The sequence below is a fragment of the Methanohalophilus profundi genome (assembly GCF_004137855.1).
Taxonomy (GTDB): Archaea; Halobacteriota; Methanosarcinia; order Methanosarcinales; family Methanosarcinaceae; genus Methanohalophilus; species Methanohalophilus profundi.
Genome location: NZ_QBKB01000002.1, coordinates 1 through 48,520, shown reverse-complemented (window position 1 = coordinate 48,520; position 48,520 = coordinate 1). Strand labels below are relative to the sequence as shown.

Below are 48,520 nucleotides of genomic sequence, written 5' to 3'. Positions count from 1 at the left end.
CATCCTCTTCAAGGATTGGATCAAGAATTTCCATGGCGGCTTTCATGGCCTTGGCAGACATCATGATCTGTGGAAGATAGACTTCGGCGGCTTCGAATTTGTCACCGATGATCTTCATACCGACAGACAGACCATCGTTGATGATCTCGAAAGGAGTTAAACCTGCATCCAGGGCTTCCTGAACGAGGGGGCCAGCACCATTGATGTCCTGGTTGACAATCGCATCTCTGAGTTTATCATACATTTCCTGTTTTCCCATTAAATCACCTATATCTAACTGTACAACAGCTGTCATATCATAGACTGCTGCTACAATGAACTTAAAAAGCAATTTTATATAACCTATCTGGCTATGGTTTTTCTATCTACATGAAAATAGTAAACACTTCAATAATTCAAAAAGCGATTCAAAATGACAGACGTAAACAAAGCGATCATGGCATTGAAATCGACAACGTTTTTGAAAAATAAGATACAGTCATTTCACTATAAAAATAGGATTTTAACCAACATTCCTAATATGGAATTTCAGTAAGATTAAGTATAAACTGGGATTGGGTACAACACCATAATAGACAATCAATAATCCATAAAACCGAAACGAATATGTATCCTTCTAACTGTATCATTTGTACTTGTTAGATTTACATCAAAGTAATCTAAAAGTATATGGTTAATTCGTGAAAATATCCACTGGTGATAATGTGATTAGTGTTAATGAAAAGGGACTTGCAATAATTGATGAAATGCTGGACTGGGAAGATGAGATTAATGTCGAATCCAAACAGCTCGAAAATGGCGCTACAATAATTGATTGTGGAATCAATGCCCAAGGTGGCTATGACGCAGGCATGTACCTTTCACGCCTTTGTCTTGCCGATCTTGCAGAAATTACCTACACCAAATTCAACCTTGATGGACTCCCGGTGCCTGCAATCCAGGTCGTAACCGATCATCCCACAGTCGCTTGCATGGGTTCCCAGTATGCGGGCTGGAGAATTTCCGTTGGCAAGTATTTCGGAATGGGGTCAGGTCCTGCACGTGCCCTTGGACTCAAACCAAAGGAACTTTACCAGGAAATCGATTACAAGGATGACGCCGAAGCTGCTGTGCTTGTAATGGAATCCAGCAAACTCCCGGATGAGGAAGTCGTAGAATATATCGCCAAACACTGCAGTGTTGATCCGGAAAATATCTATATCGCTGTGGCACCTACTGCATCCATCGCAGGTTCTGTCCAGATCTCTGCCCGTATAGTGGAGACAGGTATCCACAAAATGGAATCCGTAGGATTCGATATCAACACAATTAAGAGTGGTTTCGGTGTGGCACCAATAGCACCTATTGTTGGAGACGATACAAAATGCATGGGTTCAACCAATGACTGTGTAATCTACTGCGGGGAGACCTACTTCACAGTGGACTACGGAAAGGATGATCTTGAGGAATATGTCAAAAAGACACCATCCACAACTTCCAGAGACTTTGGTAAACCTTTCTATACAACATTCAAGGAAGCAGAATTCGACTTCTTCAAAGTAGATGCAGGCATGTTCGCCCCGGCAAGAATTACCGTCAACGATGTTGCATCTAAAAAATCATACACCGCAGGACGTATCAATCCCGGTATCCTGCTCGAATCCTTTGGAATCAAGGAGGTATAATCCTCCTTTTAATTTTGGTGATCTAAGTGGAAATAATTGAAAAATCCGAAGGAATAGGTGCATTGTTGAAAAGTTTTGCATCTCTGGCCAAAGAATCGGAAAAAATCATTTTTATTGGAACTCCCGGGTTTTGTACTCCTTTTGCAGAAATTGCCGCTTATTCCCTGCGTAAAAGTTCCAAACAGATGGGATTTGTAGCCAATACTGATATCGAAAAAGCAAAACAACTAATCCCCACGGATATGGGAATGCAACTAGGCGATACAATTGATTATCATGCTGATACGGTCGTACTGCTTGGCGGGCTTGCCATGCCCAAAATCGGAGTGGAACCAGAGGAATTGAAAACGACTCTTGAATCCATATATGAGGGGTCTCAAAAGAAACTGCTTATAGGCATCTGTTTCCAAGCAATATTTGAAAAACAGGGATGGACCGATATTATGAATTTCGATTACATAATCGATTCGGATATGCCAGTGTCCCTGAAGAAAACATGATAAATCTCCTTTACCATATACGTGCGTCCACAACAACATGCCAGACGCCCGGTGAATATTTTTTTATACTACGACACTCCATAATCTCCACATTTCTCCCCTGCATTTTTGCTGCCTTTTTAATTTGCCCGATCGGCCTATCAAACATTAAATTTTCAGCCAGTGCTTCATGAAAATGCAACATACCCCCTTTTTTATTTAATGCATCGATTGCAACATGCAAATAATCAGCTGTTCCTCCCACATATCCCATGATCACCCGATCAGCAACTCCTTTAGGTGTAACTTCAGCACAGTTGCCATTTAGGGGTTGTACAATATGTTGTACATCATTCAACCTTACGTTATCTTTGAGGTAGCCAAATGATACAGGATTCAGCTCAATCGAGTATATTTGTTCAGGTTGGGAATGTACGGCCATCGGGATAGTGAAATAACCAATTCCAGCAAACATATCAACAACAATTTCCCCGTTTCCAAGTTTACTCATCCTGTTTTTTTCCCTGAGGTTGCCTTTGGAATACATAACCTCTGTCACATCAAGTTTGAAATAACAGCCATTCTCTTTGTGTATTGTTTCTGTGGTATTACCACTCACAAGCTGTCTTTTTGGTTGCCGTAAACTGCCATTGATACCCAAATCCCTTACAACAGTGTCACAAAAGGGATACATATTCAGTAATTCTTCAGCAATTTCCCCTCCCCTGTGGATTATTTTTTCAGAAATGGTAACTACTATAATGTTTCCAAGGATTTGCCAGCCGGACGGGATTTTTTCCAGTTCCTCCGGTTTCATTTTACCGGAAAGCCTCTCTTTCAGGTTCATCTGCTGACGGTAGAACTCCGGTTGTTCCTGACGTTTTATTTCATAGCCACTTACCAAATCTGTGACTGGAATTTCAACAAAACTTTCACCTCCAACTATTCGAGATACGAATTTTCGGCTCCGGTCCAGCAACCCCCTGGATTGTAATTCAGATCTTATTTTTTCAGTATCCCTGGCAGGCACTATAACTGCAAAATATTCTTCCATTCAGCTCATTTAGAGGTATGTTTTGTTATAAAATTCATTCGGAATGGAGCGAACATTTATATACTCCACTGCCCTTATAACTAATCTGGATGAGACCTACTAACCGCACGGCCCTTTTTGCTACCAATGATGGTTTCATTGCAATTAACGGTGCCGTTAAATTACAGATAATGGATTTACTGGACAAGAGGCCATGTTCTTTTGATGAAATAGTCCAAACTACGGGGAAAGCCAAATCCACTGTATCAGTACATCTTAACGATCTTAAAAAAGCAAATCTATTGTGGGAATCAGTAGACGCGGTGGATAGGAGAAAAAAGAACTATAGTTTAGCCTCAAAATACGTAGCTTGTTCACAAACACCACTGGATACTCACTACTACCGCAGCCTAGAAAATTTTTCAAGCACATTTTCCAGCGAAACTGATTTTTTCCAGAATGTTTTCTGCGCTTTCAAGGCAGGCTTTGAAGCCCAGGGCATTGATCATAATCCTATCGTCAAACATATAGGAAGTGACATTGGAACACAGATTGCAAATACTTTTGAGCAAGAAGATTTTTTTGATAGACTTGAAGAGGTACGCTCCTTCTGGAAATGCTATAAACTGGGAAAAGTACAGATCGAAGATACAGATCCTCTTACTATCAAAGTAAAAGATTGTTTTGAATGTATGTCAATGCCTGTTCTTGGCCACCCAATATGCTCTTTTAATGAAGGGATGCTAGAAGGCATCCTATACAAGATCACTGGCGAGAAGCATTCAATAAAAGAAATAGAGTGTTATGCAACAGGGGATAACCATTGCCTTTTCATCAAGGTATGATTATTTTTCTGAACGGATTACACCCATATCAGCATTGAGTTTTGGACCGATCTCTGCAACAATGCCCGGTCCATCCGTAGTTTCCCTGCATATCACGCAATGTTCCATAATTCCCAATCTTTCAGTACCATAAATATCCCTGCTGTGGCCTGTTTTTTTCAGCACTGACTTGAGCTGGGAGCGTGTAACTGAATTCACAATAATCCTGTCCGTGGAAGATTTCTTCCATTCCCATAATTTATCGGCCTGTTGACCGGTAAATCTTACCTGTTCATCCGCATTTGTTTTGACAATTTCCACTTTAACGGGCATATATGGAATAAGACCAAAACGAGTTGCTACCTGGTCCGGACTGCCTGTTCCCAGATTTTTCAGTCCGCTAGCAGTGATAGAGACTTTTTTACCAATGTCTACAACGATTTTATCTTCTTTTATGGATTGTATGTAACCACGGTATTTTTTCCCTGCTACAGGTTCATATACAGGTGTGCCATATTTTTCCTTCAGGAAATGAATCGCAAATTCCGCATCATCCCCATCCGCATCTACGGTAACCCACTTGTTTTTGGAAAAACCTATTTCCAATTTCATGTCAAGATCCTTGAGGTCATCTGTAAATTTTGCAGCAATTGCATCAAGGGTCTGTTCTGTATTTGAATACACTTTTATTGCCAATTCAGTTTGCATATAATCCCGCACATAAGAAGAGAAAGTTATTTTCTGCCCAGCAGTTTATCGAAGACCTCTTTGGTGTTACCATAAGCAATGAGAACATCATCATGTATAGGTTCCTCTGAATTCTCAATTGTATCCCCTATCATATGTATTTCCCTGCTGAAAGGACCCAGTTTCAATTTAATCCGGTCTTCACTGGCGTTTGCTTCTACCAGTTGTCCATAGATTTCCTCTATCTTATTTCTTAATGTTTTAATACGTTCCAATATTTCTTTGGACTCCCTGTTCAGTTGTGTTCCTTCACTCTCTTCCTCTTCAACTGATTCTACCAGTTCCCTGTACTTTTCAGGAAGGTTCTCCCCGAGTGTTGTAATAAAATCCCTGAGATTTGTTACTACATCTACACCATATTCTGTCAGTTCTACATATTTTATTCTACCTTCAGATGTGAACTGTACAAGTCCCATATCAGCCATCTTGGAAAGGATTTTTGTAGTATGTGCAAAAGTCGAATTTATTTGTTTTGTAATAACAGAAGCATACGTCTTTCTAAGAGACCATATAGTAAGGAGGGCAAGGGTTGGTTTTTCCTGAAGGAACAGGTTTTCTACTTCTTCGCGGGACATTAGAAAATCACCTGATAATACCGTGAGAGGTATCTCAACGTCTATTCTTTATATATATCTTTTTGTTGTATATATATCAATACATATTGGAGAGAATCGACTTTATTGCACTGAGAGGGGCATTGGTCTTAAAGGACATCCCGCTGAAATGTGTCCTGCTGGCTTCATACCCTTTATCCCTTAGGTCATCAATGGTCTTTTCAATACGTGGAGCTGCCACAGAGAGCTGTTTGCATAGCCTGTGCTGATCATAAAAGAAAGGAATATCAAGTTCATCCAGACATGTCTGGATTATTTTACAGGCTTTTTTCTTCTTGCCAAAGGGTCTTTTTTCAATTTCTTCCATGACCTTTGAACAAAAAATACTGTCATGTAACTTCCCAAGCCAGAGAAGACCTCCTGATTTCATTTTAGTCCCACATTCCGGGCAGGTTTGTTCCATGAAAACAGAGTAGCCTTTTTTCCATTCACGGTAACTGCAATTGTCACAATGTGTGACATAACCCAGCTCCTTAAGTGTCCTATCAGCGTTCTTAGCCCCGCTTTTAATCCCTACATAAGCCCTGACATAATGACGCGTGGCGTGAGAGAGCAATACTTCCATTCCTTTCTCATGACGTGCCAGATGGCGGGCAATAGATCCCAGCAGTATTCTCAGTCCCATTTCACTGTGATATTCATTATTGAGTGCAACTGCAGCGTACTTCCGAATACCGGAATTCAGATGAGCCCCGCATAGAGGAGCAGTGTCAGTAGCTGTAACCTCAAGCAGGTGTACAGCAGAGCGACTGGCAGCATCCAGATAGGGAGCAGGACTTCCAAAAGGGTCCAGGTCCACGATATTGAATCGTTTTTCGTGGAGGGGAGTATTTGCATTTCTACAGGATGTGTCAGCAATATCGGACAGGTTATTGAGTTTAATGTTTTGTTCGATAAAATTACAGGCCTCTGCATCCCAGTCATTAAGTGTCGTCCTGAGACCTATCTCATTTGCTATGCGAAGCCCCCTGATGCCGGAAGCTGCCATTGCGTCCACATAATCGATCTCTGAAGGAGGCCGTTCTTCAAAATCGAAATTTTCCTTAACAAAAACAGAAGTTGCTGCCACGGTAATATCCCGGTTAAGTTCCATATGAGAATTATAGAAAACCGGCGAATTCACAGGCAGTTTATCTTCAATAGCAGCGGAAGGAACCTCCACTTCGGTGGTCCCTTCTGTTATTTTTCTTGTTTCCATGTCTTCCACATGACATGGTTTTTTTATTTAACCGTAATTGTCACATTCATGCCAGAATACGGAGGTATGTAAAATGAATAGTTTCCGGTTTCGTTGAAAGTATACTTAAAAGTCCTCCCATAAGAAATCCTCTGATCTTCCCACAAACCATCTTCACTTTTCAGTGTAAATATACCGGGTTCTTTTTTCTGGTTTCTCCACACAACTGTGTCTGTTCTATTTATTTCTCGTACTTTAGGACTAATATAAAAACTGTTTATAAATATATTATGAGTTTTTGGAGTATATTCCTCCAATTCCGTTTCATCGGATTCACTTACATTATCTTCTCCATTCAAATCTTCATCTGGCTGGATATCTTCATCTGACTGATTATCCTCACCATTTACCGGAACCTGATCATCCTGATCCGTAGTATCCTGTGTTGTACAGCCCAATCCCAGAAGGGATATTACAACTAAAAGTATGATTATTTTTTTCATCCGACCACTCCTCTAATTATTTGTTAAACAATAAGTATCTCTAAAGTTATCAAACTTTCTGGCATAAATAAACAGCAGAGATATCTATTTAAATATATATGTCAATTTGTGTCGCGGTCATTTTCATTAATGTATAAAAGGAGAATGCATCAATGTCTGTAAAAACCCCCTCGGTGAAAAGATAAGCCAGCTCAGACAATCCAGGGAGATGTCACAGGAAGAACTGGCAAAAGCAAGTAACAACGATGTGGAACTGATAGATAAACTGGAAAACGGAGCTCTTGTTCCTTCACTAACGCCTCTTTTTAATATTGCAAGAGCCCTGGGGGTGCGACTTGGCACCTTTCTTGATGATGCTCCCCAGAACGGCCCGGTGCTTGTAAAATCAGGTAAATCGAAACATGTTGTCCGCTTTTCTGGTAAATGTTCCAATTGCAAAGCGAGTTCACTTGAATTCAACTCATTAGCAGCTGACAAACAGGACCGCCATATGGAGCCTTTCATAATTGATGTACATCCACAAAAAGGAGAACACCCCCTCTCATCCCATGAGGGAGAAGAATTTATTTATGTGCTGGAAGGTGAAATCGAAATTCTCTACGGAAAAGAGACCTACAATCTTGGAGCCGGTGACAGTATCTATTACGATTCCGTAGTTCCCCACGACCTGCATGCAGTTGATGAAGATGCAAGAATAATGGCAGTTGTATACACACCTTACTAAGGAATTCCTATGTTCACACTAACAGTTGCTCCGCGTTTTGGAGATATTGATGGGCTTTGTCATGTAAATAATACCGTAATTCCTGAATGGGGCGAAATGGGGCGAAATCCCATATTCCGAATATTTACTCCTGATCTGGACCTCACTCCGGAAAAGTGGCGACTTATTATGGCTCGCACAGAATTCGATTTCCTGGGAGAGATGTATTTTGACGGGGATGTCGAAATACGTACCTATATTGCCCGCCTTGGTAATTCCTCTTTTACAATCGGGCATGAAGCCTGGCAAAGAGGAGAACTAAAAGCAAAAGGTAAAGCAGTAATTGTACATTATGATTTCATGGAAAAGAAGTCTTTACCAATTCCACCTGAGATACGTACAAGGCTCGAGGAACACCTGATAGAGGAACAGTAAACATAAAGGAGCTGGTACTATTCGTTTTGAAAACGAGACTATAACAGATGTCTTTGAAGAGATGGTTAAAAAATATCCTCAAAAGGACTTCATGGTTTATCCAGATCGAGATCTTCGTTTTAATTACAGTCAATTCAATGAGCGTGTGGAGGATCTGGCAAAAGGTTTGCTTGCCCTGGGACTTAAAAAAGGGGACCACATAGGAATATGGGCCCGCAATGTGCCCGACTGGCTGACTTTCCTGTTTGCAACTTCTAAGATCGGAGCAGTCCTTGTAACTGTAAATACCTCATACCGAAGCCACGAACTTGCTTATGTGGTAAAACAGTCCGATATGAAAGCACTGGCCATAATCGATGGATTCAGAAATGTGGACTATGTTCAGACTGTTTATGACATTGTGCCTGAACTCAAAACACAGCAAAGAGGAAATCTTACAAGCCAGGAATTCCCTGAGCTAAATCATGTAATCTATATCGGACAGGAAAAACACAGGGGCATGTACAATACCCGTGAATTGCTTCTGCTTGGAAAACATGAATCTGACGCCGAACTTGCAAAAATAAAAGCTACCAATACCGCTGATGATGTGGTCAACATGCAGTACACCTCCGGTACAACCGGTTTCCCAAAAGGAGTAATGCTGACCCACAAAAATATCCTCAACAACGGTTATTACGTCGGTGAAAAACAAAAATTCACAGATCAAGATCGCCTGTGCCTGCCTGTGCCCCTATTCCACTGTTTTGGGATTGTGCTCGGCGTACTTGCGGCCCTGAGTCACGAGGCAACACTGGTGATGCTTGAAGTATTTGATCCGCTTCTTGTACTCGCAGCGGTCCAGAAAGAGAAATGTACGGCCCTCTACGGCGTACCTACCATGTTCATTGCAGAACTCAACCATCCAATGTTCGACATGTTTGACCTGTCATCTCTGCGTACAGGAATCATGGCAGGGTCACCATGTCCCACATAAACCATGAAAAAAGTCATTTCAGATATGCACTGCGATGAGATCACTATTGTTTACGGTCTAACGGAAGCTTCTCCGGCAATGACCCAGACCAGTACCGATGATACCAATGAAAGGAGGGTCAGTACCGTAGGTATAGCAATGCCACAAATCGAAGTCAAAATAGTTGATCCGGATACAGGTGAAAAACTCGGCCCCGGACAACAAGGTGAAATCTGCTGTCGCGGTTACAATATAATGAAAGGTTACTACAAAATGCCTGAAAAGACAGCCGAAACAATCGACAGGGATGGATGGCTCCACAGCGGCGATCTGGGAACTGTGGATGAATATGGATACTACAAGATTACCGGCCGTATCAAGGACATGATCATTCGCGGCGGAGAAAATATCTATCCAAGAGAGATAGAAGAATTCCTGTACACCTTAGACGGAGTCAGGGATGCACAGGTGGTAGGTATACCTGATAACAAATACGGTGAGATAGTGGGTGCTTTTGTAATGCTTCAGGAAGGAGCTGACCTGAGTGAGGAAGACATACGCGATTGCAGTATGCAGAAAATTGCACGGTACAAAGTTCCAAAACACGTATTCATAGTGGATGAATACCCAATGACAGCAAGTGGCAAAATTCAGAAATTCAAGTTGCGTCAGATGGCGACTGAGTTACTTGAAAAGCGCAAACATGAAGAAGAGCAGATTTAATTCTCGCTCTTTTTACTCATGAAGTGATAGATCATAATCCATCGCCGTTGTTTTTTTAGCACATTCACTGCCACCATATATCAGTTCATCTATGCTTCTTTTCAAATTGGCAGGAATGCCATGATAAGAGTCGGTTTTTCTCTCTGCTAAACAATATCCATCAGTGTACTTTCAGTGACATGAACTATTGATTGGTTCAGCACTTAATTATTTTGTATGAACAATGGCAAATTTTTCTTAAAATTTAACCCATTATTTCGCACATTATAATTTTCTCAATTCCCTTTTTCTTTTCGGAATTTGTGAAGAGCGATCTCAATGGTAGTACTCAGGTCCTTTTCAGTAAAAGGTTTCAATATATATCCATCAGGATCTGTTTCTTTGGCTTTCTTAAAAGTTACATCATCCGAATGTGCCGTAAGATAAACCACCGGAAGAGAAAATCTATCTTTGATTATTTTGGTTGCTTCAATACCATCCATATCCCCTTTGAGCCTGATATCCATAAGTACCAAATCCGGGAAGGTGCCTTCTACCTTGGTGATAGCATCCTTTCCCGTAGAAGCAACGCCTGAAACAATATAACCCAGGTCTTGCAAACGGCGTTTTATAACCATTGCCACTATAGCTTCATCTTCTACAACCAGTATTCTTGAATTTTTCAATATCACACCTCTTTATCCCTAAAAGTAATCCTGAAACAGGTCCTGTAATCCTTAGTATCAAGTTCAATATCCCCATCGATCTGGCTTACGAGATTGGAAACAAGTTGTAATCCCAGTGATTCGGTATTTCTGAAGTCGATATCATCCGGGAAAGCACCCCCTGAATCTTCAACCTTAAGTATTAATTGACCTGCAGACTTAAAAAAGTCAATGCTAATTTCCCCATTCTCACCCTCAATAAAAGCATGTTGCAAGGCATTTGAGGTCAATTCATTGATAATAATACCCAGAGGCACGGCAGAATCCATATCCAGATATAGATTCTCGACATTAAGGTGAATTTTAATAATATCCTCATTGACATTATAGGATTTTATGAGGTGTTCAACAAGATCTTCGACATAATCCGATAAATTAAGACTGGTGAGGTTTTCTGAATGATACAGTTTTTCATGGATCAGGGCAATTGAACGTACCCTGTTCTCACTTTGCTTGAAGGCCTCCATAACTTCATCCGATTTGAAATTGATAGATTCAAGGTAAAGAAGACCGGAGACGACCTGTAAATTATTTTTAATCCTGTGATGAATCTCCTTAATTCGAATCTTTTCCATCTTTTTCAAAGTCTCTTCAGCTTTTTTACGTTCATTGATATCCAGAATGATTCCCTGTAATTTATTTGAATGGTTTGCAGAGAAATCACCAATAAAAGTTCTCTCCTCAACCCACTTGATCTCCCCATCCCGCGTAATTATGCGATATTCATAATTAAATTCCCTGTCACCTCTATTAATTGCTTCAAGGAGATTCTGCTCAACATTTCCAAGATCTTCAGGTACTACTATATCCGCATAGGTAATGTTACCCTTCGTAAACTCATCCTGAGTATAACCAAACTGGGAAATGTTCCTGGATACAAACTCTACCGGCCAGTTTTTCCGGGCATTCCACTTGAATACTATGACCGGGCTGCGGTTTACTACAGCTTCCATTTCTGCACGCAACCGGTTTGCATCCTGCAGGGTATCAAGTACCTCATTGAGTCCTTCCGGAATTTTCTTGAAATCAATGTCTACGTCCGTATTTGCCCTGATATCAAGGTCACCTTCCAGAGCTGAATTCGAAATTGTCCTGAACTCATCCACAATCCCGTTTATCCGATTGGTAAATAAAGCTGCAATAAGATATGCCATCAGTCCCATAAAAACGATGGAAAATGTATATATCGTAAACAACATCGACCGCAGGGAAGCTACACCTGCAAACACTTCATCCTTCGGGACAGAAAGAAGAATTGAATAATTGCCTGTGGAAATGGGTTCATAAAAGAGTATCACATCCTTCCCGTTTGACGGGTCTATAATATCGACATAACCACTTTTGCCCTTTTCAATATCACTGGCAACCTCATGAAGGACGGGATTGTCAAATTCCCTGAGCGTTCTGGAACTAATCCAATCCTTCTTTGTGGGATGGGAAATAATAACACCGGTATTACTTGCCATAAACAGATAACCGGTCTCAAACGCTTTGACATTACTAACCGTATTGTCTACGTAATCCAGACCTACATCCACCCCGCCTATACCTATAAATTCATCATTCTCAATTATCGGGGAGACATAACTCACAATCAAAGCACCCTGATAGAAATAGGGCTCGGTTAATACATCATGTTTTGTTCGTTTTGGTAACTGGTAATAATCTGATGTACTGTAGTCAACAAGTGGCTCAACATCTATATCTCCCTCAATCCTGTTCCAGTAGGGAAGGAATCTGCCCGTCCCATCGTGAGCTGTGGTATTTACGTAACGTTCATCCTCTCCATCAAAAGCATCAGGTTCAAAGCCACTATAAGTCCCTATCAGTTGAGGATTATCCTCAAGTATACTTCTTATTATATCGTTGGCTTCTTCTCTTGTAGAAGAATTATGAATAGCACCCATCATAGTGGCTATATCCCTTGCAATAGCCATATTGGACTTCATATCTGCATTGAATTGGTTGGCATAACTTTGTGCCATTTTAGAAGACTGGTCATAAGCGAGCTGTTCTTCCTGAGAAGTAACCGTTGATATTACTATTGAAGATGAAATCGACAGGATCAGAAAAACACTGACCACAATATAAAGAACAAGTTTAAACCTCAGTGACAGGTCTTTCCATGCCAAATCAATCACTTCCGTTTATGATTTCAGACAGCATCCCAGAGGAAACTGGAACAGAAAGGTCACGACAATGAACAAATAGCTGTGTCCCCCATTCAATTGAACCTTCAGTGAAACTTATTATGTCCCTGTGGTCATACATGTGTGATTTATTGAAAAAACAGAAGTAAGTAAAATCATCACCAATAGTCAAAGAAGGAATGTAGTCATTTTCCCGGAAAAGCCTTATGTCAACATTTTCCTGCTCGATCAGTTTTTGCATATCTGAAGGCGATTCGACCAATATTCTTTCCATTACAGAAGCCGTAAAAAGCAATTCCAGATCCTTGCCTGCAGAAGAAAGGGAATTAAAAAATTCAACATGATCGGGATGGAAAAAAGAAATCAGACATTTGATATAATTGGATTGGAGCATATTTGAATGCAACTGGGGTTGCAGATCATACATGTGGTCAAGATCGGATTCAATAACTTCAACTTCACCCAGCTGACCTATATTTTCCACTAAATAACGGGGAATTACATCCATATCGCGTGTTTCCCAGTAATACTCCTTTGAATCTAAAACATCAAGCATACATGCAAGGGGTGACAGGTTTTCAACTATTAAGCGCCCGGTAGTAGTAAGATCATAGATCCCCTCATCATCTTTGGAGACAAGGCCTTTTTCCCGTAACTTTTTGATTTGAGGAAGAATGGAGGAAGAGGTTACATTAAGATGATCTTTTACCTTTTTTATATCAGTGGGACCTTCAAGCAAAAGCAAAAGGAATCTTTCTCTCTTGTCGGAAAGGAATATAGTGTCAATAAGTTCCTGTGGAGCCATTCAATATCCCTCATATCTCAATCTTTTCACAAAAAGAGCAATAATAATCAAAAAGCTCATCTCCCCATTTTAAGGCACTCTCATCAAAACTCATTATGTCTTTATGATCATAACGGCCATCTTTATCAAGAAAACTTATGTAAGTAAACCAATCTGAAGTGTCAAGGCCCGGAGGTCTGCGATTTTCCGGGAAAATATAGGCATTAATATGCGGAGCCCTTATAAGCCGGATCATTTTAGAATTACATGACTGCTTCATTCTTTCAAAAACCGGTGGTGTCATAATCAAAGACATGCTCTCTGCATGTTCCATTAATTTACAATAGATATCAGGATATTCCGGTCGGTAAAAAGAGATTATCGATTTTATATTTTTGGACTTGAGCAGGTTTTCAGTGAATTCCCGGGGAATTTCAAATGTATGGTTCAGGTCAGGTTCAATCAAAAGGTAATTCCCAAGTTCATACAGCCTGCGAAATAATTTTGGTGGTAATTCACTTAAGTCATGTGCTTCCAGATAGGCATCATCATTGTTCACCATCTCTATCGTGTTCAAGAGAGGAAGCATTTTTTCAACAATTAATTCCCCTATCGTGGAAAGACAGTATTGTTCACTCTCTTCAACTATCAAGTACTTCTCTTTCAGTTTTTTAATCTGAGGCATCATCCCCCTGGAAGTCACATTCAGAGAGGTCTTAATCTGGTCGATGTTCCTGGGGCCTTCCATTAAAAGAAGCAAGAGATTTAATCTCTTATCAGAAAGCCAAACCGTATCACTTAGCGAAGAACCCATTATATCTGATAGCTGATGGAAGTGTATATTATTAATAGTTTCTGTATAAAAAAGGGAAAAACAAGATCGGTATATGATACCGATCTTGACCGGTGGTCTTAGAATACCAGACCCAGGTCTTCGAGTTTCTTCTTTGCCCCGTCATAGACCTTGACGTATTCCTCGGTCGGTGTAACGGTTGCAACATCATAGCATTCCTGGAAAGTCTTGCCTTCAGGTGCGTTGGCATAATCGCCTTCGTAGCTTGCTACAAGTTTATCCAGAATCTGGTTGACAGTATTGATATCCATACCAGCGGTTGCACGTGCGACTTCTCCCATCATACGTGCTTCCATACCGGTTGTCTTGTCAGTTCTGACACCCTTGGCAGCTGCAACACCTGACAGGATCTCACGGCCGGATGCAGTATCGGTTATGGACTGGGCTGCAGCCTCAAGCAGGCACATCTCGGTGCATGGACCGGCACATGGATAGTACTGGTTACCGGACATAAGGTCTGTGAACTCGGAGATGGTGGCACATGCCCAACCTGCGATCATAAGGGTCTCACGGGTGTTGGTGGATCCCCAGCGGATGTGCACAGGACCATCAAGGTGCCAGCTGGCACTGCTCATTACCATAGAGTTGAGGTGAGTTGCAACATCGACAATGGTTGTTTCCTCAACACCGCCGGCGTAACCACCAAAGATTGGCATCTGTTCATCCATGATGATGTCACTGTTACCCTTGTAGTGGGCAATGACAGCGATTGCGTCAAGATCGATCTTGAGTTCGTTCAGCTGGGAGACTTCGTGGCTGTCGTTGGAGTTCATACCACCGACACAGTCTGCACCGATGTTACCCTGTGCGGACAGGGAAGTCTCAGGGCCCTAAACGGCCATACCGGGACGACCTGCCATAGAAGCGGCGGTCCTGATCTGACGGGTTTCGGATTTGGCTGCAAGAACCTCGTAGGGACTGCCGGGGACAGGAGATTTGCCACGGGCAGAGGTCATTACACCGTTGACGATGGTGTCACATTCTTTCTCAAGAGCGTAACTCATGTGCACGGGCATGAAGACCTCTTCGGAAATTGGGGAACCGGTTGGACCACCCTGGACAATTGGTTTCCTCTTGTCGCCTACTTCACGTTTTTTCATGTAAACTGCGTCACGACCGGTACCAAGCTGGAATTCCCTTTGAGGATTGTTGATTGCATCCCAGATCTCGTCCTCGGTGTATTTGACGATACGATGAGTGTCGGTACACCAGATACCACAGTCAAGAAGCATCTCGAAACCGGCTTTGAAAAGCCTTTTCATCTGGTCCTTATCGGTAGGAACGAATTCCTTACCGAAGTCAAGGTTGTATTTCTGCTTCAGTTCCATTGCCTTCACTGGAATGGTCATCAGGTCCCAGTCATCCTGGGTGCATTTCTCACCGGTCTGGGCACGGTCATAAAAATCATAGCAAGTTACGGATTTGGTAAATGTCATAAATTATCCTCCCGGTTTTATTTTTTCATTAATTCAAGAGCCACGTTGGCTGCTTCTGCTGCGTTTTCTGCTGTTGCGTCAGCACCGAGTTCCTTAATCCAGGAATCTGTGACTGGAGCACCACCGAACATGACTTTTACAGAGTCACGGAGACCTTCTTCTTCAAGCAGGCGCATGACGTCTTTCTGGCCGAGCATGGAAGTGGTCATAAGGGCAGAGCCGGAGAGCATAAGTTTCTCGCCTTTGTGGGCTGCTACTTCTTCGATAACCTTGTCGTTAGGTACGTCAACACCCATGTCGATAACGGTGAAACCGTTTGCACCGAGCATGGTTGCAACAAGCCTGTGACCTATATCGTGAATGTCGCCTTCCTGGACGAACTTGATACAGGTTCCGACGGATTCTGAGGTCTCGTCCTCTTCAAGGATTGGATCAAGAATTTCCATGGCGGCTTTCATTGCCTTGGCAGACATCATGATCTGTGGAAGATAGACTTCGGCGGCTTCGAATTTGTCACCGATGATCTTCATACCCACAGACAGACCATCGTTGATGATCTCGAAAGGAGTTAAACCTGCATCCAGGGCTTCCTGAACGAGGGGGCCAGCACCATTGATGTCCTGGTTTGCAATCGCATCTCTGAGTTTATCATACATTTCCTGTTTTCCCATTAAATCACCTTATTTTCATATTATAGATAACCGGCGCATCCTTAAAGGAAACTATCTGCCGGCTAACAACTACTAAGAACCTGATTATTTATTTTATATAAATGTTTTCAGTATTGAACATAACTATTTATACTTAAAAACGCAATCAAAAGACATGGCAAAAAAAGAAATGTATCCTATTAAAGAAAAGATGAGCATAGAAAGCCTGGAAAAAAGGATAAGATACATAGAATACCTTACAAAAGTTTTGACCCGACTGTACTTCATAAGATACCGATACAAAGGTTTTTCAGTGGAAGAATCTGCAAAAAAAACAGGCGTCACAAAAAGGATTGGTTACATATGGCAGAGAAGATGGAATCGGGATGGATACCCCGGATTATTTCCCAAATATGGTGGTGGCAGACCTTCAAAACTCAGTGAAGAACAGAAGTACGAACTGAAAAACATACTTCGGGAAAAAAAGAAATGGAAAACTTCTGATGTACAGGCAATTATAAAAGAAAAATTTAATGTGGATTATTCATCAAAACAAGTAAAAGTGATTATTGATTCCTTATCTTAATAGTATACGAAGTTACGTAATATACAGAACAACATTAATTAAAAAGTAGGATTACTGACTAAGTCAGATTTAATATATGCTATAATAACCTATAAAAATGCTCTAAATTGTACTTTATTCAATATAATAGTACTAAATGGGAAGAGGAAATTTTTAAAATAACTTTTTACTATTCAAAAGTTATATTCATAAAACCGGGATGAAAAATATGAAAATGGACCCACGATGTACTTACTGCCTTCTTTCAAGAGTACACTATGAAGCAGAACTTGCAACAGACGACCCAAATAAAATATACAGGGCAATTACAGAGTGTATGGATGTGATGCGAAATACCTACAGGCCGGGGTTGCTGCAGGAGTGGTATCAACCGCTGTACACAGGAAAGCCTATGAAATAATTGAAAACAACGATCCATATTATAACTTAAAGGAACTTAGCAATAGTACGGCAAAACAAGTATACCCTGTTGCTAAAGACCTTATCTATCAAAATGGACCTTCAATGGAAGAAGCATTCAGAAGAGCGATACTTGCATCAGTTATAGGGAACTATTTTGACTTTGGTGTAATGGGTTTTGATGTTGGAGAAGATGTTTTTGATGAAACATTCAGGAATGTCTTTTACAAAGGACTTGACGTTGATGATACATCCGAAATGTTCAAAATGCTTGATAATGTAGTTTATGTAGCGGACAATTGCGGCGAAATAATCCTTGATACATTTGTTTTTGACCTTATCAAAAAAGCGGGAGGCAATATAACACTTGTAGTGCGGGGAGATCCAATACTAACCGATGTAACTATGGAAGACGTCAGACAACTCAATCTGGAAGATAAAGTTGACAGGGTTTTGACTACATGTTGTAATGCAATCGAAGTTGCTTTTGATGAGGCACCGCAAGAATTACTAGAGGCTTTTGACAAAGCAAGTCTTATTATCAGCAAAGGTATGGCAAATTACGAAACCCTTACAGAAAAGAATATGGGCCCCATTGCTTATCTGCTGCAGACAAAATGCGAAAGTGTTGCGCAGGACATGGGTCTTGAGAAAGGTTATTCGGTTGCCAAACTCATGAGGTGAAGTTATGTGTGAACTAAAAGCGGTCCTGGAAAGGGGAGAAGGAAATAGAGATATTATTATGGAGTCAACTACACGTGTAATTGTGGAAGGAGATGAAATTGAACTTACAGGCATATTCGGTGAAAAAGAAATTGTGCAGGGTTCTATAAAGGAAATCAATTTCTCAAAGGGAGAGCTTATAATACTCGGAAATGATTAAATATCAAAACCGGGGGAATAGGATCAAAACCCTTTAACTGTATATAGCCGACACTACAGGGAGGTACATAAAATGACAGTCAAAGTTGCAATAAACGGTTACGGAACCATCGGAAAGAGAGTTGCAGACGCTGTAAGCGTTCAGGACGACATGGAAATAATTGGAGTGGCAAAGACCCGCCCTAATTTTGAAGCTTTTATGGCAAAGAAAAAGGGATATGATGTGTTTGCACCTGAAGACAGAATAAAGGGGATGGAAAAGGCAAACCTTGAGGTTGAAGGTACCATTGACGATATGCTTGAAAGAGCAGATGTCGTTGTAGACTGTACACCGGGTGGAATTGGTGAAAAGAACAAACCAATTTACGAAAAAGCAGGCGTCAAAGCTATCTGGCAGGGCGGGGAAGACCACGAACTTGCTGGTTGTTCATTCAATGCACAAAGTAATTATGAAGAAGCACTTGGAAGAGATTTTGTACGGGTAGTATCCTGTAATACAACCGGCCTCTGCAGGGTCATCAAGCCTCTTGATGACAAGTTTGGCGTAAACAAAGCAAGAGTAACCCTTATGAGAAGGGCTGCTGACCCCGGGGATATCAAAAAAGGACCAATCAATGCTATTGTACCCAATCCCATTAAACTGCCTTCCCACCACGGCCCGGATGTTAAAACCGTCCTCCCGGGAATCGACATCGCTACTACAGCAGTGAAACTTCCTACGACCCTTATGCACCTGCACACTGTCAACATGGAACTGAATAGCGAATGTACGGCAGAAGAAATAGAAGCTTTACTGGCCAAACAATCCCGTGTGCGTTTTGTCGGACAGGGTATCACTTCCACGGCCGAGATAATGGAAATGGCTCGTGATATGAACCGCCCAAGATGTGACATGTGGGAAAACTGTGTATGGAACGAGTCTATCACCATATATGAAGGAGAACTATACTTCTTCCAGGGAATCCATCAGGAATCAGATGTAATTCCCGAAAATGTCGATGCAATACGTGCTATGATGGAAGTTGAAAAGGACGGAACAAAGTCCGTAGCAAAAACTAACAAAGCAATGGGTATTTAATGCCCATCTTTTTTATGCAATCGATACAAAGTCTCCTTGAAGTTTGCAATCATGCTTCAAAAGAGGCTAACGAGTCCATAAAAGACCTTGTCGGAAAAAGGGAAGCATACAAATCCGTTTACATGGGAGCAGACGGGACGCGTACAAGGCTGATCGATGACAGGGCTGAAAAAGCAATTTTTGAAGTGTTGAAAAGTTATGGCAATTGCCGCATTCTCAGTGAAGAGTATGGAGAATACATTCCTGATAAAAAACCTGAAATAACTTTTGTAATTGACCCTCTTGACGGCACATATAATGCAGCCCATGGAATCCCGTTTTATTCAACTTCCATCGCTGTCGGCAATGCGGACCTTTCTTCTATCTACTTTCAGTACTTAGCTAATTTTGAGCATCTGAACCTAACAACACCCCCCGATAGCTTTATATGCGGCGAGAACGCCGCCATATGTCATTTCTACCATCCAATTCAAGGACCTGTGAGAAGGTCGAATTAAGACCAAAACAGTGTATTGATGCTGCTCTTAAACCACTTCTAGAGAATATCGACATCAGGATAAACGGTTCACTTACCTCTAAAGATCTATTTTACACTGCCATGTGTATGGCAGTGGATAAGAGTTCGGTTCATTCTGCATCAAAACACTATCAAGAGATTCCCTGTGAAACATCTTTGAGATATCATCTCAGAAAACTGAGTCTTGAAGAACTTATCCAGGCAAATGAGAATATTCTTCTTCACAGTTCTGTCAGTACTCTAAAACCAGAGAAAAAGTATGAGTTTGCTATCGATTTTACAAATGATCCATATTATGGAAAAGTTGATTCATTCAATCAAGACTATGTGATACGTAGTCAGGCCAAGAAGTCAACAAACTCTTTTTATTCATATGTATCACTGTCCATCATAAACAAGAATGAGAGATATACTCTTGCAGTTCTTCCTGTTGAAAGGAATAAAACGAAGGTTGATTACCTCACTTATTTCATAGACCTGATCGAAGAACTGGATTTCAATATCAAGGTACTTTGTCTGGATCGAGAGTTCTATTCAGTTGATGTGTTTGAGTTCTTACAGGACAAGGAGATATCTCACATTACACCAGTAGTAAAAAGGGGAAACGCAATCAAGCAACTGCTTAACGGGAGAAAAGCAAGGTCTGCTGAATATGTAATGAAGAATGCCCAAAAACAAGAAGTTCAACTGGATATTGTAATTGATGTGAAGTATATGAAAGGTAAAAGAGGCAAATACGGATGTGAAAACCTCGGGTTTGTTGTTTATGGAGTTAAGTGGCCTCCAAGGAAGGTTAGTAACGTCTACAGAAGACGGTTTTCCATCGAATCATCTTACAGGATGAGAAATATTGTTAAACCAAGAACATCAACAAAAGATGTAACTTTCAGATATTTCTTTACAATAATATCGTTCCTGCTCAGAAATGTGTGGCTATATCTCCAGAAAAAGCATTTTACAATTGTAAAACCAGGGCCAATAACCATTGATGAAGACAAGTTCAGGTTTGCCAGGTTTATTCTGTTTGTTGAAGAATGGCTTAGGAGAAAGTTAAGGATTCAGCTAGTAGTGCAGTGTTTAAGGTAATTCAATAATGGCAGGAACAAGATGGAGGGAAAATTAGAGAACTACTGACTTTGGATATGTAAAAAATCTCTGCACAGGTGATATATACCATGCATATAAGGGAGGAGGAGCATATCTAAATGGTAATCCGATAAATACATCCAACAAAAAGCTATTAAAAAATTTCAGTGTCAGCCTTTATGGCTACCATAATAATGTAGAAGATACCCTGGAACTTTCCAGAAAAGTAAGAAGGGTTCGTATACTGGGAAGCGTGGCCCTGGAACTCTGCTATGTTGCCTGCGGCAAACTTGATGCTTTTGTAGATATCAGGAATTCACTGAGGCTGATTGATGTTGCTGCAGGAAAACTTATCCTTGAAGAAACAAATGGAAAAGTAACTAACGGAAAAGGTACAGAGTTATATCTTCAGGACAGTGTTGTAAACAGGCTTTCAATGATAGCATCAAACGGACATGCCCACAGGGATATACTTAATTTTGTGGGGAGAAAAGATGAAAGTAAATAAAATCGGTATAATCTCCAAATATGATAGTCCACAAGCCCTGAAAATGGTTGAGACTATTGTGAAAAGGTTCACTTCACAAATAGATATTGTTTTGGATGATGGTTCCTATGACATGCTAAATCTTCCTGAAACGGAACGATTACCTGTGGAAGAAATGAAAAAAGCAGGTGTCAACCTGGTGATTTCAATCGGAGGAGACGGGACTGTTCTGCGCAGCATATCCAGGATGGATGATCCACTGCCACTCCTGGGAATTAACATGGGTATGCTGGGTTTCCTTGTGGATGTGATGCCTGATGAGGCAATTCCTACGATCGAGAAAGTACTGGAAGGATTTGAATATACCGAAAGTTGTCGTATTGCAGTTAACCTCAACGGTGAAGAGTTACCCTGCGCCACCAATGAAGTTGTACTGACCACAGCCAGACCTGCCAAGATACTGACATTCCGGGTGACGGTTGATGGATGTATGATAGAAGAATTCAGATCCGACGGAGTAGTAATCGCAACCCCCACAGGTTCCACAGCCTATGCTATGAGTGCTGGCGGACCTATTCTGGACCCCAGAGTCAACGCTACTCTCATAGTACCTCTTGCCCCCTTCAAACTTTCAGCCCGCCCCTGGGTGGTACCTTCTGACAGGCCCATTAAGGTCGAAATAACTATTCCGGAAAAGGAAGCTGCTGTTGTTATCGATGGACAGCACACCTACACAATGAAAAAAGAAGATACCGTTTGTCTTACAAAAGCAAAAAATCCTGCTCGTTTTATAGTAACTGAACGTAGTGGTTTCTATGAGAAAGTGCAGTCAAAACTTCGATGATACAAACACATATCTTTAAATATAAAAGTAAAGATAGGACCGGATAGCGATAAAATGGCTCCAGATAAAGAGTATTCCAGAAATGAAATGATGGATTTCATTGATATCGAACCTCTTGATATAGAAATATGTGATGTGACCCTCAGGGACGGCGAACAAACTCCCGGTGTTGCATTTACCAAAGAAGAGAAAATGGACCTGGCAAGTGAACTGGATGTAATTGGTGTCGAGGTTATTGAAGCCGGATTTCCTGTCGTTTCTTCTTCTGAAAAAGAAACCATAAAGGAAATTAGTAATATGGGGCTGAATGCAAAAACGTGTTGCCTGGCCCGGTCCATCAGGGGGGATGTGGATGCTGCTATTGATTGTGATGTCGATATAGTGAGCATTTTCATAGCTCTTTCAGACCTTCACTTGAAACACAAATATCACCGCTCCTGCAGCGATGTACTGGGTTGCTCGATGGAAACAGTAGAATATGCAAAAGACCATGGACTTAAAGTCAGGTTTGCCGCAGAGGATGCCACGCGTACACCTATACCCACCCTGCAACATGCATTTCAGGAAGCGGAAAAATACAATGTTGATTATGTGAGCATCGCTGATACCATTGGAATATTAAATCCTTCTACTACAAAATATCTGGTTGAAAAGGTAAAAGAAAAGGTGCATACACCCATATGCATTCACTGTCACAATGATATCGGACTTGCCACTGCAAATACTTTAGCAGCAGCCGAAGCAGGGGCAAAGCAACTACATACCACCGTAAATGGTATCGGAGAAAGAGCAGGAAACGCTCCTCTTGAAGAAGTACTTGTAGCCCTTCGTGTCCAGTACGGAATCGAAAACTACGATACCACACATCTTAACGGTCTTGCAAGAAAAGTTGAAGATTATTCCGGCCTGACAACTCCCGTAAATAAAGCTATTGTGGGCAAACATGCCTTCATGCATGAATCCGGGATACATGTCATGGCAATCCTGGAAGAGCCGCGGACTTACGAACTTTTTCTCCGGAAATGGTTGGCGGGGTCCGTAACCTTATAGTCGGCAAGCATACAGGATTGAAGGCTTTAAAAGGGATAATTAAGGATATGGGTAATTCCCTTGAACACGAAGAATTATGTGCATTAATGGAAAAAGTAAAGAATTGTACAGAAATCAAACGTGGAATTTCAAGACCACATCTGGAACAAATGATCGATGATATCAGGTCCTGTAAAAGAGATGATGAATGATTCAAGACATCTCTTCTTCAGGTATCGAAACCTCTCCTGTATTCAAAATTATAACATAGTCAGAAGAATTTCTAAGGGCAGTTGAAAATCCAGGTTCTACGCCAAAGATTATAGTTTCTTTGCCGTGTTCATTTGCTTTATTCAATAAGGGTTTAAAGTCAGCATCTCTTGTCACAAGTGCAAGAGTATCAATATTGGGATTATGAACAAGATCCATTCCCTCAACAGCAAGCCTTACATCCACATCGCTTGAACAAATAACAGGTTCGAAACCATTGTTTTCCACAGCTTCTACAAGTTTATTAGAAGCATACTGATTAAGGAAAACACGTCCAATCTTGACATTACCGTACTCTTTCAATACATCCCTTATTTCTTCTAAATTTATATCAAATTCCTTTCTCAGGACATTGGGGCCATCTACAAGAAGCCCAATACTCCTTCGTCCTACTTCCTTTTTAGTACTCAGGTATTTGACGATGGAATTAAATCCGGTTTTTACATTCTGCATATTGCCTCTTATTGCAGGTATAAACATTATAATAATAAATATGTGCAACCACAGTATCAACAAAAATTAACCATAATTACAAATAATGACTATAATAACAACTAAGGACCTGCAAACCTTATAATCTTTCAGCAAGCAACCATTCATTTACATTCTTTTTGGAATATGAATCGTCCACAAGTACGAAATAGTTTTTGTACCTTCTTCCTTCTTTCTTTCTCCTGTACCTAATTTCTCCCCTGTATAAGAGAAATTTATTGAAAATATCCTCAAATTGCATTCTTTCGTCGTTTTGTTAACTCAATAATAGATTGCCCATCACGGTACCAGTTATACACCCTTAAAACAAATACTTCCCTTATTCTTTTTAATCCTTCGGCCTGTTCAAAAGAGTCAAAGTATAAAGTCTTTCTAATTTCAGGTGACCAGGCTGCAATTTTTTTTTTCCATATCGATAAACTGCACGGGAATTTCTTCTCCTTCACGAGGCCTGGGATACATTAAAGAAAGATGTTTGGTGGAGCCCACTATCACCACCGCCTGTATAAGGAACCCCGGGAAACCTTTAAGTTCTTCTTAAGTCTGCGGCCCACAATGATGCCGACAAAAACTCCGCTCAAATGGGCTGCATGAGCTATCATATCCCCGGAAATATTCACGTACATGAAAAATAAGTCCACTATCACAAAGAGTATTAGAGCAGACTTGATAGTCATTGGGAAGAAAAAGACATATACGGGCAAATTTGGTTCAAGAATTGCGAGGGTTGCAAAAACACCCATTATTGCCCCACTGGCCCCCACCATCGGGTAACTAGTAGAGGTCGTTGCAATGAAGCCTAAAGCTGCAACTATCCCGGAAATAAAATACAGGTAAATAAACATTGAATTGCCAATGCGCCTCTCCAGTATCCTGCCAAAGAAATAGAGAACAAGCATGTTGAAGAACAGGTGACCAAGACTTGCATGGAGAAACATATGAGATATTAAAGTCCAGGGTCTGGATAGGATATTACCCGGTTCAAGCTGGAATAAAGTGTAATAAGGCTGACCCAGCAGGAGCTCCAGGAAAAATGAAAATATACATATAATTATTATGGCCATTGATGGGCTGGCATAAAAGGAGCGTTTAGTTCTGTTAAATGCACTTCCGGCCACACCTTTTGCAGCACTTTTGGTGGCTTCTTTAAAAAAATCCTTCACGATTTGGTCTGTACCGGAAGTACTGCGGCCTCTGGCACCACTACTTCCAGCTGCACTTTGTGCAGAGCTGAAACGTGTTCCATCGCCCAGGCCTTCACAGCCATGTATTTCAGGAAGGCGGTGATTAGAGCAAAAATTTTTACCACAGTAGCGGCATGCATACATCACTGGCTCCTTCTTACCGCATATCCAGCATTGATTATCCAAAATATCCTCCTACCTAAACACATATGCAAAAGTAAATAAATCTATTTCCATAATCAGAAAGCAGGTTGAATTAACGCCGCAAACAAATAAAAAGAATTATCTATTATAATCATGATAAATACCGGAAAGACTTATATATCGGATATACATTAGTAATGACACAGTCCACTACTGTATAAACTATTAACTTTTTATCAAACTATAACATTCCCATCGAAGCTATCCGTTTATAGCAATGGGACACCCAGGAGGACAATACGTAGATGAGTGAACTTAAAACAGGGACATTCTCTGTCAGCGACCTGGAAAACGTCCAGATCAACATCGGCAGCATTGTAGGTGCTATCGAAAAAACCGCCGCTGAAGAAGGAGAAGTCGGCCCAACTGTAAAACCCAACATCTCCGGACTGAGGGATTGGGATTATAAACTTCTTGAAAGATACAACCCGGTCTATACACCCATGTGTGACCAGTGTTGTTACTGTACCTTCGGTGCCTGTGACCTTACCGGGAACAAGGAAGGTGCATGTGGTATCAACATGGAAGGCCATAACGCCAGGGAATTCATGCTGCGTGTGATTACAGGAGCATCAGCTCACTCCGGTCACGGAAGACACCTACTCCACCACCTGATAGACAAGTACGGGGCAGATTATCCGCTTAAAGTCGGACAAACAAATATAATTGCTCCCAATGTCCAGATAGTAACAGGCAAAAAACCTGAAACGCTCGGCGATCTGGAAGACGCCCTGGATTATGTGGAGGAACAACTTGTCCAGCTTCTTGCATGTGTCCATGTAGGACAGGAAGGAGAGGCAATCGATTTTGAATCCAAGGCGATGCATGGTGGAATGCTTGACCATGTTGGTATGGAAATCTCTGATATCGCCCAGATAGCCTGTCTGGAAATGCCAAAAGCGGATGAAAACGCGCCCCTATCAGAAATTGGAATGGGAACTATTGACTCCGAAAAACCTGTCCTACTGGTAATCGGTCATAACGTTGCCGGAGTAACCAACATTATAGACTATATGGAAGACCATGACCTGACCGAAAACATGGAACTTTGTGGTCTGTGTTGTACCGCTCTGGACATGACCAGATACAGAACCGAAGGAGGAGACGTGCCAAAGGCCAAGGTTGTCGGAACCCTTGCCAAAGAACTCAAGATGATACGCTCCGGGGTTCCTGACGTAATTGTTGTCGATGAACAGTGTGTACGTGCCGACGTACTAAGGGAAGCAAAAGAGTTGATGATGCCTGTCATCACAACCAATGAGAAAATCATGTATGGCCTTCCAAACAGGTCAGATGATGATGTAGAGGATATCATTGATGATCTCAAATCCGGAAGGGATGATGGTGCCTTGATCCTTGACTTTGAAAAACTCGGTGAAGTTGCCCCCAGACTTACACAGGAAATGTCAAAAATTCGCAAGGAAAAAGGTGTCGTATCCCTACCTACTGAAGAAGAGTTCAACGAACTTACCTCCAGATGTGTACATTGCCTTGCATGTGAACTCGAATGTCCGACAAACCTGCCAATCAGCGATGCCATGACTGCTGCTGAAGAAGGTGATCTCAGGCCTTTCGAAATACTCCATGACAAATGTGTAGCCTGTGGCAGATGTGAACAGGCATGTCCAAAGGATATACCTGTCCTCAATGTAATTGAAAAGGCATCCCAGAAAGTAATCCGGGAAGAAATAGGCAAAGTTCGTGTCGGACGTGGCCAGATCAGTGACCCTGAAATTCGTGAAGAAGGTGTCAACCTCGTTATGGGTACCACACCAGGAATCATTGCAATGGTCGGATGTTCAAATTATCCTGATGGAACAAAAGACCTGTATCGGATAGCAGACGAAATGCTACGCCGTAACTACATAGTCCTGATGTCCGGATGTTCTGCAATGGATCTTGGAATGTATCAGAACGAAGATGGAGAAACACTTTACGAGAAATATTCGGCGAAGTTCCAGAAAGGAAACCTTATCAACGTGGGCTCATGTGTTTCCAACTCCCATATCACAGCTGCTGCCATCAAGGTTGCCGCAATATTTGCACAACGTAACATTACAGGAAACTACGAGGAGATCGCCGATTATGTCCTGAATCGTGTTGGAGCGGTTGGCGTAGCATGGGGAGCATATTCCCAGAAAGCATCTTCAATTGGAACCGGCTGCAATAGGCTTGGAATTCCTGTAATTCTTGGTCCCCACGGTTCAAAATACCGCAGAGCACTCATAGGCAAACCCTATGAAGAAGATAAATGGAAGGTTCTGGATGCAAGAAACGGGGAAACAATGGATATCCCGGCAGCTCCGGAGTTCTTGCTGACAACCGCAGAAACCATTGATGAAATGATGCCTATGCTTGCCAAGAACTGTATCCGTCCAAGTGACAACAATATGGGAAGAATGATCAAACTTACGCATTACATCGAACTCAGTGAAAAATACCTCGGAATAATCCCTGATGACTGGTACAAGTTTGTCAGAAGAGAAACCGATCTGCCACTTGCAAGACGTGAAGAATTGCTGAAGAAACTTGAGCAAGAGCTGGGATGGGAAATAGACTGGAATAAAAAGAAGATCATCTCCGGACCCACCAGTAAATTGGATGTATCGGCCCAACCCACTAATGTAAAAAGATTGTGCAAGGAGGCCTAAAAGTGGTTGATGTTACGAAAAACCTGAAAGTTTACACAACATATGGGCCTAAAACTGCCAAGGGCACAAAGCCAGCTATTGTGGCAAAGATGATAGAAAAAGCTAAAAGGCCTCTCTTTGTTGTTGGTTCAGAGGTTTTGGAAGAAGAACTCCTTGCCCGTGCAAAAGCAATAGCAAAGAAAGGTATACCTGTAGCTGCTACCGGGCATTCCATAAAGGGATTTATCGATGAAGAGGGAGTGGATGCAAAATATATCAACATCCATTTCCTTGGTACTTTTCTTTGTGACCCAAAATGGGGTGGGTTGGATGATAACGGATGTTATGATCTGATAATCCTGCTTGGACATAAGAAATATTATATTAATCAGGTCCTTTCAGGACTGAAGAATTTTCAGACCTGAAAACAATTAACATAGGAAGACATTATACCCAAAATGCTACCATGTCTTTTGGTAATATTACACCCGAAGTACATCTGGAAGCACTGGACGAACTTATTGATAACCTTTGAATTTTAAAGAGGGAGGATATAAAGAATGGCTGAAGATTTTCCTTTTGAAATTTCTCCAATGTTTGAAGGAGAAAGAATCAGAAAAAATGATATGTATGTGGAACTTTCAGGTCCCAAATCCATTGGTTTTGAACTTGTAAAGGCAGCTGAGATGGATGACGTGGTAGACGGCAAGTTTAACATGATCGGTCCGGACATCCAGGATATGGAAGAGGGAGGAAGATACCCCTTCGCCATGATCTACAAGATTGCCGGCGAACTTGTTGAAGAAGACCTTGAATCCATTGTGGAAAGAAGAAACCACGATTTCCAGAATTATATACAGGGGCTTATGCACCTGAACCAGCGTTATGATGTGTGGGTTCGTTTAAGCAAAGAGGCTGTGGAAAAAGGTGTTACCTCCTTTGAATCCATTGCTCAGGCAATAATGATGCTTTTCAAGAACGAACTCCCGTTCATAGAGAAGGTGGAAGCTACCTATATCACGGACAAGGACGAGATTGAAAAACNAACCAGCGTTATGATGTGTGGGTTCGTTTAAGCAAAGAGGCTGTGGAAAAAGGTGTTACCTCCTTTGAATCCATTGCTCAGGCAATAATGATGCTTTTCAAGAACGAACTCCCGTTCATAGAGAAGGTGGAAGCTACCTATATCACGGACAAGGACGAGATTGAAAAACTCATGGACGAGGCAAAAGCCAAATACAAGGCCAGGGATGACAGGACCCGTAACCTCCATGATGAGGATGTTGATACGTTCTATGGATGTACCCTCTGTCAATCTTTTGCACCATCCAATGTATGTGTAATAACCCCGGACAGGATATCCCTCTGTGGTGCTATCAACTGGTTTGACGGCAGGGCAGCCGCCAAGGTAGACCCCGAGGGACCGCAGTTCCCGATTCCAAAGGGTGATGTCATTGATGCCGAATCAGGTGAGTACACCGGTGTAAACGAGACTGCAAAATCCCTGTCAAGCGGGGAATATGATCGCATAAAACTTCACTCATTCTTTGAATATCCACACACATCATGCGGATGCTTTGAGGTAGTAGGTTTCTATATACCCGAAGTAGACGGCATTGGATGGGTCGACAGGGATTTCAACGAGTCTGCACCCAACGGCCTTCCATTCTCTACAATGGCAGGACAGACAGGTGGTGGAAAACAGATAAGCGGCTTCCTTGGTGTTGGTATCAATTACTTCCGTTCTCCCAAATTCATTCAATCAGACGGCGGATGGGAACGTGTGGTCTGGATGCCCAAACATCTCAAAGACCGTGTATCTGACGACATACCGGATGACATTGCAGACAAGATCGCAACTGAAGAGGATGTATCGGANTTCCTTGGTGTTGGTATCAATTACTTCCGTTCTCCCAAATTCATTCAATCAGACGGCGGATGGGAACGTGTGGTCTGGATGCCCAAACATCTCAAAGACCGTGTATCTGACGACATACCGGATGACATTGCAGACAAGATCGCAACTGAAGAGGATGTATCGGATCTGGAAACCCTCAAGGACTTCCTGGAAGAAAAGAACCATCCAATTGTCAATAGATGGGAAAAGGAAGAAGAGGAAGAGGCTGCGGAGGAAGAAGAGACTCCACAACAAGCCGCTCCCGCCATGCAGATGCCTGCCTCAATGCCAATGAATATGCCAGCCATGCCAACAAGTTCTGGAAGTGGCGGTGTAAAGGTTATTCTCAAGAATGCAAAGGTATCTGTTGATAAGATAATCATCAGGAAGAACGAGTAATACAGAGGTTTCTCTGTGACAAAAATCATTGCGATTACAGGTAAAGGCGGCACCGGGAAGACGGCCATAACGACTCTTCTAATGCGCCACCTGACAAAAAGTGATAAGGTTGTCCTGGCAATCGATGCCGATCCGGATACCAACCTCCCGGAAACCCTGGGATGTGAGGCAGACCGTACCATAGGTGACATCAAGGAATACATGATGAATGAACGGGACAATATGCCACCCGATATCAACAAGGAATCGATATTCGAATCCAAGATATATGAAACACTCAACGAGTTACCTGACTATGACCTGCTGGTTATGGGAAGACCCGAAGGATCAGGTTGTTACTGTTATGTTAACAATCTGCTGCGGGGAATCATGGACCGCCTGACCGAAAACTATGACGTGGTTATCATGGACATGGAAGCAGGTCTTGAACATTTCAGCAGAAAGACTATCAGGAATATCGATGATCTACTGGTGGTTACCGATGGTTCCCGCAGGGGAATGAGGACTGCCGAAAGAATCAGTGAACTTGTGCATGAGCTGGAAACAGATGTGCACAATATTCATGTGGTCGCAAATAAAGTCACAGAAGACAATAAAGAACAGATCCAGAAAACTGCGAATGAACTTGGCCTGAAATTAATAGGCCTTGTTCCAACGGATGAAAAGATTGCAGAGAGAGATCTCGCAGGGGAAGCTCTCTATGATCTTCCAGAAGATTCGAAAGCCGTTATCGAAGTTGAAAGAATCGCAGCAAAACTTGGATTGTAATAAATAATCGGATGGTGGAAGTGGAATGTCAGATAAACTCAAACTTTCAGACCTTAATAGTATCTTAAAAGACCTCGATGTGGAATCCCTGGAAGGGGTTACTATCGAAGGTGACATAGAACTTGATATACAGGGAGGCGGGGGGATGAATCCGGCTATGGCTTATGCCCTTGGCCATGAAGCCGCCCAAATCTCCCTTCATGTGGCAAACATCGCCAGAATGCTGGGCTATCCTGTAGACCAGCTTTTTGCACAATGTCTTGGAGCCGGAGGAGAAACTGCGGCATTACAGGCAGAACCTGCAATAGAGGAACTGTTGCAGGCTAAATTCGATGTTGCCAGAAGTAGCGAATGGAATACACCTATCCAGGAAGTAACCCTCGGTGCAACTTCCGCAGATGGGGGAAGCCGTGGCCACACAATAACTCTGGGTGGCGAAAAGGCAATGCCATTCTATTTTGATGCAGAAATGCCCAACCGTAATTATGTCACAATGGATGTTTTTGACATGCCTATCTCAATGGCAAAATCTGTCAAATCCAATTACGAAGACGTTATGGGAGACCCTGCAGAATGGGCTAAAAAAGTTGTCAATGAGTATAATGCGGATATGGTTACAATTCACCTGATTTCTACAGACCCTCTTATCAATGATACTCCTGCAAAGGAGGCTGCAAAGGTAGTAGAGGATGTATTACAGGCAGTTGATGTGCCTATAGTAATCGGTGGTTCAGGAAATCCACAGAAAGACCCTGAAGTACTCGAAAAAGCCGCAGAGGTTGCCGAAGGAGAACGTGCACTGCTTGCATCCGCAAGTCTTAACCTGGATTATGAAAGGGTGGCAAAGGCAGCAACGGATTACGGTCATGCAGTCCTTTCCTGGACCCAGCTTGAAATCAATGCTCAGAAAGAACTCAACCGTAAACTCATGAAGCAGTGTAATGTCCCACGTGACAGCATTGTGATGGATCCGACAACAGCAGCCCTGGGATACGGTCTTGACTATGCTTACAGTAACATGGAAAGGATTAGATTGTCCGCCCTTATGGGTGACGATGAACTAAACTTCCCGATGTCTTCAGGTACCACCAATGCCTGGGGTGCACGTGAATCCTGGATGAAAGAATCACCCCTTAAGGAAGATTCTGACTGGGGACCCAGAGAATATAGGGGACCCATCTGGGAAATCGTTACAGGGCTGGCCCTTGCCCTTGCAGGCAATGACATGTTCATGATGATGCACCCAACATCCGTACAGGTGCTCAAAGAGATTACACAAACTCTCTATGGCAATATTGAAGCAAAGAACCCGGACATCACCAACTGGATCACTGCGGAGGTATAATATGAAGATAAATAGCCCCCTTGATGCTTACAAATACCTGCCGGGAACAAACTGTGGCAGGTGTGGTGAAGATACATGTATGGCCTTTGCCTCACACCTTATCGACCGTTCCAAAAGTGGCGAAGACTGCCTGCCCATGGTAGAGGAAGACAAGTATGCAAAGAAACTCGAGGAACTGGAAAAACTGCTTGCCCCGGAAATCAGGGAAGTGACCATTGGCACTGGCGAAAAATCAGTCACCATTGGTGGAGATGATGTTCTTTTCCGTCATAAATTGACCTTTTTCAACAAGACAGCCTATGCATACGATGTCACCGACACTATGGATGAAAAGGAACTTGAGGAAAGAATCAATACCATCCAGACTTTCAAGAAATTCTATGTGGGAGAATTCCTCAACCTTGATATGGTAGCGGTACGCTGTGTATCCGGCAAGCCCGACACTTTTGCCAGCACCGTGAAAAAGGTAATCGGACTTACAGAATTACCTCTTGTGCTCTGTTCTTTTGATCCGGCAGTGCTAAAAGCCGCTCTGGAAGTTGCAGCAGACAAAAAGCCATTAATGTATGCAGCCAACCAGGAGAACTGGAAAGAAGTTGCCGGCCTTGCAAAGGAATATGAGGTACCTGTAACCCTATTCGCACCGAATGACCTGGACCTGCTCAAGTCAATGGCAAAGACATTTGCAGAATTGGGAATAGAGGACCTTGTGCTTGACCCGGGAACATTCCCCACAGGCAGGGAACTGAAGACAACGTTCGAAAATTTCCTGAAGATCAGAAGAGCAGGTATAGACGGGGATGGAGAAATTGCCTATCCAATTATGGCCGTTCCCCTGACTGCATGGATGGCATATGATGACGATGTCAGTGCATCCTACTGGGAAACTGTGGTAGCCTCCGTACTCACTGTTAAGTACGGCGACATTATGATCATGCATAGCATAGAACCTTATGCATTGCTGCCTGAAATGCACCTGAGAGATACCATTTACACGGACCCAAGAAAGCCTGTAACTGTTGACCCGGGTGTATGGGAGGTCGGTTCACCTACTGCCGATTCACCAATTATAGTTACCACAAACTTTGCTCTCACCTACTATACAGTTGAGAGTGATATTTCTTCTAACAAGATAGACTGCTACATTGTGGTGGCAGATACCGAGGGTATCGGAGTGGAAGCAGCTGTTGCCGGTGGACAGCTGACCGCAGACAAGATCAAGAAGACTCTGGAAAATGCCAAGTTTGACCTGAAGGAAAAGACAAACTACAACACCGTTATCCTGCCCGGCCTGTCTGCACGCCTGCAGGGTGATGTCGAGGATAAGGTGGGTTCAAGGGTACTCATTGGATCGGCAGATTCCGGCAGACTTCCTGGATGGCTGGAGAAAAACTGGCCACCACAGGATAAATAAATCGAAAAGCATCCGTCAAATACGGGTGCTTCAATTCTTTTTTTGCACCAAATTTATTAGTGCTGAAGATAGATGTATCACCCATGAAAAGCAAAGTCTTTTTTGTCGACCTGAAAGTACGCAGAGATTGTGAAAATACAATCCAGAAAGTTAAAAGGCTTTACGATGCAGCAGGATTTGACAACATAATTGATGAAGGCGAACTCACTGCCATCAAATTGCATTTCGGGGAAAAGGGCAATGAAGGTTTCATAAGTCCGGTCAACGTCAGACAGGTTGTGGACAAGATCCATTCTTCGGGTGCAAAGGCCTATCTTACCGACACCAATACCCTGTACTCAGGATCCCGCAGGAATGCTGTGGATCATCTTACAACGGCAATTGAACATGGATTTGGTTACGAGGTCACCAGGGCACCACTGATAATTGCAGACGGATTGCTGGGCAACAGTTTCCGACAGGTACCGATTAACGGGCAACATTTTGACAGTGTTAAAATCGCATCCGAACTGCTTGAATGCCAGAGCATGATCGTGATGTCTCATTTCAAGGGTCATGAACTTGCAGGTTTTGGAGGTGCAATCAAGAACCTGGCAATGGGCGGAGGTTCGGTATCTGGCAAAATGGAACAGCACAAAGGCCTTCATCCGGAAATTGATGTCAACAAGTGTACCGGGTGCGGGAGCTGTGTGGAAGTATGCCCCTGCGATGCAGTGGAGATTAATAACGACAATATATCCACTATCGATGACGACAAGTGTATAGGCTGTGGAGAATGTATGACAGTATGCCCGGTCGAGGCGATTGATTTCAATTATGACAATATACCTGATTTCATGGAAATGATGAGCGAATATGCCCTGGGCACCGTTGCCGGCAGACAGGAAAAAATAGGCTATATGAATTTCCTTGTACGTATCACACCTGACTGTGATTGCGTGCCCTGGAGTGATATACCTCTTGTACCGGATATCGGCATCCTGGCCTCCACAGATCCCGTGGCCATCGACCAGGCAAGCCTAGACCTTGTAAACAGGCAGCAAGGATTTACTGCATCCAAACTGGAAGAGAATATGGAACCCGGAGGAGACAAGTTTACAGGTGTCTGGAAGAACAGTATGGGAGATATCCAGTTAAGTTATGGAGAAAAAATCGGGCTTGGAAGTCGGAATTATGAACTTATCGAAATCTGATAGGTAAAGAGAAGTTTTTGCAAATTCTTCTGATGATAATACTATTATTCTATGTATATATTATATAGCAGTAAGCAGACTCATGTTTGAATTGCAGATTCGTTTCCAGGCATAAAATATTCCAGAATTAAAATTTGTATATATTTGATCAATATAAACAGCGTTTGGGATGTTAATAAAAGTCCCGACGATTAACGGACGATGAAAATGAGTTACAAGATCGGAATTATGGGTGCTACCGGTGCGGTGGGCAGAGAAATTATCGAAGTATTGAGCAACAGGGATTTTCCGGTAGGGGAATTGAAACTCTACGCATCACACAGGAGCGCTGGTAAGGTAATGGAAACTCCTTTCGGAAAAATTACCATCGAAGATGCAGACACGGCAGATTACTTGGAACTTGACATTGCTTTTTTCGCAATAAGCGGCTCGTGGAGCAAAGCTAATGCCAATAAGGCAACCGATGCAGGATGCTATGTGATCGATAACAGCAGTGCATACAGGTATGATGACAACGTGCCCCTTGTGGTTCCGGAGATCAATGCCCATGCCATCGGGGATTCAAAACTGATTGCAAACCCCAACTGTACAACCGCAATTGCGGCTATTCCACTGTATGCCCTCCATAAAGAATACGGCCTGAAGAAGGTTATAATCAGCACCTACCAGGCAACCAGTGGAGCCGGTGCTGCGGGAATGAATGAACTGATCAATGAGACAAGGAACTATCTTGAAGATAAAGAGGTAAATCATCAGGCCTTTGTCCATCCTATCGTTTTCAACACTATCCCTCATATCGACAGTTTCCAGGAGAATGATTACTCCCGCGAGGAAATGAAAGTTGTCTGGGAGACCCACAAGATATTCGAAGAGCCGGATATCCCGATCAGCTGCACCTGTGTGAGAATCCCGACCCTGAGGGTCCACGGGGAAAGCATTGTTATTGAAACTGAAAAACCGATTTCACCGGATGACGCCAAAAAACTGCTGGCCTCGGTCGAAGGTGTTGAATTGAAGGACGATATCGAGAACAATGTATACCCGATGCCCCTGACAGCCACCCAGAAATACAATGTAGAAGTTGGCAGGATCAGGCAGAACATCGTGTTCGGAAACCACGGCCTGGAATTCTTTGTCTGCGGGGACCAAATCCTCAAGGGTGCAGCCCTGAATGCTGTGCAGATCGCCGAAAAACTTTAAGTAAATTCTTTTTGTGTAAAAGGAAATCTGAAAGGTCTTTCTTTTTACATATCAGCAGAAATAAAAAAGTGGATATCCTGTGATTAAGGATATCCTTAAATTCTCTTTTTGTCTTCAATTCCTTACATCTGTCTCCTTCTGAAACCGACATACATGGCACCAACTGCTGCAAGCACCAATATAGATCCAACAATATCAGCACCGGAGAAGGATGAGCCCCCGGATTCCTCTTTTCTGGGGTTTTCCTTGGTCATCTCATAGCCTTCCACGTAATCGCTGCTGGATTCTGCTGAATCGGATGTTGGTTCCTGCGTAGATTCACCATATCCTCCATCTGAAGTAGTGGTGGTCTGATTGGATGCTGAACCGGTGGTGGAGGCGTTCACTATCTGTGCACTGCCGACACCGCCGCTGCTGGAGGAGGATGAAGAAGTAGATGATTCAGGACTTTGAGTGGCTTCATCCATCAACTTCTCGTAAGCCTCCTGGTCTTCAGCACTAACACCTGCAACAGACATCATACCTTCAACATATCCGTCCAGTGTGGGGTTTCCACATGTGTGGTGGCAACATGTGACACCGTTCTCAACAACTGATTCAGTGTATTCCTTTACCAGATTCTGGAGATCCTGATCAGATGCCTTCCAGTAACCTTTCCGCTCGGCTTCAATCATTCTTTTAAGAGTTGACTGATAGGCATAGGCATTATCATCCGATTTCATAAACTCGTCAACACCCAGATCATATTTGTCTTCCACATAGACATCATAGATCTCATCCCAGTCGGAATTCGTGACCATATCAGGTGTAGTTACATCCAGTCCCCACATATGCTCGACGGTTTTCATGAAATGTCTGGCACCTGCATAATCGTATTCCATCATGCCGGATATGAATTTGGGATTGTAAAGTGTGGAACGAATATCCATCCTGTAGGCTTCTTCATAAGTGATTACCTGTGGATTGTCCACAGTTAAATCGGCAACGTACATTTCAGGATTATCACCTGTAAGGGATCTCACGGCAAGACTAACACCCCCAAGATACTGATAGAAATCATCGTTATCGATAATTCCATACAGGTTCGAAGAATCACTATGAATAGCGGCATCTACATCCTGAAGATTCATCCTGAAGACATCTTCGTAGCTGTCTCCCCATACATCCTGTCCGTAGATATTGGACATGCGGGAAATATAGAGATCTGCCAGTTTATCTTCATTTTCCCAGGTATCGCTGGCTGCAATAGCTCCCGGCAGACCGGTACCATAGGCTCCTGGTGACTCACTGAAAATCCTTGAGCGGGACAATGTAAGAGCGGTACTTTCATTGTATCCTTCTTCAAGCAATGCTTCTTCCATTTCCAGGGAATTTGCTCTCACATAATTATCGCTTTCATTAAGAGTTGCAACGGTACGTACTGCTTCATCAATCAACTGAAGCTGATTCGGGAAAGTATCCCTGTAAAGACCTGAAGGAGTCACAACAACATCAATTCTGGGATGGTTCATCTCATCCCGCGGAATTACCTCGAATCCACTTACATGGCCATAGGTTCTGGTTGGTTTTACACCCAGAAGGGAATATATCTGTGCCTCCATCAAGCCTTCATGACGCATTGTCTCAACAGCCCACAGGACGTACGTTACTTTCTCTGGATCAGATCTATTATGGGTAGACCTATATTGTTCAATCATTTGATTGGCAAGTTCAGCCCCCAACTCCACAGTTTCTTCATCCGGAATGTCTCGCGGATCAAAACTGTAAAAGTTCTTCCCCGTAGGCACTGCGTCCGGATTCCTGACAGGATCGTTACCCGGTCCTGCCTCTATATAGCCGGCATTCAGAGCTTTGAGAGTCTGATCGATTTCACGTGTGGTATTTTGTAGAGCTGCAGAATAATTGAGTGCCGTATTCAGGTCTGCCGTAATGTTGGGATATGTAAGGCCCAGAACATCCGTTTGGGCCTGTGATACATTTGTACCATTGAGCAAGGTGGCATTCAACAAATCATTGGCGTGGTAATTGGAGGTATTCTCCCAGTCCTCTTCATCCCCGGTGTCATGAGGAATGACATTTACTATGTGATCGATGAAATCACTGCGAAGCATGGATTTGACCATACAGACAAGTTTTTCATCATCCGGAGCAACACCAAAAACATGGAGTCCTAGAGGCATGAGAGTCCCTTTCAGTTCTTGCAGGTAGTTATGGACATCGTTTGTAACAAAATCCTCAAATTCCGTTTCATTCATGGAACGCATTTCTTCCGGGGTTACATCTAGGTCGTACTCCATTGAAAGGTTTTCATATTTTTCAATTGTACTGTTGCGGTAGAGGGCTATCTTAGCAGTGTTGTTTTCGGCCATAGCCTCTCCATACTCATGTATCTTGTCATGCATCTCGGCAAGTTCCCCATACAGACCTGAATCTGTTATCGGGGGGGTCAGATGGTCTATGATAACCGCATTACCACGGCGTTTGGCCTGAGTACCTTCTGCGACATTGTCCATAATGTAGGGATATACTACAGGGGTATCATCCACCATGATGGACGGATAATCATAGCGCCATAATCCCACTTCCTTGCCCGGCAACCATTCCTGTGTACCGTGGGTTCCGAAATGAATCATTGCATCGGCATCATAGACCTGGTTGATCCAGAAGTATGTGGCAAGATACTGGTGGGTAGGTGGAAGGTCCTTGTCATGATACATCACAGACTCATCTGACAGGTCCCCTCTGGTGGGCTGGGGTATGAAATTGATATTGCCCAGCTGTACTGTGGGTATGACAAATTTGTTATCATATACCATTATGTCACCCGGAGCTTCGCCCCACCTGTCTTCAACGCCATCCCTTACGGATTGTGGGAGGGTGTTATACCATTCCATATACTCGTCCACCGGCACAAGCGTGACATTGCCTGATTCGACGACCTTTTCAAGCTCACCTGGAGCCCAGGGACCGACATTCCTACTTTCTATGAACAGGTCAATGAACTCACTGCTGTTTGGAATACTGCCATTACCTGTATCATAACCGGTGGCATTCATTTCATCAAGCAACACTTCGAAACTGGAAGCTATATCCAGATAACTGGCACCGATGTTATTCTTACCACCTTCGTGGTTGTAGTAGATGATGCTGACCTTCTTGTCCGAATTGTTCTTGTTGCCAAGTTCTGCCCAAGAGATGGCCCTGTCACTAATCCATTCAACCTGTGAATCCAGGGGTTTGTAGTAATATCGTCCGGTTTCTGAATCCTGTACCCTGCCAGCTATCCAAGTATAACCAATCAAACCCTCAAGTTCTGGCATGGTTACCTGGTAGGATAAGGATGAAGTGCTCAATCCATGCACACTTTCATTGTATTCATCAGGTGTATGGTAACGGTCGAGTAATGCCTTGATTACGGGAACATTATATTCATTCATGGACTCTATTCCCACAGCGGGATTGTCCCATTTGAAATTAAAACTTTTCAAAGAAATCATCGAATCGACAAGAACTGTGCCATTATTTACAAAATACTCAGATGTGTCATCTGTAATTACCTTGTAAGTTGAAAAAATAACATTGCAACCCTTGGCTTCCAGGTTCCTGATTATCTGATCTTCCGTATTGAAAGCGAGAGAATTCTTTTCAATATGGTAACTGGCTATTATACCAACAGTTGGAGCAGATTCATTGTATCCATTGTCTTCATACCAATCAAGATATTCACTACTACTTTCAAATACTCTGGGAGCATCCGGATGATAGATACCATGCTCTGGTACGGAAGGCGGTTGGGGTTCAGAATATTCAATATAGGCATCTTCAAATATGAAACCTACCGACCTTATCCAGTGTTCCATATTGGAAAAATCAGCATTATAAAGATATTCCTGCATGAAACTATAAGGTGGATTTGCCATATCAAAAGTGGTGATATCATAGGCATCATCCATACCAAACATTCCTATCTGGGCACCATTGTCTTTGGCTTCCAGCAGCACATCCTTGAATTCCGTAATCTGTGTGGCACCCATCATGTAAAGTATTATGACATCCTGATCGGAAACATCGGTCAGATTTGCAGCCGCTTCTTCACCGTCCATAACCGTTACATTGAAACGGTCGGTTACTACTGACCTTTCTGATAGAACTTTGTTCAGGAAATGAATACTGTTGTCTGAGTTTATAATATAAGTTACATTGATTTTGGGATGTATTATCTCAGGTTCTCCAATCGTTTCATTCTCCCATTGATCACAGAATTTTTGTCCCATAAATTTGAGCATGGATTCCATGTTGGCATCTCCACCCTGTATCCAGTACCTTTCGATGTCTGTATATTCTTCCGAATACAAGTCGACATTGGGAACTGTTACATTGGATGAAAGATTATATCCAATTATATCGGTTCCATTTTCCCTGGCAATCGTCAAATTTGAAGTCGTGTTTGATTGCCAGTTGCCAATCTCTTCTTCTGTACGGGACTCAATGAAAATGGCACTGTAATTGGAAAAGTTCAATCCTTCAGGAACTGATTCGGTTGAATTGAATACATCCACAGTCAAATTAGCAGATATTTCCGGATTTGAAGATGCATTGAGCAGAGATTCTTGGTTTACATCTGTACCCAGTACAAACATCAAACTCGTATTATTTTCTTCTGCCGATACCGCCGGCACTGCAGCTGCCAGCACAATCAATACACTTAAAACTAATAAACACACTTTTCCAAATCGCATATTATCGCCTCGATAGTATGCAGCACATCCCGACCCTAAAGCCCGCCAGCCGACAGGTCGGGATGTCACCACAATATTTTCAACTTAAATTGTTTACAATTTCTCCTTACATATAATCAATAAACTTGGTTTTATATAACAAAAAAATAAAACGGGTTATCCTCCCGATTCATTTTTACCCTCGGGAACGTACACAACCCGGCCATCTGCCAGCTTATAGGCCGTACCCAGCGCCTCACCTGACCCGCCTCCGATCTGCTCGGTCATGTTCAGTACTTTAATGTCCTGACCTTCCTTGACGATGATCTTCATGTTTTCCTCTCCCGGATTCTTTACAATGGTCACATCATCCGTGGGAGACAGCAGCTCAGGAATCTGGAAGGACATCACCAGGGCCACAAGCAGGGCTACGGAGAAGACCATGGCTATGTCGAAAAGGTTGGCCACGCCTGTTAAGGGGTTCTGTTCATCCTCCTCGTACAGCAAGCCACTTCGCCTGTATTTCTTTTGCTTCCTCATTCCTCACCCTCCATACACTCAAGCAGATAATTGATATCAGCCATATCCTGCCAGTACCATCTTTTACGTACCACGGTCAGGACATATCCTACGATACCGGCAAACAGACCGAGTACCGTTGTCGCAAAGCCACCATCAGATTATGCGCCAGCTGGAGGATGTTGCCTTCTGCAAGACCTATCAAAGCCGGACCGAGGGGAATAAGCGTTCCCATCAGGCCTATCATCGGGGCAACCGTGGAAAGAATCTTGGTATACTCCAGGTTTTTGGTCATCCTGACTTCATACTCCTCGGAGAGCCAATCGATAGAGGTAGCAGCGCTGCTGCCAAGATGGTTGGCAGCATCCCGGGCAAATGCCATTACAAGAAAATCTTGCTTGAGTTCTCCCAGATGTGAAGCAGCAGAATCAAAATCGGAGGATTTCACGGAATCCTGCACCCTTTTCCCCACATCCTCAAGCTGGGTGACATTGCGATGTCTTTTTGAATACTCGGAAATGAATTCGCCGATCAGGGCCAAAGATGATACCACTGCTAACAAAAGCAGTATAACAACAGGATACAATAGTGACGAAGAAACTGTATACATTATCTGGAATAACAAAGAATCTATTGCCATTTTTTATTATCACTCCTTAAATTAATGCTGGATTTTGATACGATTAAGTGCAAAGCCGGCAGATATGAGAATTGCAAAGCCAATGAACGGTATAATATCGAATTCGGGCCCACTGAAAGTCGGAAGACCCATCTGTTTTGCCTGCATGTAGGCAGGGGCAATTACTGCACCCATCAGATAGAACAGACCCAGGAAAGTCATGGCATTGCCCAGGGTTGTGGGATCCTTGTTCAAACGTCTGACAACCAGGGAAGAAGAAATGATGGATACAACAAAAATTACACCGACCCCAAGTCCCAGAAGCGCACTGCTGATCTCAACGGTATTAGAAAGCAGCATGATGGACATGAAAAGGGCAGCAAGGCATATCGGACAGGGCAGGGAGATTACAAGGAAAGTCTTATGGGACACATCCACCCCGCAATTCCATTTTTTGGAAGTGTAGATGCCAACCCCAAGAAGCAAAAGGGCCATTACCACATGCAAACCCATCCCAAGCTGGGAAGCATTCAGCAGGTAGGATATATCAACATAATTAAGAATTACACCTATTATTACTGATAATACAAAATACATCCCTGCAATTGTAAGCAACTGTCTGCGATCGATAGTCGAACATCCACATCCCACGCCGGCCTTAACTGCAAATACAGATATTGCCAGTAAAATTCCTATGACCGTTAAATATACTGCACTCATTAGTTTACAACCACCATTATGTCGGACAATTACTCCAAGTTTCTATTATACCTTATACTGCCCAATAATTAATTCACCTGACCGGTTTACAAATCAATTACACTTGCTATCTCGAATATATCTATAGTATATAAAAAAAAGTTTTTGGATAACATGTGTAATCCATTTGGGTAACATAACTTGATCATTTATAACGAAAAAGAAACCATCCTTATACCAATTATTATAAAAAGAAAGTAATAGAAAACTCTATTGAAACAGAAATCCCAACCACATGTCCAAAAGACTAATATACAACACAACATCAAATGCAGCGTCTAATGAAAGAACTCATATGCCCTAAATGTGGCAATCCTACTCACAATCTTTATGAAAATGTGTGCAAGAACTGTTTTTTCAAGCAGTTTAAACTTGCCGAATTAGACCCGGTCATAAGCACCCAGATCTGTGCCAGATGTGGCTCCAAGTACGAAAGAGGACAGTGGACAGATACAAAACACGATACAAATACAGTACTTGAGAAAGTTGAAAGAGAATTGTTGCTTCATGAAAGTGCAGACATAATTGAACTTGGATTTGAACCTCAAAAGCTGACTCCCTACCAGTATATTGTTAATGTTTACATCCAGGCAGAAATCTACGGCATGCCTCTGGAAGAAAAACTTACAACTGAGGTCCGTGTCCAGCGCAGTGCCTGTGATGCATGCAGCAGGATAGCTGCCGGTTATTATGAAGGAATCATCCAGCTTAGGGCAAGTAACAGGAATCCTACAGATGATGAAAAGAAAAAATGTGACCACCTGGTCCGCGACACCCTGAGCAGGATGGAGAAAAAAGGGGACAGACTGGCTTTTATATCAAACATGTCTTCATCAAAGGAAGGAACAGATTACTATATCGGCTCATCTGGCGCCTGCAGGCAGATCTGTAAAATAATAACATCCAAACTTGGAGGAGAACATCAGGAATCCCCTTCCTTGTTCAGCCAGCGAGATGGTAAGGAGCTCTATCGAGTATCATATGCAGTACGCCTGCCAAAATATGTTCCCGGAGATATTCTCTATTTTAATAATCAGATATTGCAAATAAAAAATTGTGATAAAAAAGCCAAATGTATAGACCTGCAAACCGGCAAGAAAGTTATTGAATCCATAGAAGATATCGAAAAGGCTGAATTCCTGGGAGTATACAATGATGCAATACGGGCTGTGCTGGTGGCAATTGAAGACAATGCCATAATGGTCCTTGATCCCACAAACTACCAGACAGTGACCCTAAAAAAACCCTTTTCCTGACTGCCAGAGAGGGAGAGGAAATTCCGGTACTCAAGACCGAATATGGCATGATACCCATCCCTGAAGAGATAAAAGCATGAAGAACATCCTTGTAATCGGGTACAGCAGCAGGAATATTGCCTGTTCTGCAAACACGGCAGGTTACAATGTATATGCAATAGATGCTTTTTGTGACCGGGATCTGGAAAATAATACCTGTAAATGCCATGCCTTGATGGAAGAAGACATCCATGAAGTGGATCGGGAAGAAATTGTCCGGATAATGGACAGTTTCAAAACGGATTTTGACGGAGTTGTCCTGGGTTCGGGGTTTGAAAAGCTTGAGAGGGACATCTTTGAATGTCCGGTCCTGAATAATTCTGTAAGGCAGATGGAAATCGTATCGGATAAAAAGCGTTTTGCAAAAGAATTACAAAAACTTGCTATTCCCCATCCTGAAACCCATGTAGCTACGAATCCTCCGCAAATAAACACCCCAATGATACTCAAACCAGCAATAGGGGGCGGCGGGATTTTCAATAAAATAGTAACCAGCACAGATGAACTGGAATATCAGATTGATAATATATGCAAAACTGGGAATTTCAACCCGGATGAACTTATTCTGCAGGAAGTCGTACACGGAAATGCAGCAAGTGTTTCCATGATAAGTAATGGAAACCAGGCGACTGCAATTGCTGTTAATGAGCAACTCATAGGAATTCCCTGGCTCACCAACATGCCGTTTGCTTATTGTGGAAATATTACTCCCATGCAGACACCCTATGAAAAGGAAATGATTGGAATCTGCGAAAAATTATGTAAACACTTTAAACTGAAAGGTTCCAATGGAATGGATTTCATAATTACGGAGAAGGGACCCGTGATACTGGAAATAAATGCCAGGTTCCAGGGAAGCCTTGATAGTGTGGAAATTGCAACAGGAATCAATCTATTCCAGGCACATGTGGATGCATTTAACGGAAAACTGCCCGAGAAACCGAAATACCAGCGGTGGGGTGGAAGAACTATAATTTATGCTTCTGAAAAACCGATTACAATAAGCAAACAAATATCTGAAGTCTTTGGAAAGGGACGTTTTGCAGACATCCCGAAATCCGGCTACGAGGCATACCTAGATGACCCGGTTGTTTCGATTCTAGCAGAAGGCAATTCCAGGAACGATGTAATGGGACATATGAAAGAACAGGCGAAAATGCTACATAAAATACTGTAATGCAACCCCATAATTATAAATAATATGAAAGGGAGAAAACGTAAACTCTACTTATTACAAATTCCTTTCCATGAGGCGATCAATTGATAGATTTAAATGACCCTGTAGTACGAGGATACCTGATACAGCTGCTTGGAGAAGAAGGAATCACAATTATTGAAAACATGCCCGAAGGTGAAGTCACCGATGAGGAAATCGCAGAAGCTACGGGCGTGTTATTGAATATTGTTCGAAGAAACCTATTCATAATGAACGAGAATAAACTCGCCATATGTCGCCGGGAAAGGGATTCAAGCAGCGGCTGGCTGACATACCTGTGGCAACTTGACCTGGATGACATTGAAACCCAGCTGACAAAAGAGAAGAAAAAACTTGTTAAGAACCTTCAGGCTCGCCTGGATTTTGAAGAGGATAATGTTTTTTACGTCTGCCCGGAAGGATGCATAAGGATCCTGTTCAACAATGCAGCTGATTCCCACTTCCTTTGCCCGGTATGTGGTGAAGACCTGATTTTCCAGGAAAATACGGAAATGGTTGATACCCTAAAAGAAAGACTTACTGCCTTGCAGGAAAGTTGAGCAATGATCTCTTACAGGGATGCAATACTATTACTCGAAAACGAAGGGTGCTCCGAAAAAGTCATCCAGCACTGCATTGAAGTATCAAGGGCATCCGAAGATATTGCAAAAAGGATTCAAAAAAGGGGCTATGATGTCGATATCGAACTCGTCAGAATCGGCGGGCTTTTACATGATATCGGAAGAGGTACCACACACGGTATTATGCATGCAGATGCCGGTAGCCGGCGTGCGGATGAACTGGGCCTTGATAAAAAACTAATATCTATTATAAAAAATCATATCGGTGCAGGTATCCCTGCGAATGAGGCAAAAGAGATGGATCTTCCACCACAGGATTATATACCCCTCTCCATGGAAGAGAAAATAGTTGCTCATGCGGATAACCTTGTAAAAGGAACAAAACGCATATCCACCGACGAACGTATCAATCAAATGAAAAAAAAGGGTGTCGGGAAAGAGGCTATGGAAAGAGTCCATGCCCTTGCCGAAGAACTTGGAATAAAGCAACTGTAAATTTTATGGGATACAGGAAAGCAGTGGCCTTACCTGGACACTCTGCAACACTTTCTCCTGATCATAACCAAACCCATAAGAGTAATACTGACCAAGAGGACATCTGCCCTTATGGCCCGGACCATGATAATCTGAACCACCTGTTTTTAAAAGACCATAGCGATCAGCTATTGAATTCATAATCGATACATTAACCATGCGGCTTTGTCCGTAGAATGTTTCAAAGCCATCAATACCCATATCGACCATATCTCCGGCGATTTCAAAAAGACTATCACCCTGACCATGCTCTCCAAGCGTTCTCAAAAGATGAGCACAGACTGCTTTGCCACCTGCCTTTTGTATTATGGGAATAGCATCTTTAACAGGCATTGAAGAAGTACCTACAACACATGGAGAATCCGAACATAACCATTCATTATGAAAATCAAACGCCGATCCACCCCTGTTTGTTACCGCTTTTGCAATATCATGTGTGGTAACCGTGCCTTTTGAAGAAGAAAGAGAAGATACATCGACTTCCCAACCATGCTCCCCCAGAAGAGAAGATATCTCTTTTGCCCTCTCAACTCTTTCACCAGCCTTCCTTGTAAGCACAGTTTTTAATTTAGTATCTCCAACGTCAATGCCCATACCTAATATATGAAATTCCATCCCCGCATAGCTGGTTGTCAATTCCACTCCCGGAATTAATTCAACACCATATCTTGACGTAGTGTCACCAACAGAAAGAACACCATCCAGTGTATCATGATCCGTAAGACATATAGACTTCAGTCCCACTTCAGAAGCTTCCTTAACCAGCTCTTCAGGTGAAAGCGTACCATCGGAATAGAAAGAATGTGTATGCATGTCAATAATCATATTTTACCCCTTATAGAATCAAATGTGCCCGGACCTCAGATAAACTCATAATCCATATATAATTTGTGCCAGAATTGTATATATAAGACGTTTAATATATACTTAATGTTCATTGACTTTGTAGAAATTCTCATGAGAATACAAATGTAACCACATCGAACACGATTTTCAAAGAAAATCTTCGCTTTCTCTGTGTTCTCTTTTGTTTATACGTGAAGTATAGATTTTCTGAGACCATCAAATTAGCTTTTCGCTTTAAAAGCGTAACTCTTTTTCCATTACCACTGAACGTTGCATGAGCGTAGCTCATGCATTACGTTTATATATTAGAAAATGTGCCAGTCCATGAAATATTATCACACTGTTTCGGACGAAATCTGTACCAAAGATTCGCAAGGGCGGAGGTTCGGTATCTGGCAAAATGGAACAGCACAAAGGCCTTCATCCGGAAATTGATACAGAAAGATGTAACGGATGCGCAACCTGTGTGGAAGTATGCCCCTGCGATGCAATGGAGATTAATAACGACAATATATCCACTATCGATGACGACAAGTGTATAGGCTGTGGAGAATGTATGACAGTATGCCCGGTCGAGGCGATTGATTTCAATTATGACAATATACCTGATTTTATGGAAATGATGAGCGAATATGCCCTGGGCACCGTTGCCGGCAGACAGGATAAAATAGGTTATATGAATTTCCTTGTCCGCATCACACCTGACTGTGATTGCGTGCCATGGAGTGATACACCTCTTGTACCGGACATCGGTATTCTGGCCTCCACAGACCCTGTGGCCATCGACCAGGCAAGCCTGGACCTTGTAAACAGGCAGCAAGGATTTACTGCATCCAAACTGGAAGATAATATGGAACCCGGAGGAGACAAGTTTACAGGTGTCTGGAAGAACAGTATGGGAGATATCCAGTTAAGTTACGGAGAAAAAATCGGGCTTGGAAGTCGGAATTATGAACTTATCGAAATCTGATAGGTAAAGAGAAGTTTTGCAAATTCTTCTGATGATAATACTATTATTCTATGTATATATTATATAGCAGAAAGCAGACTCATGTTTGAATTGCAGATTTGTTTCCAGGCAGAAATTATTCCAGAATTAAAATTTGTATATATTTG

At 42.4% G+C, this 48,520-nt stretch carries 43 protein-coding genes and 6 pseudogenes; 29 read left to right on the top strand and 20 right to left on the bottom strand.

The window, feature by feature from the left end:
* The coding region (locus C9889_RS00255) for a B12-binding domain-containing protein (RefSeq protein WP_191985835.1) at positions 1–259 on the bottom strand (259 nt) is incomplete at its 3' end.
* A gap of 445 nt (positions 260–704) precedes the next feature.
* On the opposite strand from C9889_RS00255, the gene mch reads away from it, so the two are divergent.
* Complete coding sequence (gene mch / locus C9889_RS00250) at positions 705–1,664, top strand: methenyltetrahydromethanopterin cyclohydrolase (RefSeq protein WP_129596302.1); 960 nt, start codon at positions 705–707, stop codon at positions 1,662–1,664.
* A 26-nt stretch (positions 1,665–1,690) separates the two neighbouring features.
* Positions 1,691–2,164, top strand: a complete 474-nt coding sequence (locus C9889_RS00245) for a DUF2124 domain-containing protein (protein WP_129596300.1) — start codon at positions 1,691–1,693, stop codon at positions 2,162–2,164.
* 10 nt (positions 2,165–2,174) lie between these two features.
* Here the strand turns inward: C9889_RS00245 and C9889_RS00240 are convergent, their stop codons facing one another.
* Positions 2,175–3,197 carry a class I SAM-dependent methyltransferase gene (locus C9889_RS00240; RefSeq protein ID WP_129596298.1) on the bottom strand — a complete coding sequence of 341 codons (1,023 nt, stop codon included), beginning with the start codon at positions 3,195–3,197 and terminating at the stop codon, positions 2,175–2,177.
* Positions 3,198–3,286: 89 nt separating this feature from the next.
* On the opposite strand from C9889_RS00240, the gene C9889_RS00235 reads away from it, so the two are divergent.
* Positions 3,287–4,021, top strand: a complete 735-nt coding sequence (locus tag C9889_RS00235; protein ID WP_129596296.1) for a V4R domain-containing protein — start codon at positions 3,287–3,289, stop codon at positions 4,019–4,021.
* Here C9889_RS00235 and C9889_RS00230 read toward each other — a convergent pair whose 3' ends face one another.
* The 4 genes from C9889_RS00230 to C9889_RS00215 form a co-directional block, all read right to left on the bottom strand.
* The gene (locus C9889_RS00230) at positions 4,022–4,708 is read right to left on the bottom strand and encodes a DUF2110 family protein (RefSeq protein WP_129596294.1); all 687 of its coding nucleotides are present in this window, start codon (positions 4,706–4,708) and stop codon (positions 4,022–4,024) included.
* 26 nt (positions 4,709–4,734) lie between these two features.
* Positions 4,735–5,322, bottom strand: a complete 588-nt coding sequence (locus tag C9889_RS00225; RefSeq protein WP_072362057.1) for a MarR family transcriptional regulator — start codon at positions 5,320–5,322, stop codon at positions 4,735–4,737.
* A gap of 76 nt (positions 5,323–5,398) precedes the next feature.
* Positions 5,399–6,559 carry a tRNA (guanine(10)-N(2))-dimethyltransferase gene (locus C9889_RS00220; RefSeq protein WP_129596292.1) on the bottom strand — a complete coding sequence of 387 codons (1,161 nt, stop codon included), beginning with the start codon at positions 6,557–6,559 and terminating at the stop codon, positions 5,399–5,401.
* Between the two features lie 23 nt (positions 6,560–6,582).
* Positions 6,583–7,041 (bottom strand): plastocyanin/azurin family copper-binding protein, encoded by a 459-nt coding sequence (locus tag C9889_RS00215; protein WP_129596290.1) that lies wholly within the window; start codon positions 7,039–7,041, stop codon positions 6,583–6,585.
* 148 nt (positions 7,042–7,189) lie between these two features.
* On the opposite strand from C9889_RS00215, the gene C9889_RS00210 reads away from it, so the two are divergent.
* The 3 genes and pseudogenes from C9889_RS00210 (at position 7,190) to C9889_RS00200 (ending at position 9,857) form a co-directional block, all read left to right on the top strand.
* Positions 7,190–7,765 (top strand): helix-turn-helix domain-containing protein, encoded by a 576-nt coding sequence (locus C9889_RS00210; RefSeq protein ID WP_225420074.1) that lies wholly within the window; start codon positions 7,190–7,192, stop codon positions 7,763–7,765.
* Positions 7,766–7,774: 9 nt separating this feature from the next.
* The gene (locus C9889_RS00205) at positions 7,775–8,179 is read left to right on the top strand and encodes an acyl-CoA thioesterase (RefSeq protein ID WP_129596286.1); all 405 of its coding nucleotides are present in this window, start codon (positions 7,775–7,777) and stop codon (positions 8,177–8,179) included.
* 61 nt (positions 8,180–8,240) lie between these two features.
* Positions 8,241–9,857 (top strand): annotated as a pseudogene (locus C9889_RS00200) (AMP-binding protein).
* 275 nt (positions 9,858–10,132) lie between these two features.
* Here C9889_RS00200 and C9889_RS00195 read toward each other — a convergent pair.
* The 6 genes and pseudogenes from C9889_RS00195 to C9889_RS00170 form a co-directional block, all read right to left on the bottom strand.
* Positions 10,133–10,522, bottom strand: coding sequence for a response regulator (locus C9889_RS00195; protein ID WP_129596284.1), 390 nt, complete (start codon positions 10,520–10,522; stop codon positions 10,133–10,135).
* Positions 10,523–10,524: 2 nt separating this feature from the next.
* The gene (locus C9889_RS00190; RefSeq protein WP_318531451.1) at positions 10,525–12,702 is read right to left on the bottom strand and encodes a histidine kinase dimerization/phosphoacceptor domain -containing protein; all 2,178 of its coding nucleotides are present in this window, start codon (positions 12,700–12,702) and stop codon (positions 10,525–10,527) included.
* On the bottom strand, positions 12,695–13,516 hold the full coding sequence (locus tag C9889_RS00185; protein ID WP_129596282.1) for a helix-turn-helix transcriptional regulator: 822 nt from the start codon (positions 13,514–13,516) through the stop codon (positions 12,695–12,697). Before C9889_RS00185 ends, C9889_RS00190 begins: the two co-directional genes overlap by 8 nt.
* 10 nt (positions 13,517–13,526) lie before the next feature.
* Positions 13,527–14,255: a helix-turn-helix transcriptional regulator gene (locus C9889_RS00180; RefSeq protein ID WP_225419905.1), complete on the bottom strand. Its 729-nt coding sequence runs from the start codon at positions 14,253–14,255 to the stop codon at positions 13,527–13,529.
* Between the two features lie 152 nt (positions 14,256–14,407).
* A pseudogene (locus tag C9889_RS00175) lies at positions 14,408–15,784 on the bottom strand (monomethylamine:corrinoid methyltransferase).
* Between the two features lie 17 nt (positions 15,785–15,801).
* Positions 15,802–16,455, bottom strand: a complete 654-nt coding sequence (locus C9889_RS00170) for a methyltransferase cognate corrinoid protein (protein WP_129596278.1) — start codon at positions 16,453–16,455, stop codon at positions 15,802–15,804.
* A 154-nt stretch (positions 16,456–16,609) separates the two neighbouring features.
* On the opposite strand from C9889_RS00170, the gene C9889_RS00165 reads away from it, so the two are divergent.
* The 9 genes and pseudogenes from C9889_RS00165 (at position 16,610) to C9889_RS00125 (ending at position 23,554) form a co-directional block, all read left to right on the top strand.
* Complete coding sequence (locus C9889_RS00165) at positions 16,610–17,020, top strand: helix-turn-helix domain-containing protein (protein ID WP_072359702.1); 411 nt, start codon at positions 16,610–16,612, stop codon at positions 17,018–17,020.
* Positions 17,021–17,332: 312 nt separating this feature from the next.
* Positions 17,333–18,103: a damage-control phosphatase ARMT1 family protein gene (locus tag C9889_RS00160; protein ID WP_318531450.1), complete on the top strand. Its 771-nt coding sequence runs from the start codon at positions 17,333–17,335 to the stop codon at positions 18,101–18,103.
* 4 nt (positions 18,104–18,107) lie between these two features.
* Positions 18,108–18,302: a CooT family nickel-binding protein gene (locus C9889_RS00155; protein WP_129596276.1), complete on the top strand. Its 195-nt coding sequence runs from the start codon at positions 18,108–18,110 to the stop codon at positions 18,300–18,302.
* Between the two features lie 72 nt (positions 18,303–18,374).
* Positions 18,375–19,379, top strand: a complete 1,005-nt coding sequence (locus C9889_RS00150; RefSeq protein WP_129596274.1) for a type II glyceraldehyde-3-phosphate dehydrogenase — start codon at positions 18,375–18,377, stop codon at positions 19,377–19,379.
* Positions 19,380–19,393: 14 nt separating this feature from the next.
* Positions 19,394–19,876 (top strand): inositol monophosphatase family protein, encoded by a 483-nt coding sequence (locus C9889_RS00145; RefSeq protein WP_225419904.1) that lies wholly within the window; start codon positions 19,394–19,396, stop codon positions 19,874–19,876.
* Positions 19,828–20,982 carry an ISH3 family transposase gene (locus tag C9889_RS00140; protein ID WP_129596272.1) on the top strand — a complete coding sequence of 385 codons (1,155 nt, stop codon included), beginning with the start codon at positions 19,828–19,830 and terminating at the stop codon, positions 20,980–20,982. The genes C9889_RS00145 and C9889_RS00140 overlap by 49 nt, the downstream gene beginning before the upstream one ends.
* 61 nt (positions 20,983–21,043) lie before the next feature.
* A pseudogene (locus C9889_RS00135) lies at positions 21,044–21,490 on the top strand (inositol monophosphatase family protein); the annotation flags it as partial.
* On the top strand, positions 21,477–22,313 hold the full coding sequence (locus tag C9889_RS00130; RefSeq protein ID WP_129596270.1) for an NAD(+)/NADH kinase: 837 nt from the start codon (positions 21,477–21,479) through the stop codon (positions 22,311–22,313). The pseudogene C9889_RS00135 and the gene C9889_RS00130, both read left to right, overlap by 14 nt.
* Before the next feature lie 54 nt (positions 22,314–22,367).
* Positions 22,368–23,554 (top strand): annotated as a pseudogene (locus C9889_RS00125) (homocitrate synthase family protein).
* A gap of 1 nt (position 23,555) precedes the next feature.
* Here C9889_RS00125 and C9889_RS00120 read toward each other — a convergent pair.
* From C9889_RS00120 to C9889_RS00110, 3 genes are all read right to left on the bottom strand, one after another.
* Positions 23,556–24,065: a TIGR00288 family NYN domain-containing protein gene (locus C9889_RS00120; protein ID WP_129596268.1), complete on the bottom strand. Its 510-nt coding sequence runs from the start codon at positions 24,063–24,065 to the stop codon at positions 23,556–23,558.
* A gap of 118 nt (positions 24,066–24,183) precedes the next feature.
* Complete coding sequence (locus C9889_RS10175) at positions 24,184–24,345, bottom strand: hypothetical protein (RefSeq protein ID WP_225419903.1); 162 nt, start codon at positions 24,343–24,345, stop codon at positions 24,184–24,186.
* A gap of 250 nt (positions 24,346–24,595) precedes the next feature.
* A complete protein-coding gene (locus C9889_RS00110; RefSeq protein ID WP_129596266.1) occupies positions 24,596–25,474 on the bottom strand; it encodes a rhomboid family intramembrane serine protease in 879 nt (292 codons plus the stop codon).
* Between the two features lie 263 nt (positions 25,475–25,737).
* On the opposite strand from C9889_RS00110, the gene cdhA reads away from it, so the two are divergent.
* The 9 genes and pseudogenes from cdhA (at position 25,738) to C9889_RS00065 (ending at position 36,338) form a co-directional block, all read left to right on the top strand.
* Positions 25,738–28,143 (top strand): CO dehydrogenase/acetyl-CoA synthase complex subunit alpha, encoded by a 2,406-nt coding sequence (cdhA, locus tag C9889_RS00105; RefSeq protein ID WP_129596265.1) that lies wholly within the window; start codon positions 25,738–25,740, stop codon positions 28,141–28,143.
* 2 nt (positions 28,144–28,145) lie between these two features.
* Positions 28,146–28,657: pseudogene (gene cdhB, locus C9889_RS00100) on the top strand (CO dehydrogenase/acetyl-CoA synthase complex subunit epsilon).
* A gap of 25 nt (positions 28,658–28,682) precedes the next feature.
* On the top strand, positions 28,683–29,198 hold the full coding sequence (locus C9889_RS11525) for a hypothetical protein (RefSeq protein ID WP_449405476.1): 516 nt from the start codon (positions 28,683–28,685) through the stop codon (positions 29,196–29,198).
* A pseudogene (gene cdhC, locus C9889_RS11520) lies at positions 29,168–30,418 on the top strand (CO dehydrogenase/CO-methylating acetyl-CoA synthase complex subunit beta); the annotation flags it as partial. The gene C9889_RS11525 and the pseudogene cdhC, both read left to right, overlap by 31 nt.
* A gap of 15 nt (positions 30,419–30,433) precedes the next feature.
* The gene (locus C9889_RS00085; protein ID WP_129596263.1) at positions 30,434–31,186 is read left to right on the top strand and encodes an ATP-binding protein; all 753 of its coding nucleotides are present in this window, start codon (positions 30,434–30,436) and stop codon (positions 31,184–31,186) included.
* 25 nt (positions 31,187–31,211) lie between these two features.
* On the top strand, positions 31,212–32,531 hold the full coding sequence (gene cdhD, locus C9889_RS00080) for a CO dehydrogenase/acetyl-CoA synthase subunit delta (protein ID WP_129596261.1): 1,320 nt from the start codon (positions 31,212–31,214) through the stop codon (positions 32,529–32,531).
* A 1-nt stretch (position 32,532) separates the two neighbouring features.
* Positions 32,533–33,945, top strand: a complete 1,413-nt coding sequence (gene acsC / locus C9889_RS00075; RefSeq protein ID WP_129596259.1) for an acetyl-CoA decarbonylase/synthase complex subunit gamma — start codon at positions 32,533–32,535, stop codon at positions 33,943–33,945.
* 83 nt (positions 33,946–34,028) lie between these two features.
* Positions 34,029–35,138, top strand: coding sequence for a DUF362 domain-containing protein (locus C9889_RS00070; RefSeq protein ID WP_129596257.1), 1,110 nt, complete (start codon positions 34,029–34,031; stop codon positions 35,136–35,138).
* Positions 35,139–35,345: 207 nt separating this feature from the next.
* A complete protein-coding gene (locus C9889_RS00065; RefSeq protein WP_129599312.1) occupies positions 35,346–36,338 on the top strand; it encodes an aspartate-semialdehyde dehydrogenase in 993 nt (330 codons plus the stop codon).
* A gap of 122 nt (positions 36,339–36,460) precedes the next feature.
* Here C9889_RS00065 and C9889_RS00060 read toward each other — a convergent pair whose 3' ends face one another.
* From C9889_RS00060 to C9889_RS00045, 4 genes are all read right to left on the bottom strand, one after another.
* The gene (locus C9889_RS00060) at positions 36,461–41,077 is read right to left on the bottom strand and encodes a cobaltochelatase subunit CobN (RefSeq protein WP_129599309.1); all 4,617 of its coding nucleotides are present in this window, start codon (positions 41,075–41,077) and stop codon (positions 36,461–36,463) included.
* Positions 41,078–41,233: 156 nt separating this feature from the next.
* On the bottom strand, positions 41,234–41,596 hold the full coding sequence (locus tag C9889_RS00055; RefSeq protein WP_129596255.1) for a DUF2149 domain-containing protein: 363 nt from the start codon (positions 41,594–41,596) through the stop codon (positions 41,234–41,236).
* Positions 41,597–41,684: 88 nt separating this feature from the next.
* Positions 41,685–42,128 (bottom strand): MotA/TolQ/ExbB proton channel family protein, encoded by a 444-nt coding sequence (locus tag C9889_RS00050; RefSeq protein ID WP_318531449.1) that lies wholly within the window; start codon positions 42,126–42,128, stop codon positions 41,685–41,687.
* Between the two features lie 108 nt (positions 42,129–42,236).
* The gene (locus C9889_RS00045; RefSeq protein ID WP_129596253.1) at positions 42,237–42,914 is read right to left on the bottom strand and encodes a DUF2162 domain-containing protein; all 678 of its coding nucleotides are present in this window, start codon (positions 42,912–42,914) and stop codon (positions 42,237–42,239) included.
* A 320-nt stretch (positions 42,915–43,234) separates the two neighbouring features.
* Between C9889_RS00045 and C9889_RS00040 the strand changes: the two genes are divergently transcribed.
* The 4 genes from C9889_RS00040 (at position 43,235) to C9889_RS00025 (ending at position 46,519) form a co-directional block, all read left to right on the top strand.
* Positions 43,235–44,209, top strand: a complete 975-nt coding sequence (locus C9889_RS00040) for a 60S ribosomal export protein NMD3 (protein WP_164999231.1) — start codon at positions 43,235–43,237, stop codon at positions 44,207–44,209.
* 76 nt (positions 44,210–44,285) lie between these two features.
* Entirely contained in the window at positions 44,286–45,425 is a 1,140-nt protein-coding gene (locus C9889_RS00035; RefSeq protein ID WP_129596249.1) for an ATP-grasp domain-containing protein, read from the top strand.
* Positions 45,426–45,508: 83 nt separating this feature from the next.
* Complete coding sequence (locus C9889_RS00030; RefSeq protein WP_129596247.1) at positions 45,509–46,003, top strand: transcription factor; 495 nt, start codon at positions 45,509–45,511, stop codon at positions 46,001–46,003.
* Positions 46,004–46,006: 3 nt separating this feature from the next.
* A complete protein-coding gene (locus tag C9889_RS00025) occupies positions 46,007–46,519 on the top strand; it encodes an HDIG domain-containing metalloprotein (RefSeq protein ID WP_129596245.1) in 513 nt (170 codons plus the stop codon).
* Between the two features lie 3 nt (positions 46,520–46,522).
* Here the strand turns inward: C9889_RS00025 and C9889_RS00020 are convergent, their stop codons facing one another.
* Complete coding sequence (locus C9889_RS00020; RefSeq protein ID WP_129596243.1) at positions 46,523–47,383, bottom strand: PHP domain-containing protein; 861 nt, start codon at positions 47,381–47,383, stop codon at positions 46,523–46,525.
* A gap of 352 nt (positions 47,384–47,735) precedes the next feature.
* On the opposite strand from C9889_RS00020, the gene C9889_RS00015 reads away from it, so the two are divergent.
* Complete coding sequence (locus C9889_RS00015) at positions 47,736–48,374, top strand: 4Fe-4S binding protein (RefSeq protein WP_318531579.1); 639 nt, start codon at positions 47,736–47,738, stop codon at positions 48,372–48,374.
* The last annotated feature ends 146 nt before the right edge of the window (positions 48,375–48,520 follow it).

Bases quoted from the DNA above. Each gene is read 5' to 3' on its own strand.
- C9889_RS00240 (WP_129596298.1), bottom strand. From the start codon at position 3,197: ATGGAAGAATATTTTGCAGTTATAGTGCCTGCCAGGGATACTGAAAAA.
- C9889_RS00235 (WP_129596296.1), top strand. From the start codon at position 3,287: ATGAGACCTACTAACCGCACGGCCCTTTTTGCTACCAATGATGGTTTC.
- C9889_RS00230 (WP_129596294.1), bottom strand. From the start codon at position 4,708: ATGCAAACTGAATTGGCAATAAAAGTGTATTCAAATACAGAACAGACC.
- C9889_RS00225 (WP_072362057.1), bottom strand. From the start codon at position 5,322: ATGTCCCGCGAAGAAGTAGAAAACCTGTTCCTTCAGGAAAAACCAACC.
- C9889_RS00220 (WP_129596292.1), bottom strand. From the start codon at position 6,559: ATGGAAACAAGAAAAATAACAGAAGGGACCACCGAAGTGGAGGTTCCT.
- C9889_RS00215 (WP_129596290.1), bottom strand. From the start codon at position 7,041: ATGAAAAAAATAATCATACTTTTAGTTGTAATATCCCTTCTGGGATTG.
- C9889_RS00205 (WP_129596286.1), top strand. From the start codon at position 7,775: ATGTTCACACTAACAGTTGCTCCGCGTTTTGGAGATATTGATGGGCTT.
- C9889_RS00185 (WP_129596282.1), bottom strand. From the start codon at position 13,516: ATGGCTCCACAGGAACTTATTGACACTATATTCCTTTCCGACAAGAGA.
- C9889_RS00170 (WP_129596278.1), bottom strand. From the start codon at position 16,455: ATGGGAAAACAGGAAATGTATGATAAACTCAGAGATGCGATTGCAAAC.
- C9889_RS00165 (WP_072359702.1), top strand. From the start codon at position 16,610: ATGGCAAAAAAAGAAATGTATCCTATTAAAGAAAAGATGAGCATAGAA.
- C9889_RS00155 (WP_129596276.1), top strand. From the start codon at position 18,108: ATGTGTGAACTAAAAGCGGTCCTGGAAAGGGGAGAAGGAAATAGAGAT.
- C9889_RS00150 (WP_129596274.1), top strand. From the start codon at position 18,375: ATGACAGTCAAAGTTGCAATAAACGGTTACGGAACCATCGGAAAGAGA.
- C9889_RS00145 (WP_225419904.1), top strand. From the start codon at position 19,394: ATGCAATCGATACAAAGTCTCCTTGAAGTTTGCAATCATGCTTCAAAA.
- C9889_RS00140 (WP_129596272.1), top strand. From the start codon at position 19,828: ATGTCATTTCTACCATCCAATTCAAGGACCTGTGAGAAGGTCGAATTA.
- C9889_RS00130 (WP_129596270.1), top strand. From the start codon at position 21,477: ATGAAAGTAAATAAAATCGGTATAATCTCCAAATATGATAGTCCACAA.
- C9889_RS00120 (WP_129596268.1), bottom strand. From the start codon at position 24,065: ATGCAGAATGTAAAAACCGGATTTAATTCCATCGTCAAATACCTGAGT.
- C9889_RS10175 (WP_225419903.1), bottom strand. From the start codon at position 24,345: ATGCAATTTGAGGATATTTTCAATAAATTTCTCTTATACAGGGGAGAA.
- cdhA (WP_129596265.1), top strand. From the start codon at position 25,738: ATGAGTGAACTTAAAACAGGGACATTCTCTGTCAGCGACCTGGAAAAC.
- cdhD (WP_129596261.1), top strand. From the start codon at position 31,212: ATGTCAGATAAACTCAAACTTTCAGACCTTAATAGTATCTTAAAAGAC.
- acsC (WP_129596259.1), top strand. From the start codon at position 32,533: ATGAAGATAAATAGCCCCCTTGATGCTTACAAATACCTGCCGGGAACA.
- C9889_RS00070 (WP_129596257.1), top strand. From the start codon at position 34,029: ATGAAAAGCAAAGTCTTTTTTGTCGACCTGAAAGTACGCAGAGATTGT.
- C9889_RS00065 (WP_129599312.1), top strand. From the start codon at position 35,346: ATGAGTTACAAGATCGGAATTATGGGTGCTACCGGTGCGGTGGGCAGA.
- C9889_RS00060 (WP_129599309.1), bottom strand. From the start codon at position 41,077: ATGCGATTTGGAAAAGTGTGTTTATTAGTTTTAAGTGTATTGATTGTG.
- C9889_RS00055 (WP_129596255.1), bottom strand. From the start codon at position 41,596: ATGAGGAAGCAAAAGAAATACAGGCGAAGTGGCTTGCTGTACGAGGAG.
- C9889_RS00045 (WP_129596253.1), bottom strand. From the start codon at position 42,914: ATGAGTGCAGTATATTTAACGGTCATAGGAATTTTACTGGCAATATCT.
- C9889_RS00040 (WP_164999231.1), top strand. From the start codon at position 43,235: ATGAAAGAACTCATATGCCCTAAATGTGGCAATCCTACTCACAATCTT.
- C9889_RS00035 (WP_129596249.1), top strand. From the start codon at position 44,286: ATGAAGAACATCCTTGTAATCGGGTACAGCAGCAGGAATATTGCCTGT.
- C9889_RS00025 (WP_129596245.1), top strand. From the start codon at position 46,007: ATGATCTCTTACAGGGATGCAATACTATTACTCGAAAACGAAGGGTGC.
- C9889_RS00020 (WP_129596243.1), bottom strand. From the start codon at position 47,383: ATGATTATTGACATGCATACACATTCTTTCTATTCCGATGGTACGCTT.